At 44.1% G+C, this 54,738-nt stretch carries 69 protein-coding genes and 1 tRNA gene (1 of these 70 only partly in view); 11 read left to right on the forward strand and 59 right to left on the reverse strand.

Annotated elements, in window-relative coordinates:
* Positions 1-1,287: 1,287 nt before the first annotated feature.
* From AB5903_RS07335 to AB5903_RS07455, 25 genes are all read right to left on the reverse strand, one after another.
* On the reverse strand, positions 1,288-1,620 hold the full coding sequence (locus tag AB5903_RS07335; protein ID WP_120177949.1) for a hypothetical protein: 333 nt from the start codon (positions 1,618-1,620) through the stop codon (positions 1,288-1,290).
* The gene (locus AB5903_RS07340; protein ID WP_217291351.1) at positions 1,617-2,687 is read right to left on the reverse strand and encodes a type I restriction endonuclease; all 1,071 of its coding nucleotides are present in this window, start codon (positions 2,685-2,687) and stop codon (positions 1,617-1,619) included. Before AB5903_RS07340 ends, AB5903_RS07335 begins: the two co-directional genes overlap by 4 nt.
* 298 nt (positions 2,688-2,985) lie before the next feature.
* Positions 2,986-3,477, reverse strand: a complete 492-nt coding sequence (locus AB5903_RS07345; RefSeq protein WP_217291350.1) for a hypothetical protein — start codon at positions 3,475-3,477, stop codon at positions 2,986-2,988.
* Positions 3,478-3,480: 3 nt separating this feature from the next.
* On the reverse strand, positions 3,481-4,068 hold the full coding sequence (locus AB5903_RS07350) for an N-acetylmuramoyl-L-alanine amidase (RefSeq protein ID WP_217291349.1): 588 nt from the start codon (positions 4,066-4,068) through the stop codon (positions 3,481-3,483).
* Between the two features lie 8 nt (positions 4,069-4,076).
* Positions 4,077-4,679 carry a hypothetical protein gene (locus AB5903_RS07355; RefSeq protein ID WP_368117725.1) on the reverse strand — a complete coding sequence of 201 codons (603 nt, stop codon included), beginning with the start codon at positions 4,677-4,679 and terminating at the stop codon, positions 4,077-4,079.
* A gap of 81 nt (positions 4,680-4,760) precedes the next feature.
* Complete coding sequence (locus AB5903_RS07360) at positions 4,761-8,423, reverse strand: hypothetical protein (protein ID WP_368117726.1); 3,663 nt, start codon at positions 8,421-8,423, stop codon at positions 4,761-4,763.
* Between the two features lie 186 nt (positions 8,424-8,609).
* Entirely contained in the window at positions 8,610-9,023 is a 414-nt protein-coding gene (locus tag AB5903_RS07365; protein ID WP_027200023.1) for a hypothetical protein, read from the reverse strand.
* Entirely contained in the window at positions 9,007-10,032 is a 1,026-nt protein-coding gene (locus AB5903_RS07370) for an RNA-directed DNA polymerase (protein ID WP_027200022.1), read from the reverse strand. The genes AB5903_RS07365 and AB5903_RS07370 overlap by 17 nt, the downstream gene beginning before the upstream one ends.
* Before the next feature lie 307 nt (positions 10,033-10,339).
* Positions 10,340-10,708 carry a hypothetical protein gene (locus AB5903_RS07375; protein WP_368117727.1) on the reverse strand — a complete coding sequence of 123 codons (369 nt, stop codon included), beginning with the start codon at positions 10,706-10,708 and terminating at the stop codon, positions 10,340-10,342.
* A gap of 70 nt (positions 10,709-10,778) precedes the next feature.
* A complete protein-coding gene (locus AB5903_RS07380; protein WP_368117728.1) occupies positions 10,779-12,209 on the reverse strand; it encodes a hypothetical protein in 1,431 nt (476 codons plus the stop codon).
* 32 nt (positions 12,210-12,241) lie between these two features.
* A complete protein-coding gene (locus tag AB5903_RS07385; RefSeq protein ID WP_027200020.1) occupies positions 12,242-12,997 on the reverse strand; it encodes a hypothetical protein in 756 nt (251 codons plus the stop codon).
* Positions 12,998-13,014: 17 nt separating this feature from the next.
* Positions 13,015-13,755 (reverse strand): hypothetical protein, encoded by a 741-nt coding sequence (locus AB5903_RS07390; protein ID WP_027200019.1) that lies wholly within the window; start codon positions 13,753-13,755, stop codon positions 13,015-13,017.
* Between the two features lie 4 nt (positions 13,756-13,759).
* The gene (locus tag AB5903_RS07395) at positions 13,760-14,686 is read right to left on the reverse strand and encodes a hypothetical protein (protein WP_084569182.1); all 927 of its coding nucleotides are present in this window, start codon (positions 14,684-14,686) and stop codon (positions 13,760-13,762) included.
* Entirely contained in the window at positions 14,683-15,168 is a 486-nt protein-coding gene (locus AB5903_RS07400) for a hypothetical protein (RefSeq protein WP_027200017.1), read from the reverse strand. The genes AB5903_RS07395 and AB5903_RS07400 overlap by 4 nt, the downstream gene beginning before the upstream one ends.
* 2 nt (positions 15,169-15,170) lie before the next feature.
* Positions 15,171-19,172: a tape measure protein gene (locus AB5903_RS07405; protein WP_368117729.1), complete on the reverse strand. Its 4,002-nt coding sequence runs from the start codon at positions 19,170-19,172 to the stop codon at positions 15,171-15,173.
* Positions 19,173-19,413: 241 nt separating this feature from the next.
* Positions 19,414-19,929, reverse strand: coding sequence for a hypothetical protein (locus AB5903_RS07410; RefSeq protein ID WP_217291448.1), 516 nt, complete (start codon positions 19,927-19,929; stop codon positions 19,414-19,416).
* A 28-nt stretch (positions 19,930-19,957) separates the two neighbouring features.
* A tRNA-OTHER gene (locus AB5903_RS07415) sits at positions 19,958-20,040 on the reverse strand.
* A gap of 9 nt (positions 20,041-20,049) precedes the next feature.
* Complete coding sequence (locus AB5903_RS07420; protein ID WP_368117730.1) at positions 20,050-20,508, reverse strand: hypothetical protein; 459 nt, start codon at positions 20,506-20,508, stop codon at positions 20,050-20,052.
* Positions 20,509-20,536: 28 nt separating this feature from the next.
* Positions 20,537-20,977 carry a hypothetical protein gene (locus tag AB5903_RS07425; RefSeq protein ID WP_368117731.1) on the reverse strand — a complete coding sequence of 147 codons (441 nt, stop codon included), beginning with the start codon at positions 20,975-20,977 and terminating at the stop codon, positions 20,537-20,539.
* Between the two features lie 11 nt (positions 20,978-20,988).
* Positions 20,989-21,429, reverse strand: a complete 441-nt coding sequence (locus tag AB5903_RS07430) for a hypothetical protein (protein ID WP_176350436.1) — start codon at positions 21,427-21,429, stop codon at positions 20,989-20,991.
* Between the two features lie 109 nt (positions 21,430-21,538).
* A complete protein-coding gene (locus AB5903_RS07435) occupies positions 21,539-21,862 on the reverse strand; it encodes a hypothetical protein (protein WP_007565002.1) in 324 nt (107 codons plus the stop codon).
* Entirely contained in the window at positions 21,859-22,191 is a 333-nt protein-coding gene (locus AB5903_RS07440; protein WP_170106418.1) for a hypothetical protein, read from the reverse strand. The genes AB5903_RS07435 and AB5903_RS07440 overlap by 4 nt, the downstream gene beginning before the upstream one ends.
* Positions 22,192-22,204: 13 nt before the next feature.
* On the reverse strand, positions 22,205-23,296 hold the full coding sequence (locus AB5903_RS07445) for a hypothetical protein (protein WP_368117732.1): 1,092 nt from the start codon (positions 23,294-23,296) through the stop codon (positions 22,205-22,207).
* Positions 23,297-23,309: 13 nt separating this feature from the next.
* Entirely contained in the window at positions 23,310-23,882 is a 573-nt protein-coding gene (locus tag AB5903_RS07450) for a hypothetical protein (RefSeq protein ID WP_368117733.1), read from the reverse strand.
* Positions 23,883-23,910: 28 nt separating this feature from the next.
* Positions 23,911-24,621 (reverse strand): hypothetical protein, encoded by a 711-nt coding sequence (locus tag AB5903_RS07455; protein WP_007565009.1) that lies wholly within the window; start codon positions 24,619-24,621, stop codon positions 23,911-23,913.
* Positions 24,622-24,940: 319 nt separating this feature from the next.
* On the opposite strand from AB5903_RS07455, the gene AB5903_RS07460 reads away from it, so the two are divergent.
* The 8 genes from AB5903_RS07460 (at position 24,941) to AB5903_RS07495 (ending at position 29,258) form a co-directional block, all read left to right on the forward strand.
* A complete protein-coding gene (locus AB5903_RS07460) occupies positions 24,941-25,180 on the forward strand; it encodes a hypothetical protein (protein ID WP_007565010.1) in 240 nt (79 codons plus the stop codon).
* A gap of 396 nt (positions 25,181-25,576) precedes the next feature.
* The gene (locus tag AB5903_RS07465; protein ID WP_007565017.1) at positions 25,577-26,731 is read left to right on the forward strand and encodes a hypothetical protein; all 1,155 of its coding nucleotides are present in this window, start codon (positions 25,577-25,579) and stop codon (positions 26,729-26,731) included.
* 59 nt (positions 26,732-26,790) lie between these two features.
* Positions 26,791-26,982, forward strand: a complete 192-nt coding sequence (locus AB5903_RS07470) for a hypothetical protein (RefSeq protein ID WP_007565019.1) — start codon at positions 26,791-26,793, stop codon at positions 26,980-26,982.
* 75 nt (positions 26,983-27,057) lie between these two features.
* Positions 27,058-27,537, forward strand: a complete 480-nt coding sequence (locus tag AB5903_RS07475) for a hypothetical protein (protein WP_038607023.1) — start codon at positions 27,058-27,060, stop codon at positions 27,535-27,537.
* Positions 27,538-27,760: 223 nt separating this feature from the next.
* Positions 27,761-28,015 (forward strand): hypothetical protein, encoded by a 255-nt coding sequence (locus tag AB5903_RS07480; protein ID WP_176350432.1) that lies wholly within the window; start codon positions 27,761-27,763, stop codon positions 28,013-28,015.
* Positions 28,016-28,251: 236 nt separating this feature from the next.
* Positions 28,252-28,566 (forward strand): type II toxin-antitoxin system RelE/ParE family toxin, encoded by a 315-nt coding sequence (locus AB5903_RS07485; protein ID WP_038607017.1) that lies wholly within the window; start codon positions 28,252-28,254, stop codon positions 28,564-28,566.
* 6 nt (positions 28,567-28,572) lie between these two features.
* Entirely contained in the window at positions 28,573-28,917 is a 345-nt protein-coding gene (locus AB5903_RS07490) for a HigA family addiction module antitoxin (protein ID WP_007565027.1), read from the forward strand.
* A gap of 119 nt (positions 28,918-29,036) precedes the next feature.
* Positions 29,037-29,258: a hypothetical protein gene (locus tag AB5903_RS07495; RefSeq protein ID WP_211477566.1), complete on the forward strand. Its 222-nt coding sequence runs from the start codon at positions 29,037-29,039 to the stop codon at positions 29,256-29,258.
* Here AB5903_RS07495 and AB5903_RS07500 read toward each other — a convergent pair.
* The 30 genes from AB5903_RS07500 to AB5903_RS07645 form a co-directional block, all read right to left on the reverse strand.
* Positions 29,245-31,152, reverse strand: coding sequence for a hypothetical protein (locus AB5903_RS07500; RefSeq protein WP_368117734.1), 1,908 nt, complete (start codon positions 31,150-31,152; stop codon positions 29,245-29,247). The genes AB5903_RS07495 and AB5903_RS07500 overlap by 14 nt on opposite strands.
* Positions 31,136-31,360, reverse strand: coding sequence for a hypothetical protein (locus AB5903_RS07505; protein WP_007565033.1), 225 nt, complete (start codon positions 31,358-31,360; stop codon positions 31,136-31,138). Before AB5903_RS07505 ends, AB5903_RS07500 begins: the two co-directional genes overlap by 17 nt.
* Before the next feature lie 17 nt (positions 31,361-31,377).
* Positions 31,378-32,766, reverse strand: coding sequence for a phage portal protein (locus AB5903_RS07510; RefSeq protein WP_368117735.1), 1,389 nt, complete (start codon positions 32,764-32,766; stop codon positions 31,378-31,380).
* Positions 32,767-32,799: 33 nt separating this feature from the next.
* Positions 32,800-34,386, reverse strand: coding sequence for a hypothetical protein (locus AB5903_RS07515; RefSeq protein ID WP_368117736.1), 1,587 nt, complete (start codon positions 34,384-34,386; stop codon positions 32,800-32,802).
* 102 nt (positions 34,387-34,488) lie between these two features.
* Positions 34,489-35,067 carry a hypothetical protein gene (locus tag AB5903_RS07520; RefSeq protein ID WP_007565040.1) on the reverse strand — a complete coding sequence of 193 codons (579 nt, stop codon included), beginning with the start codon at positions 35,065-35,067 and terminating at the stop codon, positions 34,489-34,491.
* Positions 35,064-35,342 (reverse strand): S-adenosylmethionine decarboxylase family protein, encoded by a 279-nt coding sequence (locus AB5903_RS07525; RefSeq protein WP_254305298.1) that lies wholly within the window; start codon positions 35,340-35,342, stop codon positions 35,064-35,066. Before AB5903_RS07525 ends, AB5903_RS07520 begins: the two co-directional genes overlap by 4 nt.
* Positions 35,343-35,346: 4 nt before the next feature.
* Positions 35,347-36,903: a DNA methyltransferase gene (locus AB5903_RS07530; RefSeq protein WP_368117737.1), complete on the reverse strand. Its 1,557-nt coding sequence runs from the start codon at positions 36,901-36,903 to the stop codon at positions 35,347-35,349.
* Positions 36,904-36,992: 89 nt separating this feature from the next.
* Positions 36,993-37,370 carry an endonuclease domain-containing protein gene (locus AB5903_RS07535; protein ID WP_217291441.1) on the reverse strand — a complete coding sequence of 126 codons (378 nt, stop codon included), beginning with the start codon at positions 37,368-37,370 and terminating at the stop codon, positions 36,993-36,995.
* A gap of 87 nt (positions 37,371-37,457) precedes the next feature.
* Positions 37,458-37,832, reverse strand: a complete 375-nt coding sequence (locus tag AB5903_RS07540; RefSeq protein WP_217291440.1) for a hypothetical protein — start codon at positions 37,830-37,832, stop codon at positions 37,458-37,460.
* A 75-nt stretch (positions 37,833-37,907) separates the two neighbouring features.
* A complete protein-coding gene (locus AB5903_RS07545) occupies positions 37,908-38,252 on the reverse strand; it encodes a hypothetical protein (RefSeq protein ID WP_217291439.1) in 345 nt (114 codons plus the stop codon).
* Between the two features lie 3 nt (positions 38,253-38,255).
* Positions 38,256-38,513, reverse strand: coding sequence for a hypothetical protein (locus AB5903_RS07550; RefSeq protein ID WP_007565052.1), 258 nt, complete (start codon positions 38,511-38,513; stop codon positions 38,256-38,258).
* Positions 38,510-38,968, reverse strand: coding sequence for a hypothetical protein (locus AB5903_RS07555; protein ID WP_368117738.1), 459 nt, complete (start codon positions 38,966-38,968; stop codon positions 38,510-38,512). Before AB5903_RS07555 ends, AB5903_RS07550 begins: the two co-directional genes overlap by 4 nt.
* Positions 38,965-39,120, reverse strand: a complete 156-nt coding sequence (locus AB5903_RS07560) for a hypothetical protein (RefSeq protein WP_165859498.1) — start codon at positions 39,118-39,120, stop codon at positions 38,965-38,967. The genes AB5903_RS07555 and AB5903_RS07560 overlap by 4 nt, the downstream gene beginning before the upstream one ends.
* A gap of 2 nt (positions 39,121-39,122) precedes the next feature.
* Positions 39,123-39,296, reverse strand: a complete 174-nt coding sequence (locus AB5903_RS07565) for a hypothetical protein (RefSeq protein WP_217291437.1) — start codon at positions 39,294-39,296, stop codon at positions 39,123-39,125.
* 13 nt (positions 39,297-39,309) lie between these two features.
* Positions 39,310-39,555 carry a hypothetical protein gene (locus AB5903_RS07570; RefSeq protein WP_217291436.1) on the reverse strand — a complete coding sequence of 82 codons (246 nt, stop codon included), beginning with the start codon at positions 39,553-39,555 and terminating at the stop codon, positions 39,310-39,312.
* A gap of 147 nt (positions 39,556-39,702) precedes the next feature.
* Complete coding sequence (locus AB5903_RS07575) at positions 39,703-39,888, reverse strand: hypothetical protein (protein WP_027199989.1); 186 nt, start codon at positions 39,886-39,888, stop codon at positions 39,703-39,705.
* 1 nt (position 39,889) lies between these two features.
* The gene (locus AB5903_RS07580; protein ID WP_368117739.1) at positions 39,890-40,495 is read right to left on the reverse strand and encodes a hypothetical protein; all 606 of its coding nucleotides are present in this window, start codon (positions 40,493-40,495) and stop codon (positions 39,890-39,892) included.
* Complete coding sequence (locus tag AB5903_RS07585) at positions 40,476-42,299, reverse strand: bifunctional DNA primase/helicase (protein ID WP_120177922.1); 1,824 nt, start codon at positions 42,297-42,299, stop codon at positions 40,476-40,478. Before AB5903_RS07585 ends, AB5903_RS07580 begins: the two co-directional genes overlap by 20 nt.
* Positions 42,296-43,264, reverse strand: coding sequence for a DUF4373 domain-containing protein (locus AB5903_RS07590; protein WP_270520538.1), 969 nt, complete (start codon positions 43,262-43,264; stop codon positions 42,296-42,298). The genes AB5903_RS07585 and AB5903_RS07590 overlap by 4 nt, the downstream gene beginning before the upstream one ends.
* A gap of 12 nt (positions 43,265-43,276) precedes the next feature.
* Positions 43,277-44,653 (reverse strand): DUF3820 family protein, encoded by a 1,377-nt coding sequence (locus AB5903_RS07595; RefSeq protein ID WP_368117740.1) that lies wholly within the window; start codon positions 44,651-44,653, stop codon positions 43,277-43,279.
* 154 nt (positions 44,654-44,807) lie between these two features.
* Positions 44,808-44,993 (reverse strand): hypothetical protein, encoded by a 186-nt coding sequence (locus tag AB5903_RS07600; RefSeq protein ID WP_157232645.1) that lies wholly within the window; start codon positions 44,991-44,993, stop codon positions 44,808-44,810.
* A 55-nt stretch (positions 44,994-45,048) separates the two neighbouring features.
* Positions 45,049-45,990: a YqaJ viral recombinase family protein gene (locus tag AB5903_RS07605; RefSeq protein WP_007565082.1), complete on the reverse strand. Its 942-nt coding sequence runs from the start codon at positions 45,988-45,990 to the stop codon at positions 45,049-45,051.
* Positions 45,987-46,298: a hypothetical protein gene (locus AB5903_RS07610; RefSeq protein WP_368117741.1), complete on the reverse strand. Its 312-nt coding sequence runs from the start codon at positions 46,296-46,298 to the stop codon at positions 45,987-45,989. The genes AB5903_RS07605 and AB5903_RS07610 overlap by 4 nt, the downstream gene beginning before the upstream one ends.
* A 38-nt stretch (positions 46,299-46,336) precedes the next feature.
* On the reverse strand, positions 46,337-46,945 hold the full coding sequence (locus AB5903_RS07615) for a hypothetical protein (RefSeq protein ID WP_368117742.1): 609 nt from the start codon (positions 46,943-46,945) through the stop codon (positions 46,337-46,339).
* A 6-nt stretch (positions 46,946-46,951) separates the two neighbouring features.
* Positions 46,952-47,860 carry a hypothetical protein gene (locus AB5903_RS07620; RefSeq protein WP_027199984.1) on the reverse strand — a complete coding sequence of 303 codons (909 nt, stop codon included), beginning with the start codon at positions 47,858-47,860 and terminating at the stop codon, positions 46,952-46,954.
* Between the two features lie 35 nt (positions 47,861-47,895).
* On the reverse strand, positions 47,896-48,186 hold the full coding sequence (locus tag AB5903_RS07625; RefSeq protein ID WP_007565090.1) for a helix-turn-helix domain-containing protein: 291 nt from the start codon (positions 48,184-48,186) through the stop codon (positions 47,896-47,898).
* Positions 48,187-48,188: 2 nt separating this feature from the next.
* Complete coding sequence (locus AB5903_RS07630; protein ID WP_120177915.1) at positions 48,189-48,416, reverse strand: hypothetical protein; 228 nt, start codon at positions 48,414-48,416, stop codon at positions 48,189-48,191.
* Positions 48,413-48,817, reverse strand: coding sequence for a hypothetical protein (locus AB5903_RS07635; protein WP_007565093.1), 405 nt, complete (start codon positions 48,815-48,817; stop codon positions 48,413-48,415). The genes AB5903_RS07630 and AB5903_RS07635 overlap by 4 nt, the downstream gene beginning before the upstream one ends.
* Positions 48,804-49,037, reverse strand: coding sequence for a hypothetical protein (locus tag AB5903_RS07640; RefSeq protein WP_007565095.1), 234 nt, complete (start codon positions 49,035-49,037; stop codon positions 48,804-48,806). Before AB5903_RS07640 ends, AB5903_RS07635 begins: the two co-directional genes overlap by 14 nt.
* A gap of 4 nt (positions 49,038-49,041) precedes the next feature.
* The gene (locus AB5903_RS07645; RefSeq protein ID WP_368117743.1) at positions 49,042-49,581 is read right to left on the reverse strand and encodes a DUF2786 domain-containing protein; all 540 of its coding nucleotides are present in this window, start codon (positions 49,579-49,581) and stop codon (positions 49,042-49,044) included.
* Positions 49,582-49,739: 158 nt separating this feature from the next.
* Here AB5903_RS07645 and AB5903_RS07650 point away from each other — a divergent pair, with 158 nt between their 5' ends.
* The 3 genes from AB5903_RS07650 to AB5903_RS07660 are packed head-to-tail and all read left to right on the forward strand — an operon-like array spanning position 49,740 to position 50,932.
* Entirely contained in the window at positions 49,740-50,168 is a 429-nt protein-coding gene (locus AB5903_RS07650; RefSeq protein WP_217291427.1) for a helix-turn-helix domain containing protein, read from the forward strand.
* Between the two features lie 42 nt (positions 50,169-50,210).
* Positions 50,211-50,687 (forward strand): hypothetical protein, encoded by a 477-nt coding sequence (locus AB5903_RS07655; protein ID WP_254305297.1) that lies wholly within the window; start codon positions 50,211-50,213, stop codon positions 50,685-50,687.
* Positions 50,660-50,932 carry a hypothetical protein gene (locus AB5903_RS07660; protein WP_007565103.1) on the forward strand — a complete coding sequence of 91 codons (273 nt, stop codon included), beginning with the start codon at positions 50,660-50,662 and terminating at the stop codon, positions 50,930-50,932. Before AB5903_RS07655 ends, AB5903_RS07660 begins: the two co-directional genes overlap by 28 nt.
* Before the next feature lie 15 nt (positions 50,933-50,947).
* Here the strand turns inward: AB5903_RS07660 and AB5903_RS07665 are convergent, their stop codons facing one another.
* From AB5903_RS07665 to floA, 4 genes are all read right to left on the reverse strand, one after another.
* Complete coding sequence (locus tag AB5903_RS07665; protein ID WP_134978506.1) at positions 50,948-52,114, reverse strand: site-specific integrase; 1,167 nt, start codon at positions 52,112-52,114, stop codon at positions 50,948-50,950.
* 189 nt (positions 52,115-52,303) lie between these two features.
* The gene (gene mnmE / locus AB5903_RS07670) at positions 52,304-53,689 is read right to left on the reverse strand and encodes a tRNA uridine-5-carboxymethylaminomethyl(34) synthesis GTPase MnmE (protein WP_005652111.1); all 1,386 of its coding nucleotides are present in this window, start codon (positions 53,687-53,689) and stop codon (positions 52,304-52,306) included.
* Between the two features lie 65 nt (positions 53,690-53,754).
* On the reverse strand, positions 53,755-54,633 hold the full coding sequence (locus AB5903_RS07675) for a nucleoside phosphorylase (RefSeq protein ID WP_195658692.1): 879 nt from the start codon (positions 54,631-54,633) through the stop codon (positions 53,755-53,757).
* A gap of 45 nt (positions 54,634-54,678) precedes the next feature.
* Positions 54,679-54,738, reverse strand: the 3' end of a protein-coding gene (gene floA, locus AB5903_RS07680; RefSeq protein WP_005652108.1) for a flotillin-like protein FloA. Its footprint extends 942 nt past the window's final position; the window shows 60 of its 1,002 coding nt (coding positions 943-1,002); its start codon lies off the right edge, out of view; it ends in the stop codon at positions 54,679-54,681.

The raw sequence follows: 54,738 nt of genomic DNA on the forward strand, positions 1-54,738 counted from the left end.
ATTTCCGGGTATAGTCTATATAATTCTACAATTAGGAAGTTCTGTACGGCTACATCCACTTGCGTGACATAATCGGCAACTCCTTTTTCTTTTACATGGGCTGCCATTTCCCGGTTTGTGATGATTTCTTTGGTTTCTTTAACCAAATAGATTATTCGTTGTAAATCCATGATTTTCTATATTAATGTTTTGCATAGAGTTTCCTCTTAGATTTAATGTAAAGTTACTTGTTTATTTAATATTTTATCACATGATGCGAATCAAAAATATCATTTGAGGAATTTTATTTTTGATTTCATTATGATTGTCGTCTTATTTTATACCCCATTTTATTATCTTGTATATATGAATGATATATATGCCCTTCAGTTATTATTTCTAGAATAAAGTGATGTGTTTATAATACTTGTTTTAGATATATGGGAGAGAAAATAGGATATGTCTAAGTATTCTTGTGGAAAAGTCACGCCTTGTTATCAGAAGGATATTGGAGAATATATTTAAAAAATATTGTCTAGGAATAAGAGTTTTACAAGAAAAGATATATGAAATACAAATACATTCTTCGATGTGCTAAATATATCTATGGTTTTTAGAATGAGAAGTTCTGTATTTTACATCCTGAAAATGCCTCTTTTGTCCCTTGGGAATTTCGAGGAACAAAAGGGACAAAAAAATGTCCCTCGAGTGTCTGGGGGACAAAATTGTTTTTTATAAAATTTTCTGTTGGGAATTGTACTGCTTTATAATACAGATTATCAGTGTGTTATATCCATTTTTAGCATAGTATTTAAAGGAATTCTATAAATATTGTTAAATTATTGGTAATCAGCTGTTTAAATATTTATCATTTGCCGATGCAAAATGTTCTTTATTTGATGTAATCTATTGGTTTATAATATTTTTGCCGTTGTGGATGTGAGTGAGAGCAACAAATTAGCAACAAATTTGTAAAAGCACATCTTTTTTGTGTTGTTCTCAGGTCTCAAAGATACGGATTTTGTTGCTCTCCGCAAAATCATTAATCAAGGTTAGTTTATTCCCGATGATGTGTGTCATAAAGTCGCCCGTTATCTCTGCAAGGAAGAAGATGACTTCACGAAAACAGGGTGTCCGTAACCGTGAACACCCTGCCTTGCTATCTGAAAGTTATTTTCATCGAATTTTCTGTATGTGCCGCCCAAATCTTTTATCGGTGTAAATTATCATTGCCGGAATCATCGGGGCACAGAAAACGCCATTCGGTGTTAGCTGACTTCTTGATGTTATTCCCATGTGCATGTATATTTATTTGATAAATTCAGAAGCAACCCACAAGTCTATTTCTTTATCCCAATCAACTTTTACTCGAATTTTATATTTGCCAAATTTAGCCTCAATCAATTTACACTCATTTGTTGGATTTAGTATAAAAACCTTTTCTGATAATATCATTTCTTCCAACCTGCTTTCGTCTTTTCTATTGCACACCTTGTTCAATTCTGCAAAATCATCTTCACTGACAGCAGAAAGACATTCTTGAACCACATAAACCTTATCTCCTACATTGGGTAGTTTCTTGCCATTTCCACAAGAAAGGAACAGCCCCATAGATATGATTAATAAAATAATAATCCTCATAATGAATATTTTTTTGCCGCCTCAATCATAGTATCGGCATAGTTATAAATATCATTGATTGAATTTAACTTGTACATCTTTTCACTTTTGTTTTCGTCAATGACAGCAAGTCTTTTTCTTGTAGGAGGGTCAAAATAAAAGCGGCAGACAGTCTTTCGCACATTATTGTCTATGGAAACACCGAAATAAGAACGTGTGTCTTTATAAGTTATCCGTTCAGCCGGGAAAATGTTTCTCAGAAGTGATTTCACGATATAGAATGCTTCCAGTTCTTCCTCTGTGGTAACAATCCCGTTATCTGGCTGTTCTTCTGTCGGTTGTTGAACCGTTGGCGTGCCTTGTTCTGTGGGCTGTTCTTCATCTTTTATGGCGGCTTTCAGCCTGTCTGATATTATATCGCTAACATAGTTGTTAATTGTCCGCTTTACAAGTGTCGTAAACTGTTCAAGCACTTTCGGTGTAAATACCCCCTCGTACACTTGTTTCCCGAAGAAACGCACAAAATCAGTGGACGGATTCGTGAACTCTTTCCCGATGACGGTTCTTAATTCCCCCATGTATTTAAGTTCGCTTGCTGAACTCAGAATCATATCAACATCAAAATACGATTTATGGAATTTCTTCAATTCTTCGATTTGCGTGTCTTTCAGGTCAAGCATATTGATTTCCAAGAACGGCTTTTCATCCATAATGTTTGGTTCTGAAAGGTCTGTGTAAAACCTGTATGTTATGCCGTTTGTCAATACGCCGAATTTTGCCTTTGAGACATTGAAGTAACGTAACAGTTGATTGTCATGCAGGTTTAGGTCTTGTTCCCAATGCTTACACTCAATAAGTATAATCGGCTCGCCGTCTTTCATTATGGCGTAATCAATTTTTTCGCCTTTCTTTGTGCCGATGTCACAACACATTTCAGGCAACACCTCCAAAGGGTTGAAGACATCATACCCCAATGCGTTTATAAAAGGCATAATCAAAGCCGTCTTTGTCGCTTCTTCTGTCGGAAGATTGGCTTTGAGGGTCTCGATTCGTTCTGAGATTTGTTTTATTGAATCTTTGAAATCCATATATCTGTTATTTAACGGTTCTTCTTATAGTGGTTGCCGTTGTTCACAGATACACACAAAAAACGTGGGCATTCCTCGTAGGTCAGAGGCATCGCCAAACGCCCGAAATCTCACAAGGAAATGCCCACGTATATGACGTGGGCATCTACCATTGCTTTTGAGATTTCTGAATATTGGCGATTTTCTGACCTCAACGGCAATAGCAAACGCTATTTATCTTTTTCAAATGTCGGTTCAAAGATAATCATAATTGCCAAAATTCCGATATAATTTCCGATTTTATTTCTTTATAAGATAATCAGATAAGCCATTTTACAAGGGATAAAATCTTTTTCCTGTAAATAATCACAAGAATGAAAAGAATGACCCAAAAGCCGTAAATCTGTGTTTTCTGCCACCAAGTAAGGTCACGGGGGACTTTCTCGATTTTCGTTTTTGTTACGGTCTTTGTCTTATAAATAACGCTGTCTTTGCGTTCAACGGGCTTTTCAAACCCTACTGGCTTTTTCTGCGGCTTAGTCTTCAAATTATGGTATAAAGTTCCGTCAGGGTTTATCCGTGCGTCAGACGTTGCGTAATCGTTTTCAAGATGCGATGTATTATCGGCTGTTTCACGTTCTGACGTTTGTGCCGGTATTTCAATAAAGACAGTATCGGGTACGTATTCAATACGGGTTTCAACCCTAATACCAACGCTGTCTTGTTGATGAACGCTTTCAGAAAGGCGGCGGCTTGAAGCACAGCCGCCTATAATGAATGTCAATAGTAAGAGCAAGGGAAGATGTTTCATTTTTCAGATTGTCTTTAAGTAGTTGATAATACCTTTGACATGAAGACAGACAATCGTTTCTTTTCCAGCTTCTGACAGAAGAAACGCCACGTCTTCTTTATTGTCTTGAAAAAGGTTCTCAGTCAGAACGGCGGGGCATTTCGTGTGTTTCAAGATATACAAATGCCCCTCCTTGTCGGGGTCTCCGTCCGTTGTGTCCTTTCTAATTTTGAAGTCTGTTTCCTCTGCCGCCTTATACAGACAGTCTGCCATTTTATCGGCGGCTGTCTGACCGACAGAAGTCCACGCTTCCCATCCACGTGCGTTCATCCATTGAGAACCGTTTCCCGCTGCATTACAATGAATAGAAACGAGAATGACGTTCTTCGTTCCTACTCTGTCACAAATGGAATTTACACGCCGACACCGTTCGGATAGGCTGATGTCGTTTTCTTCTGTGACGATACGTTCAGCGTCAAAGCCTCGTTTCTTCAACTCTGATACAACTTTTTCGGCTATTTCTCTTGCGTATTTGTACTCTCTCAAAGAGCCGTCAGGGGAACGCTTGCCCGCCGTGTCAACCCCGTGACCGTTGTCAATTAGAATTTTCATACTCGTTCTTATTTATATTCTGGTAATAGGTATTGAATATTCATCGCACATCGGTACATAATCTCTCTCGCTTCATCTTCTGATACATGAATCGGGCGTGTAAACTCACAGAAAATTGAACCGACCCAATCATGCTTGTTATCATTTAAACGCTTTACCACAGCCGCCTCGCATCCGTAACTTGATAGAATTGATTTTGCGTATTTGTCTTGAACCTGTGTGTCTATATCCGTGATATACATAAACAGGTTTTTAACCATATCAGAACTGAATTTAGCCACGTCTGCGATACGAAGATTTTGTACATGTGGCTTCATTGGCTCAACACCTTTACGCTTTACTTCATAATAGATTGATAACAGACTTTCATTTCCCAACGGGTGGGGCTGAACAATATAAACTCTGTCAGCGTCAAGTTCGTGAAGAGTGTTCCATAATTCCCCGTAAACGATAGAAGAATTATCGGCTCGGCGAATGCTTTTGATTTCTTCATCCTGTCTGAACTTCTCAATTTTTAAGTCCGTGAGCTTGTTTTTCGTGTACTGATTATAAGCAAACCATGCGGCGATGATTGTGCCTATTGCGCTGATAATAGCTGGTAAATATTCCATAAGTCTTTGATTTTTATTTGCAAATATATACAAACTGATTGCAATATAATCACTTTTAAAGTTGTTTAATTATAATCTCTTTTAATTCTGTCTATTGATTATTCTCGCTGTATAGGTCAGGGGATAACCGCCTTTGCTGCCACCTTTACTTGAATCATATATAAGCAACACCGTAAGGCTGTCACCTGCTCCCATTGCCACGCTGTCCCAGTGGTCGTTGTTCCAATGTACCAAATTGGGGTATTCAGACGTATTCCATGGGTAAGTTCCATCACTACTCTTCTTGCTATTTCTTCCGTATATATCGAAATCTTTTGAATCAAGGTCTGAGATAACGGTAAATTCCACACAAAACTTTGTGCTTGTGCCTATCCCAAGTGCATCTCTGACCTCTGAGAGTTTTGGCAGAGTTATTCCTGAATTATCCACGCTGCTATAAATTACCCATCGGTTATTGTCTTTAAGATTGGAATAACCGTTATAAATTGTATTAGCGGAAGAAAGCGTAAACTTGCTGTACTTGTAGCCTTCTATCCATCCGTTCAGAGTACCGTTGCCATCGCCTAAAAAAGCATGGTTATACGTTCCGTTTTTGGCAGAAAGCAACATTGCGACATTCCGTCCCAAACCCCACCAATCGGACGTGTCTTCATTCTCAAATCTTGCTACGGCTCTCAACCCTGATGATGTCGGCAGTACGTTTCCTCCGATACCCGCAAAACATTTATGTGCGTCATTACGGAATATCACATACGCATCATTGTTAAACGGGGTGTTGGTAAGCCCGTTTCCACTGACGCTGAACCCGGCTATTTTTGAATTTCCGGTAACAGTCAAATTTTCTGCAATAAGTTCGGTCACTTTAACCAATTTGGCAAGCAAAGCCGCCGTAACTATAAGTTCTGCGTTAATCAATGTTGTGTTGATTTTGCCTCCTACAATAATGGTTTCATTCGCGGCGGCTTTCTCTGCCAAATCAGCGAAATTCGCGTAACCCAAATCCTGTGCAATGGCGTTCTTTGCGCTCTCAACGGCGGCGTTGGCGGTGTTAAGAACTGAATCGGAATATCCTTTCAGCGTGTCTTGAATAGCTTTATTGGCGGCTTCTACGGCTGTGTTAAAGTCTGCATACGCACTGTTGAAAGTGGCGTATTTACTGTCAACATTGTTCTTTTCGGTTACGGTGGTTTTACCATCGGCGATAGCGGAATTGATTGCGCTGATAAGGTTCTCAATACTGCCCATAAGCGTAACCTTGGCATTCAGAAGCCCGGTTTTTGCCGTTCCCGTAAGATAGGCGTTTGTGTACAGTTTGTTATACGCAGCTTCCACGGCGGCTTTCGTGTTGTTCACTGTGTTGATGTACTTCTCAATCGCTTTCGCTTCCGCTTCCGTAATAATGCCGTCAGCGAACGCACCGTCCACATAGTCGTTTAAATTTCCAACGGCGGTATTGGCGTTCTTTGCGCTCTCAACGGCGGCGTTGGCGGTGTTCTGAGCCTGAGTTATCAAACCGTTCACGGCTTCCCATTCATCAAGTTCATATAAGCCCGATGAACCTGATTTGAACTTTATTTGCCCGGATATGATACCTTTCAATAAATCAAAATAAGTGTTCCCGTCTGTGGAAACAATCTTGTCTGTCGTGATACGTCCCGGAAGGATTTCTGTAAAACCGTACAGAGTGACAAAACTTCGTTCTTCATTGTATTCAGAGTTCAGGACACCGACAAGAAGATGATAGAAGCCTGAAACACCCTCTAATTTGATTGCATTTTCAGACAGGGTGAAAACACCTGTTTGTGCCGTCTTTGAGACTTTTGCATACAAATAATACTTCTTCTTACCGTCATCAAGCACTGCGCTTGTGTAGGCTGTCATATCCCAAAATTTATATTCCGAAACCTTGTGCGATGCACTGACCGTATTGATACCGAGGGTCATGTGTTGTATGATACCCGCTGCCGCTGTCAGTTGTTTCGTCTCATTGTCATAGACAATTCTGTGCGTAACCGGGACGGGGTTTGTCTTTGAGTTCACAAAACGGAATTGAAGACTTTCATCGCCTACAAGCATTGACATCGTTTGAACGGCAATCGGGTTGATTGAGTTCGTGAAATTGTCGAGCAATGCTTCTTCCAACATGCTGATTGTTTCCTTTGCGTCCCTGAACCGTCTTTTTGTGAATTGAATAGCGTCACGGTGTAGGTCATCAACGATGACTTCCTCACTTTTCAGGTCATTCAATGTTGATGAAACACTGCCGCTTACCGTTGTGTTTGAAAGTTCAATCACGGGGCTATGTGGTTTGTTGATATAATCTTTTATACCCGTTATACGCACGAGAACGCCATCTTTCTGAAACTGTTCGTCAGAGAAACGGATATATCCTCCGAGTTTGATGCGCCCCCCGATGTTTACCCAATCTTTTTTCGACCATATCCCGTCAAGTTCCCCCGTGAATGTGAATTTCAGGTCTTCATTATCAAACAAGCATTTTACAGCCGCCCGGAACATATCCCATGATGCGCCTGTTTTCGTGGCATTATCACAAATGTAAGCTGTGGGAAGCATACATTTGAATACGGCATACTTATCGCCCGATTTAGGGGCGAATGTGGTATTTGGCATAGTTTGCCCGTCTATGTCTGCGGGAACAATCTCAAAACGACGTGCCGCCTTTCCTTTAACGGCATTATGGTAATATTTAACCTCAAACTCCCGTCCGGCAAGCATACCCGTCTGAAAAACAACGGTCATAGTTTCCCCCTCTATCAAGCATTCTTCATAATTCAGTGAAGATGGGATTGACGTGTCAACAATGTCATAAAAGTTGTTTTTCTCATCAACAACTACAACCGTGTTGACCGTACCGACACGTTTCGGGTAAATCTCAGAACAGTCAAGACTATCTTCGGCGAGTGATGACAGTTGTTTGTCATCACGGCGTATTGAAAGCCCTGCTTCATCAACGACATAACGGCGGGCGTTCTTGGCTATGAAGCCGTCTTCATCTTCAAAATGTTCGCCGTCATAAGCGAGTGTTTGGTTCTTGGGAAGAAGAAGCTCGGAAGAACCGTATTTTGACGGGTCTATATTGTCCGTACCGCCTTGAACGAACAAAATTTCCGTTGGCGGGTTGTCTCCCGTATTTGAACGTCCGACACCCGGCTTGAACCCGTTGCCACATCCATAAGACAGCGGGAGGGGGTTACTTTTGTTGTATTCAATCTTACGTAATGACACACGTTTTCCCGTAAACTCGTATTCTGTCTTGAACGTTGAAGCCATGCGGGTTAGAGCGTCAATACAAAAATCATGGTCATAGGCAATCAGGGTTTCAACACCGTCAATACATTCGCCAACCGTCCATCCTTTGTCACGGCGGTTCATATTGTCAACAAACATTTGAAGATGTTCATGCGGCTTTGCAGTCAACGAAAATTTCAAACGTCCGTCAACCGGGTTTCTGAATTTCCAAACTTTTGCGTTTGCTTCGGGCGGGTCAAAAAGCACCGTGTATTCAAACAGTCTTTTATGTTTCATCTTGAAATTCTCCGGGCGTTTGAGCGTGAACGTTTCGCCTTGAAACTCACAGTAAGAGCCTACTGGGATTTCAACGTGTTCGGGGAGTGAATAGTACAACGTTAAACTATGGTCTCCCATGACAGCCCTATTGCGATAACTGTTATCATCAACCTCGATTTCAAGAACCTTGTTTCCTGCATTATTGTAAATTATCATACTACTAAACTTTGAGTTATTTTTTCCGAATTTCCCCGTGGTTAAACTTTCTTTTTAAAATGGTATGATTATATTGTAATCACTTTTAAGCGTTCTACGGGGCTAAAAAAAGGCTTTTTCAAGAATAACCATTCTTCCCGTCACATTTTATGTTTGAATAACGTGACGGGAAGCGGTTTTTACAAGTTACAGAATACCGTATTCAAGGCAGTCTGCATCCACTTGCGCTTTCAGGGTAGCACGTTCGGATAGATAGGCTTTGTATGCCTCAATCTTTGCCTTGGCTTCCTCGCTTGATTTCGCCCCTCCAATCATACCGAGGTTCGCTGCGTTGAACTCATTCACAAGTTTTTGTTCCCGGTTGTTGTCCCACTTCTCCGTGATAACTGTTTCAGTTATCTTGTTTGAAGAAAGCGGAGCCCACACGGTAGCTTCTTCACATTTCCATTGTTCCTGAACCGGGGCTTCATCGTCAGAAGCGAGTTCGCTTGGTTCAACGGTGGCGGGTTTTTCAACTTTCTGAATGTTGAAGCGGTAAACGTAACTTCCGTTTCCGACTGCCTCCAATTTGGCAGGCTGATTGTCATAAAATGCTATCATAATAACACGGTTTAATGATTGTTTTTAATAAATGTTTACTATCACTATGTTTTGCCCAACCGAGCCACGGGGCAACAGCTTGTTTATAAGCCTTTGCGTCAAGCAATGGGGTACGTCGGTTTAGCCGTGAAACGGTATGGCAGAAATTCTTCTTTATACTCTTTCTGATAAGTTTTTGATTACGGTAGAACTTGTAACCGACATAATCAAGCGCACGCCCGTGTTTGTCATAACGGTTGGCTGCTATTGGGAATATCTGATAGTTTCCTTTGATTTTCAGTTTTAGTTCATCTTCAATCATTTTTCTTATCTCTTTGAACGCTTCCCGCAGTTGTTCTTTTGATGAAGAGAAAAACGTGATGTCATCAGCGTATTCGGCTGCGTCAAGTTTCAATACTTCGTTCACACGGTGCATGAAATAGCACAAGAACAGGTTGGCGAGATATTGTGAAAGATAGTTCCCGATAGGAAGCCCCTCTGCGCTGTCAATAATTTCATCAAGAAGCCACAGTAGGTCTTTGTCTTTTATCTTCCGGCGTACAATTTTTTTTAAGACTTCATGGTTAATGGAGGGATAATATTTGGTTATATCAATTTTAAGACAGTATAATGGCTTGCCTTTGTACTTCTCAATGATTTTATCTATATGCCGGGCACACCCCTCTATTCCACGTCCCTTGACACATGAAAAAGTATTGTGCGTGAAAGTCCTGACCCAAATCGGTTCAAGAACATTCATGACGGCATGATGTACTATTCTGTCAGGATAGTACGGAAGACGGAAAATAAGCCTCTCCTTGGGTTCAAAAATCGTGAAGACATCATAAGGGGAGGTTTTGAACGTCTTTGTCAGCAATGCTTCATGAAGAGCAAGAATATTTGCTTCACGATTTTTGTCGTGAACTTTAACTCCGTATGTGTTTGTTTTGCCTTTGCGTGCTTTTTCGTCAGCTTCACGCAAATTTTCCACGGAGATTACTTTATTGTATAAATTACCTATTCTTTTCATCTTTTTGCTTTGCTTTTCTTATTCAGAGTCTTCGGTAGCCCATACAACAGGCGTTCCTACCAACACTTTTAGGAGGTTTGCTTGAAATCTTTTGCCAAGTGGCAAGGCTGTCATTCTTTTATATTGTTTCATATTGTCAAAACCAATTTTAAAGCATAGGTGAGAACCGATATTCGCATTCGTATTCGAGGGGGTGTTATTCGAATTCGCATAAGCGAGACCTGCATTCGCACTGTTATTCGCGTTACCGCTGAACAGGACACCACAAGAATGACCCACCTTTTTATTTTGTTATTTCATTGTTTTCTTATTCAAAATAATATCTGTTACCGTTACCCCTCAAAGTAACTTTTCGGGGAAACTTATTCATTTCTTTGATTTTCTTCAAAACATAAAGAATGTCGGATGAACCAGTGAAAAATTTCTTGGCATCTGATTCCAAACTGTCTTTTGATGGCTTGATTTTTACAAGCGTCTGACCTTTTACTCCTTTAGCCTTGCTGAATCTTGTCGGAACTTCTTCAATGAAATCAACCCCCCAAAACGTGGTGTTTACGAGTTTTGATTGTGTCGTTTCATCACAATTGAAACTCCTGCTGTTTTCATCTCTCGGGATATTCAGGAAAGCGAGGCTTCCGTCATCTTCTTTTGGTATGTTGTTCATTTCTTCAATCATCGTTTTATACTGTTATTATTTGAACCCTGCCCCACAAAGAGGCAGGGAAAAGGTTATCACTCAAAGCGTGTTACGCTGACGTGGGTATAAAGCAAAGGCGAGAACCGATATTCGCACTCGCATTCGAGGGGGCGTTATTCGAATACGCACAAGCGAGACCCGCATACGCACTGCTACTCGCGCTACCGCCGAACAGGACACCACGGAGAGCCACCGAAGCAGGGATGTTTGTATAGTGATAGTCACAGAAATATGTGGTAGAACCGCCGCCTACGAGAGCAGGAATGATTTCGCCGCTTTCTCCAAAAATAATTTCTTTAACATATCCCTCGGCACGGGCTTCATTCCCAACATGACTATATCCGTTATAGTTACTGTCATTGAATTTTGAGGGGTCAGAGCAAACAAAGACTTCTGACAAGCCGTTCGAGCCGGGATTAATGCGTACGTTGATGCCATCAGGCCACTGCCAAATATGCCCAAACGGGTTTTCGATACCACGATAACGGCACACTTTGACTTTCTTTGAAGAAGCGTCATATTCAGTGGGCATGGTATATTCTTTTTCGCCTGTTCCGTTTCCGAGTTCATCCGTATAGCCACAAGGGATAAAAGGATAATAACCGTTAAACGTGTTCCATTTGCCGCTGTCAAGTGTTGTAACCCCGTCTCCGAGACCGCCTTGACGATAGCCCTCAGCCGTCAATTGGGTGTTGAAAGCCTCCTGAGAGTTGAGCGTTGCGTATTCAACAACAAAGAGCCAATAGAGCATCTTTTGAACGTCATACGTCATACAGTTCCACTTAGTGCTGCCCGCTTTTCTGTTTCGGGCATACGTTCTGAAATTCGTGCGGCTGATTTGTGTAGCTGGTCTTCCGAGAACCGTTTTTGAGAGTGTGTCCCAGTCAGCCTGATTTGCACCGCCTCGGTAGTCAGCCGTTGTATTGACCACAGAAGATAGCTTGTTCGTACTTCTCTGAACAGTAGCTTCGTATGCCGATACGTACATCAAAGGAACATAACGATAGCCGGGAAGAGGAAAGAGAGAGAATTTGACCCGCTCAATATTTGCGCTTGTTTCAAAACGGCAATAGAAGTCCCCAAACTCGACCATGACTTGTCCCCGTGAACCGTCTCTGACATGCCCCGTCCAATCACGTGGATTGAGATATTCAACCACGTTGCCGTCATCGTCAAGAAGACAGCCCCTCATACGGTTATGTACGGGAAGGGACTTGTGAAGAGCAGTATTGCCAATTCGGGTTACTAAACGTGATGAAACGGTCTTGTCTCGCTCAATGCCGTACATACACTGCTCTTCCATATAAGGCAACATAGTTGCGAGAGCTGCTTTTTTGCTTTCTCCGTCTTCTAAGACCTCACACAAAAGATTGAATGGGTTATTCCCAGAAACATTGGGTAAGTCACTCAATCGTTTTCCGTTTGTGAACGCTTCAATGATTTCCCTTACTTTGTTTTCTTCATCTGTTGATAGTGCCATAATTTAAAAGTTTTATTTGTTGAAAAATTATTTTAATTGAACCTGAATTTGCCATTTGCGGTTAGGCGCAAAGTTGATTTCGTGCAAAGCCTGACAGACTGCGGAACGACTTCAATATCAATGGTTCGATAAATGCTTGTGTTTTCTGTCGGAATGACGTGTATTTTGCTTATGCCGACACTGTTCACGGTCAGAAAACCGTCAGGGGCAACGGAAACCGCTTTGTCATCGCCCAAGAAAAGGACATTGTTACCCGTTCCCGCCGGGGATAGGGTAGCTATTACTCTCAGAATGTCTTTGTTTCCTTTTGTTATTTTTTTAGGAAACTCTAATTCCATTCCCGTTGGCTGTTTACGGTCTTTAGCCGTGATTGTCTGCTCCAATTCTTCCAAACGGGCGAGGGCGGCGTTCATTTCAGCCACACTTTCCGTTGCTTCTGCCGCCGCTTCTCCTGCGGCTGACGCTTGTTGTTGAGCGTTTGTGGCAGCGGTATTGGCTTGCGTTATTGCGGCATTCACACGCCCAGCCGCCGTATCTGCCGCCACAGCTTTTTCGTTTGCCAATGCAGCCGCATCGTTGGCTTTTTTTGCGGCTTCTGTGGCTTTTGTGCCCCGTGCGAGGCATTTCCACCAAGCGGTTTCAGTGACGGCGTGTCCCTTGTTATTGTCTTGTAACGACAAATAGGAACTGTCTTCCGTGTCAACAAAGTCAAACCGCTTGTAAGTTTTTCCGGCGTTATAAGAACCTGCGTCCGTAAACGCCACTTTTCCTAAAGGTATCTTTGTCATATTCGTGTAACTTTAAGTTATCCAACATTCAAATAAAGTTCTCCCGTCTGTTCATCAAACTTGATAAGTTTGTCGCTTACTTCATCTTCAAATTCCATGTATAGAATCATGTCATCATCGTCTATGCTGAATGTCGGGTACAGCACGCCGCCTTTTGCGAGCACACCTGTATCGACATACTTTTTCTGAGCTTCATCCCATTTCCACCAATTTCCATTGTCTCCCATTTTGGGCGGGTTGTCAGCCTGTTCCTTTGCCCGGTCAGCTTGCGTGTCAGCGTTTCCCGCCGCCGTGTTTGCTTTCGTAGCCGCACTGTTTGCAGAGGAAGCGGCACTGTTGGCTGAGTTGGTGGCGGTCACGGCGGCTTCCTTTATCTCTTCTAAATCTTCACGGGCTTTGTCCGCATTGGAAGCGGCGGTATTTGCCTTTGTTGCCGCATTGTTTGCGTTGGTTGTGGCGGTATTTGCTGCTGCGGTTGCCTTGTCAGCGTTTCCCGCCGCCGTGTTTGCTTTCGTAGCCGCATTGTTTGCAGAGGAAGCGGCACTGTTGGCTGAACCCGCTGCGGTGTTCGCACTATTGGCGGCTGTCTCAGCTTTTTTCGTTGCGGCTACAGCATTTTCATAGGCGGTCTGAATGTGTTCCAGACTGACCTTGACGCTCGTTTGAACCCCGTTTATCAGCTTAACGCCGATTGTGTATAATCCTTTCAGATTGTCGGAAAGGGTTAATTCGCTGATTTTAATTCTTTTCAATCCCATAATGTCATATTCTTTTTCGTAAGTCAATCGCAAACTCCCCGTCTTCTGTCACAACCAAATCCCGTGTTTCCGTGGCAAGCACAAATTCATCGTCTTCAAGCCTGAATGAAATGAAGCATACGGTAACGGTAAATTTGAGCCATATTTTATCAGAGGCGTAAAACTCGGACACGGAACAGCTTTTATAATGGCAGGGGTATTCATATCCCGTTTCATCAGAGTATAACAGCCGTTGTTCAGGACGCACAAGGTCATACAACAGAGCGTTATAGTTGCGCCACAGTTCAGTCAGTGAGGCGGCTTTCATAAGGCAGTTTATCTTTACGTCCTTTGCCTTATAGGTCACTTTTTCCCCGTCATACAAAGCCCCGTTCAATTTGTTGATATTGCGCAGGAGGCTGGTCTTGACATTCGGCGATTTCTCTATTTCATTAAGCGTTCCCTCCAACACATGAACCCCATAAACTGAGAACGGCTTCCCGTCAAGTTCATAATAATCAGAACCGGGAACAGTGCTTTCAGGTTCTTTGTAGGTGTACCCGTCCAAAGGGAAATCATCGGCAAGCTTTATCGTGATGAAACCGAGATGCGTTGCCAAATCCGTGTTAGGGTTTGACACAAGACGAAGACGGTAAGTACGTCCTATCTCCCTGAAATCAAACGTATGATAGGCTTTGTCTGACAATCGTTCTATGAAGCCTCCCCAACGGTAATCCATGCCTGAGAGAACAATTTTTAAGGAAAATTCCTTCGTGTTCAAGGTAGGTTCTGACAAGTCAGGTTCTATGCCGTCTTCTTCCTGCCAGTCGTTGCTTGTGACCGCTTTCAGAGGCGGGAACGCCACAAGTTCGTTGTAGCCCCCCTCCTGAACATAGATGCCGTACTCTGTGAACGCATCCTTACCGTCTATGTAAAATCGTCCTGACATCATAATATTACCGCATTTCCTGACACGTTACGAATTTGTTGGCAACCCGTTGCCCCCTTGACGGAAACAACCGCCCAGCCCGAGGCGTTGATGAACGCTTTAGCCCCGTGAAGAAGAAAAATTTCATGGCGTTCAAGCGTGTCACAGTTTATCGTTGCGCTTGTATGCCCAATAAGAACCGCTTTTTCCGGGTTTCTCAGCGTGATTATACCCGCATCAATGTAAACGCCGTACTTTTCGGGGTTGAACGGCTTGAACAGCCTGAAAGTCGCTATATTCGGGAAACGGTGTTTGATACAGAACTCCATACCTTGTGGGCTTGTGAACAGCCGTATAAGGCTCTGTAAATCTTCCGTGCCTTTGAACATATCACACATACGGTATTTCTCTGCCATATTTGGCAGGGAACGGCTATCGCACTCCTGCCGGGCTTGCTCTTTGGCAACCCTCCATTGGGCGTAAACTTGTCTAATAATGTCTTCCATACTTATATCATTTTTATGCCTTTCAAGGCGAAATCGTTAACTGTATCTTTTGTCTCTTTGACTGAGCTTTCAATGCGTTCAATGCGTCCTGCCATGTTTTCGGTGTGTTTCTCAATGTTCAATACTGACTGTAAAATCATGTTCACGACAGAAAGAATGATTTTCGTGTTCTCAGCGATTGAATACGTGTGCCCCTGAATGGCTGTCGCACGTCCGTTCAATTCATCAACACTTTCTTGCGAAGCTGTGGCGATTCCTTTCTGAGAGGCTTCACGGGTTGCGTCTGCTGTTACCTCAAACATTGATTTGACGTTCTCAGGCAGGTTTTCCCATATCTTGGCGAAATCTGTTCCGACAGCGTTCAAGTCAGAAGCGAAACCACTCATGGATTGGATAACAGCGTCAAGACCGACAAACTGACCGTCCTTGAACCATTTAGCCTTATACTTGTCGAATATCTCTCCAAGAGGTTCTTCAAGAAACTTGGAAACCAACATTCTTTTCATCACGTCAGCCACGATGTCTTTGACCTTATCGCCCCATGCCTCGGCGTAATCTTCGCCAGCCTGAAACGCTTCAAAAAAAGCATCTCCGAGTTCTTTGGCAATATCGGAACTTGAACCGCCGATGATGTCCTCAACCATGTCATTGATGATGGCGACAGCCTGTGCGCCGAGTTCTTCAATTTTTCTGTTCCATTCATCAATCTTACCGTGGTCTGTTTTTTTCTTGTCTTCTTCATTCCTGATTTGTTCTTGAATAAGAAGTTGCTGCTGGGCGAGGTTTTTAAGCTGTTCTTGGGCGTTGCTGTATTTCTCACCCCCGAGAGCCTTGTCAGCCGTGTAAGCGATATTTGCATACGCCGTGGCGAGTTTTTCTGCGGTCTTTTGAAGCAGTGCTGCGTTGTTTGAAACGTTGCTGAACAGAAGTCGCCAAGCCCCTGCTACGTCATTGACAGCGATTTTATTTCTCAGGAGTTCTTTGTAAGTCTCAGATAAAGCCCGTTTCACACGTTCAACCGCTTTTCCGCTATTTTCTTGTAACCGCACAATATCTGCGTTGTCAAGTTCCCATTGGAGTTGGTCTATTCTATCCTGCAGGGCTTCAATTTCTTCTTGCTTCTTGTCATCATTGTTGAACAGGTTCACAATCTGCATGGCTATTGACATGGCAGCCGATATGATAGTCAGGATGACAGAAGCCTTTTCAACCGTTTGAATGGCTGTTGCTGCCGCTGTCGCTGTTCCCTGAATACCGGTGGCAGACATATTCACAAGCTGAACAATACCGTTTATCATTGACAGAGAAGCGGTCATGATGCTGCCAGCCGTTGAAATGATTTCGCCTGCCACGCCGCCGACCGTGTCGCCAATGCTCTCAAACTCCCGTTCACATTCTTGAAGCGTCTTGTACAAGTCCTCCCATTCTTTGATTGAGCGTTTGCCGGGATTTATATCATTTTTAGCCTGTGCTTTCTCAACATTCTTTTTGGCTGTTGCGACTTTGGCACGGGCAACAGCGATTTTATCAGAAGACCCGCCGTTCTTTTCAAGTTCGGCAAGTTCCTTTTCTGCCTCCGCTAATACATTCTTCAACTGTTTAAGGGTTAGTTCCGCTATTTCATCGCACCATGCCTGATACGTTTCTTCACGTTGTGCGAACTGTTCGTCTATGCCTTTATAGGCTTCCTGTTCAGCACGGTTCAGTTCGTCCACGTTTCCTTGTGTGACACCCTTACGGAGCTTCTTGTTGCCGTCTTTATCTGTTTCATAGAGGCTTTCACGTTTTTTCTCGTATTCCTCTGTTATTTTTAGACGTTGCTGTTCATAAGTCAGAATGTCTTTCATCATATCGTCAAGGGCTTGTTTGTTACCTTTGACTTGAATCTGCCTTGCAACTTCGGCATAAGACTTTAACATCGCTTGCTGCTCGGAAGAAAGGTCAGCGGTTGTCAGGTTCAAGGAAGCCCGGTATTCAAGCTGTTGTTCCTTTGTCGCTTTCGGGTTTTGATTGAGCCATTCAAGCACTTTTTTGTCTTTCAGGTCTTCAATCATTTTCTGCGCCCGTTTATCGTTCTCGGCGATAAGGCGGTCATAGTTCAACTGCACCTGCGCAACGGTCTTTTCATAACCATCTTCAAGTTCGTTGATTTGAGCCTGACGGATGTCTATCTCGGCTTGTGAAACTGCTTCTGAAACCTTTGCTGAATACTCCTTGATTTTAGCCGTGCGTTGGGCTGTTTCATCGGCGATTTTTTGCTGTTCTTTAGCGAGTCTCTTTTCCTCGTTCTTTTCCTGCGTTGTCTTCTGGCTTGTACCCGCTTGTTCAAACAGTTTTTGAAAGTCAGATGAAACAGAGGTCATTTTCTCGGAATACTTGTTTATACGAGCATCTATTTCGTTCAGAACAGGGTCATTGGCGATTGTCTGTTTGAACGCTTCACGGGCTTTTCTCGCACCTGCCTCGGTGTAAACCCATGCTCCGTTGCGGTCAACGTATTCATAGCCTCCTTGTGTCGTGTGTGAATATCCCGGCACTTTGCTTCCCGCCTGAATCTTATCCATTTGGTCTTCAAGAGCCATTTGGCGTTCAACCCTCTTTGCGTAGGCTTCGTCAAGACGGGATTGCCATGCGGCGGCTTCCGCACGTTTCTGAAATGCTTTCATCATCAAGGAAGTGTTCTTGACAAAGATGTTTTCAGCATCATTGACGCTGTTGACGGCAATTCCCAATTCTTTGAACTTCGTCTGACTTTCTTTTATCCACTCACGCTTTTCATGGGCTGACTTGCATTTCTTGTATTCGTCTTGAAGACGTTTATACGTTGAAATGGCTTTGCCCGCTGATTCGCTAACCTGTTTGTTGAACGCTTCGGCTTCCTCACGTTCCTTTTTCAGAGCGTCAGCGGCTTCGTCCGTTGATTTTCTGAAAGCAAGGAAAGCTGTCACGGCGGCTGCAAGAACAGACAGAACCAAACCAAGCGGATTTGCTTTTACAGCCATGTTGAAAAGCAACATAGCGTCTTTGGCTGAACGTATAGAGGTTGTTAGAGACAGAAAAGCACTAACAGTTCCCCAAATGTTCATCAATTTATGTGCGGCTGCGACAGCGATAACGGCGGCTTTATATGCCCCGTATGTAGCGATGATTGTCAAAAGGATGTTACCGACTGTTTCCCAGTTCTCAATCAGGGTTGAGACAAGACCAAGAGAGGTGTTTATTACCCCCTCCTGTGACTGACCTATGGCATCGAACATTGTGTCGATTGCGTCCTCAATGTTTGAAATCTGCCCTGTGATTGTTTTTGACTTAGCTTCCATAAGACCGCCGAACTTACTGCCCTCGTTGGTCAGGTTCTCAATGGCTTTCTGAACTTCGGGGAATCCGACTTTTCCGTCTTCTACAAGTTGTTTGACCTGATTTTCAGCTACGCCGAACTGTTTTGCGAGTTCTTCCATAAGAGGAATACCACGCCCCAAGAATTGGTTCAGGTCTTGTGTGTACAAACGTCCCTGAACCATTGTCGTTCCGTACAGATAGGCAAGGTCGTTGATAGGGATTGAAAGCCCGGCGGCGATGTCCCCGAGGCGTATCAAAGTGCTGTTCACGTCATTTGCAGCGACACCGTAGGCAAGAAGCTGTTTTGCGGCTTGACCGATGTCTTTCAGACCGAACGGAGTTGTGGCGGCTGTCTTGACAAGCTGAGTCATCAAAACATCTGCCTGACCCGCAGAGCCGAGCATGGTTTTGAAAGCGATTTCAAGCTGTTGGAATTCTCCACGGACAGTCGCAACGTGCGTGATGAAATCTTTTATCTGAGACACGGCAAACACTCCGGCGACAGTCCTGCCGATTCTTTTGAATGAATCGTCAATCCTTGCGCCTTCGTCAACCGCTGTCTGCCCTATGCCTTGGAGCAAACGCCGTGATTCGGCTACGCCTACCCTTAACTGGGAGTTGTCAAGCCCGACACCGTAATTCAGTCTTCCTTTATCGTTGTTCATTGTTTCTGCCTTTAATCACAGGTTTCAAAAAATTTCCTTACTTCTTCTTTGTTTCTTGGGTCATCTGCCTTGATAACTTTTTGTCCTTCATCCTTTTTCCCGTCATTTTTCTTTTTATCGTATGTCGGGAGAATAGCCCCGTACATTATCATGTTCGTATAGCTGATATTGTACAAAACATAGTCAAAGGTCAGATTGTAGCCTTTTGCAAAACCGCCTACGACAGCCCAAATGCTGTCATTTAGTTCTCCACTTTCCTCGGATGAAGAAGATTGAGTTCTACAAGGAAAGTGGTAAGCCCGAAAAAATCGGCTATCTGCATTCTTGATAAGATTTGGCTTACAATCAAGTTCAGTTCCCTCGGGGAGACATCTTCAAGAAGCTCTTTTGCGAGTTCCGCTTTCTTGTCAATGGTAATTTCAACTTCAACCGTGTATGGTCGGCGAATAAGCCCGCACAGATACCGTTTTTCTTTGATTTGCGGAACTTTTTTCTTTTCTGTGATGTTCTTTGCACCAAGAATGAGAATAGCCGCTATATCGCCGAGAATACGGCAGTCTTTCGCTACGGATAATGTTTCTTCAACGACCTTCTCCGTGTCAAGCGCAATATGTGGAAGTTGTGAAATCGCTTCTGAAACAAGTATGAGGGTTGCCGTGCTTGCGGAGGCAACCTGATATGACTTTTCTCCTACCTTGACTTCAAAAGGTTGTTCAAGGATGGTTTCAGCAACCGTTTGTTCTATTGTCTTATTCATATCTGACGAATTTCTAAGTTATGATTAGAGACGGGGGTCGGAATCGAACCGACATGCAACCGGGAAAGGCGTTCAGGCTTCACGGTGGATAAACCAGTGTATCAACCCCGCTGAAAATTCTTACTCACTCCCTTTTGTGTAAGGCTTCACGGTTTTGCCCGTCTTGGGTTTCAGGCAACGTGCAACGTAATGAAGCATTTTACCTTCTTCCGTTGAATAACTTTCATCACAGCGAACCACGGCACGGTCAATCTGTGCGCCCTCGCATTCTTCATCTTCAGGAGTGATGCGGAAAGCGTGTTCTCCCGCAATCAATCCGTCATTGTCTTCAAACGGGCGTTGCATGCCTTTTTTGACAAACAAGTCAAATTCAAGCGTATAGGTGTTCTTGCCATAACGGACATCAACAAGTTCGCCGCCCTCTTCCGTGGCGGTCTTCTCTGTTCCCGCTGTGGGGGTAATCTTTGTTGTGTTTTCTTTAGGAGTGTCAATGGCTTTCCATTGTGCTGCCGCATCGGGAGCCCCGTTTACGGACGGTGTGGTTTCTAATCCACACTTACCCCATGATAAAACTGCCATAACTTATTCGTTTTTAATGTTCTACAATTTATTTGATATTTAGAGACGCATCATCGCTGCCGAAGAACTCGTAATGAAGTTTCACAACGATGAAATGCTGATTGATGTCAGGTTCAGCCTCCGTGTAAATGGTTTGTTGAAGCCTGAATTTATAACAGGACTTATCGGCGGTCAGGCTGTTGACCCAATCATTGGCGAGACGCTCAATTTCTTCTGTCCGTTGACCATCTTCAACGAGAACCCCGTTTCCGTACAAGTCAGTATCGGGTACATAGATATTCACGGTAACGACACCTGTCTGAACTTCGTCAGGCAAGCCCGTTGTGAAGATTACCACCGCATCTTCTCTGTTACTGTCACGTGGGCGGTAACCGCTTCTGTAAACCTCGCCTGAAATCATTCCCGAAAGAACGCTGTCTTGCAGTAGTCGGTACACATCCCCTTGAATCTGTTTTGAAGTCTTAGCCATATAAATTCTGTTTAATGAAATCCGAGTTGCTTCAACATTTGCGGTACAAGACGCTCGGCAAGAAGTTCTGAACTGTCAAGAACGTCAAGCCCTTTTGCGGACACATAAGAAGCGTAGTTCATACCAGCCACGACAATAAGGCAAATCCCCTGCGGGAATTTTCTTGCGAGGCTTTTCACATACGCTGCCCCATTTGAAGAACCGTCCTTGCCTTGTTTCACGGTTTGGAAGCTGGATGAATGGATTATTCGCCCGTCAACCGTGATAACGTAGCCGATTGAACTTCTTAGGTTGCCCGTGCGGTCTTTGTAAGAATTGGTTGAACGTGCCCTGTTCAAGACTGTCTCCCCGATATACATCAGGTTTCGGATAAGAACTTGTTTCAGCCTTTCAAGCTGCTGTTCCGTGTATCTGTCAATCTCCGACATCGGTGTTAGTTGTGTGATAGGCATATTCTTCTCAGTTATTTTTTGCGAAATCGGCGCATGTGGCGTTTACTTTTCTTATTGGTATGTTTGACCGGGTTGAAAAAGAAAAGCCGACATACAGCCGCACATCGCTTTAGACCAAAATTCTTACTTCGCACACGGCTTCAAGCGGTTCTGCCTGAATGATTGAAAACGTGCCAATCTCTTTCCCTGACAAGTCTTTCAAGCGTAGCTGTTCCGATGGAACGGGCTGTTCTTCAATCAGGATTTCATAGGAAGCCACCGTGAAGTGTTCCCCCTTGATAATTCCGAGTTGGTTGAACTTCTTCGCCTTGAATTGACATGGAACAGGTTCGCCCCATGCCACGGAAGACGGTTTGACGGGATAACCCGTTTCAGGGTCAATCCCGCCCGCTGTCTTTGTCTTGAATTCGATTGTTCCGTTTTGAATAATCATAGCCGAGAACCTTTATATCCGTAAATAGGTTTGTTTGCGCTGCCGCTGTCATCGTCAAAGTCTTTGTACAAGGCTTTGGCGTGATTGCGGAGTTGCGTTCTTTGTTCGTCCGTGAATGAATAGGACTGACCGCCCTGAGACACGTCAGGGGCGAAAGACAGCCACAGAAAGATGTCAGCGGCGGCAAGGTTGTATGCCTTTCCTTTCAGGATTTCCGCTGTCGTTTCCGTGTCAAGGTTCAGCCCCCGTTTCTCCGCTGTTTCAACGAGCGTGCGGAGAGGAATGGGGTACGAGTTCAGCCCTTTCAATGCTTCGATAACTTTTGCCATAGGTCAACCGTCTTTAATCCCAATCTTGTGCGTCCGTTCTCACGTAGATGTTACGGTAAGCCGTATCAAATACGGGAATAGCGTCAGCCTGACCGATTGTAACCTCGCTCTTAGGCTCAATCGTACCGTACTTCTTCACGACTGTATGGGCACGTACGGCTCTCAGAATTGTTTCTTCATTTTCTTGAAGAATGTCATACTGCGTGGAACCGAGTATTTCACTTTCTGACAAAATCATACGGCTGTTCTCAAACGGGTTGCCAGAAGTCTGTGAACCGTCTGAAAATTCACGGGTGATGGTTTGGTCGATAACACGCAGTTGAATACCGTTCAACCATGCTTGTTTTGCGAGCATGGTATTTACAGCAGCCAAATCAGGTGTTTGAGAGATACCGAGAGCGTTGGCGGCGAAAGAAGCGCACTGTTTAATGATTTGCTCCGCAGAACAGATTTTGTACAGTTCATCCAAGTTGATGAAAGCGAACTTTAAGTTCAGGTTATGCTCCTTACCCAACTTCACGAATTTAGCAAGGTCGCCGATAATGTCAGCAGTTGACTTGCTGTTCCAATTAACGGATGATTTGGTTTTCATCTCATCATCCACGTCATAGTCAAGGTCAAATTCATTGGCATAGGTTGCGTTCGTGGTGGTTGTGAATTTAAGCACGCCAGCGTTTGAAGCGAGTTTCCATGCAATGTATTCTTCCTCAGACTGAACGCCGTTGAAACAGAAGTCAACATCATTGCCCCAATATTCAACAAGTTTGGTCGCATCTTCATCCTGAGCGAAAGCCAAAGCCGTTTGATAATCTTTGATTTCAGAACGTGAAAGTTCACGGCTGATAGAGATAAACGGAATATCTCCACGTGCGCTCTCGAATATCGGGCGGCGTTTACGCATGATAGTTCCGTTATCGGTATGCAGGTCGGCGGCGACATTCTTCTTTTCAAGCTGGTTCGTTAAGGTTTTCCAGTTGAATCCGTTGACTTTCTTAACGGGGAAGTGCTTTCCGAAAAGGAAGCCCGAAGCGTCAGCCGAGTTCAGACGGGCTTGAACCATTTGTTCGGTCAAACCCTGAATCATTGTATTTACAATAGTTCCCATAAATTACTTACGATTAATAGTTTATGATACCTTTGAGGTGTTTCATCACGCATTCAGGAAGCGGGTTGCCCTTTGTCACGCCAATAAGCCAAGCGTCCGTGTCAAGATTTGAGTTTTGCACGATGGGCTTGCCTGTTCCGACAAGTGAAAGCGGGGTGTATTTCAGTTTTGAGGTTTTCTCTTCCGATTCCGATGCAGCTTCAATGATAAAGCCGCCTTTCTCAATCTTCACGCCGAGAGTGGTTCCGACCTTGATTGTGTCGTGGGTTTTCTCTGTGGTTGTGATTGCCGTGATAGCGTAAGCCTTGCCGCCCTCATCAGCCATGACGAAATCGCCTACTTTGAAATTGTGACCTTTATTTACTTTGATGTCAGTTTCGGTATTTGTCGCTTCTGCCGACAGAACGGCAATCTTCACAACGTGGCAAATGCCGTTGTCGGGTGCGCTCAGAACTGCGCCCTCATTCAGAAAATCGCCGCCAAGTTCAGAAACCTTGACCGAAACACCGCCGCGAATATCCGCTGTTTTGTGCATGAAGACACGAGGTGTGCGTGTGTCTTTCCTGCGTGTTACTGTCATTCCCATTTTTTTGAATGATTTTGAGTGTTAAACATTAGAACGGCTGACCGTCAGCGGGCTTGTTGTCACGGTGTGATATAGCCTCTATTTGCTCTTTTGTCAGTTCGTTCCCTTGACTTGATGAACCGCCGTTCTGTGCGGCAGGTCTTCCGAAAACAGCCCCTTTTGCCCGTGTGTCATTGACAATGCCGTCCACTTCGGTAGTGATTTCGCCGACAAGCGTGTTGAACTGTTCATCGGTCAGACCGTCAACAGGTGTGCGCTCGTAAGCCTTGCGTAGATTTTCAGGCAGTTTTTCAATGATTGTGGAAAGTTGTTGCTTGCGGGTTGCAGTTGTACGGTCACCATCCATTTTGTTCAAACGCTCGGTTATCGTCTTGTTGCTTTCGATAAGAGCCTGTGCCCAAGCCGGAACTTGCTCGACCCCTGCGGATTGTGTCTGAACGGTTTGCGTTCCTCCTTGCTGACCGCCCTGAGAGCCGCCACCGTTATCAATCTTTTGCCCGTCTTTCAGACCGTATTTGGTTTCATAGGTTTGTACGGCTGTCTGTTGGGCTTCTGTCGCACGGCTGTCGCCGTAGCTTTCAATGATTTCGATGAACTCTTTTGTCACCCCTGCAATAGCAGTTGTTACTTGTTCATCTGTGGTTACAGTCTTGGCGAGTTTATCGGCAATCCTGTTCAATACATTTGCGTTGACCCCCGGGAATTTGGCTTTCAACGCCTCTAAAATCTTTTGTTTCATAATGAATGCTTTGTTTAACTGAAAAGTTTACGCAACAAAGGTATGCTTTATTTCTTAAAGTGATTACAATATACTCATAAAAATAATGCTTTTTTCTTGTTTGTCTCAGTTTTTATGCTATAAAATATGCTTTTAAGCTATTTTGAGGCTGTTTTTGAGATAATGGAGTTAAATACTACGGAAGTGGAGTTAAGTGGGGTTAAAAATAATCTGTCCAGTTAATTTTTATCCGAAAAAGTTGATTATTCCCAAAATACTTAACTTATATTTGCAACGTGATTAAGATGTAATCACTTTTAAACCTCAAAAAAACAGAAATATGAAGACAGTGAGTTTAGCATACAGCACAAGAGAAATCAACCGTAATTTCAGAATTAAGGTTTCAGGCGTTGACGGCGAGGGAAACAAGGTTCACAAGCTGGTTGGCGTTTCAGGGGCTATCGCTCTTATCGGTGTTGAAATGTTCAATAAACTTTTGAAGCGGGCTTTCAGCAGCGTTGAAGACAAATGCGTATGCAAACTCAGAAGAGGTATCAAATTTTCATTCTATATCAAATAATCGGGAGGACAGAATTATGATAGCAAGATTTCACTACAACATTCCGAGACATCACGGGAAATACGGAACAGCCGTTTCAGTTTTCAATAACAGAGAGGAAATGCGCAACTGCGAACAGCCGGTTGCATATTATAAAACTTATAAGCATCAGACCCCTGACGAAGAACGGGTTTGCGATGGCGACCGCCAAATTGAGGACTTAAAAGCAAAAGTTTTGAAGAATTTCCCAAACGTTGAATTTATAAATCTTTGAACCATGAAAGAAATCATTGAAGCAGCTTATATGTCAGGCTTTGAACCAAGTTCGGAAGACTTGACAGAAACCGCCTTGTATGAGGAAGCAAAGGCGTATTTAGAAAAATCAATTCAGTATTAACCCAAATAAAATTTTCAAGTATGGAAACAATGACAGTGACAAACGAAAAGACCCTGCAACAGGGTTTGAATGATGTTGTAATCAACAAGGTTCAGAGAATGATAGACGGTAAATCCGTTGGGGTTCAAGCTACAATGGAGCGTCTTATCAGCGAGGGAAAGATAGCGCAGGATTATATCGCCCCGATAGGCGTTAACCTGAGACAGAAAGACCACAGCCCCGTGATAACATTCAACGGGGGAGAACGTCTGATGATGAATATGCCTGACGGTCAGTTCTCACTCCATGATAACGCCATAGGTCAGCTTGCCGACAGAATGGGAGTTCCGCAACGTTATCTCAGACAGCTTGCGCAAGGGGCTACATGGGCGAAAAGCCTTGCCGCAGAAATCCTGAACGAGCATAGCGGTTGGACGGAAAGAAGCCGTGTTCTTGTCAGAACCGTAGGGGAACAGGTTCGGGGCGTTCTCTCTGACAGTTATCGCCGTTTGAACAGTGTTGAAATCCTGACCGCCTTTGTTCAGGAAGCGGCAAAGCAAGGAGCGGTTATTTCGGACGCTTATATGAACGACACAAAGGTTTGGGCTGAAACAATCCTGCCACAGCCACTTGTTATCCCGACAGCGAAGAACGGCGATGTTATTATATTCGCTGGCGCACGCTTCTCAACTTCTGATTACGGGGACGGGGCGGTTGACATGCGGGCGTTTCTTTTGAACGGGGCTTGTCTCAATGGCATGGTTCGTGAAAGCGTGATGAAACAGGTTCACTTGGGTTCTAAACTTCCGGACAACCTGAAACTATCCAACAAAACGTATGAACTTGACACGAAGACCACAGTTTCAGCGGTCAAAGACTTGACAAAGGGACTGTTCAGCAAAGAGAACCTGATGAAGAAAGCCTACGAGATACAGGGGGCTTCCGAAATTGATGTTGACTTCGAGCATGAGTTGAAGAACCTGACGAAGAACGGAAGTCTTCTGAAACAGGAGGGGAAAGAGGTTGAAAAGATATTGATGCGCAATGACCCAGATGACGGCGTTCAGGGCGGTTCAACCCTTTGGAAACTCACTCAGGCAATCACGGCTCACGCCCGTGAACTGACACCCGAAAGAAGCCGTGAACTACATGAAATTTCAGGGGCACTTCTCAACCGAGTGAAATTACAAGCATAAATTAACAATCTCCCGTGAACCCGTCAAAAGCGGCTTTGCGGGCTTAAAAATAGAATGCAATGAAAAAGACAGATTTGACATTTATCGGTATTGACTGTTGGGACAGACCCGTTTACAGAGACACCAACGGCAAATTATGGAAAGACATTACGCTTGGGAGCGATACGCCTGAATTATATTCAGCTTGCAATAATGACTTTGAGGGAGAACCTGATATGCCTATTGAAATGACTTATCCCGATTTTGAATAGTTGACATGATGTTTAACCACGCCCGACAGAGAGCCGTAAAAGCCCTGTGTCGGGTTTAATAACTGAGAAACAACGATGACAGACGAAAAGAAATTTGAGTTCAATGAAGATATTGAAAATGATTGTTTAATGACATGGAAGAACGCCCGGACTTTGGGACGTTATAAGGCTCTCTGTAATGAACGTGATTCGGTTGACGTGAAGAAATACGATTGCTTCTTCGCTTTCGGTAATGAATCATTCGCAAGGGGTATGAAAGGAATACGCCCTTTGAATGACGGGGAGAAGATTTACAGTTTCGGCGCAGGGGGCTATGGTACAAAAGACGGTATAGAACGCCTGTTCAAGTTTTACGAAGACATGGAAGCCCGAATAAAGAATGAATGTGACCCGCAGGAGGTTTATTGCTATGAATACAATAACCATGAATGTTGCATTGCCTTTGACGGGGATATAGAAGCTATCAGGCTTGTTGCCGGGATATGGGGTGTAGAGACAGCGAAAACAATCAAACGGAGGTCGGCTTTTTATAGGGTTGAAGAACTTTTCAATTGAAAAATCAATGTTTTCTACGAGATAATATATGTTTTCTCGTAGAAAACTCTGTTTAATTAGTGTTTTCTGCGCAAGAAACCCCTAAAGGAGAGGAAAGAAAAGAATATAGAAAAAAATACTACTAACGTAGTATAAAAAAAGACCCTGACGGGTCAGGCGCACACGCCGTTTTTTGGAGGGGTTCGCCTGACACAAGGTTTGGGGCGTTAAACAGAAAAAGACTATGGCGAAAGAGCAAAAGACGATTTACCGGGTTCAGTTCAAAGAACCGCCATTGAACGATGACGAAAGAACAGAGTTTTTCTTCACGTCACTTGCGGCGATTTATGATGTCTTCACGGCAGAACAAATCGGCTGTAAGGTCAATCGCTTGTACAACATCGGTCTGCCTGACGGTATGCCGTATGACGGGAAACGTTGCCTGATAACTCAGGAGGCGATTCACAGTAAGGCGCAAAAAAGCCCGTTCACAGGCTGATGATGAAAACAAGCCCAAATAAGCCGATTTAAGACGTGATTTTAGATTGGCTTATAACTTACAAGATTGGCTGTGAAAATTCAATAGCGGGTCTAAAAACGGGCAAATCGGGGTTATTTGTGATTATAGTGTAATCATGCTGCTCGGCTTGCCCGTTTGAGGCTTCAAAAAATATTCGTTTTTTTTGCGAACTCTCAGAAAAAGAACTTATCTTTGCCGCAGAAAAAGAACTGAATATGGAAATAATCTTCAATGAAGAATATCTTCGGGAAATGTATAATACCGGGCGAACGGATAAGAAACACCGTTTTCAGCCTCAAATTATACGGAAATATATTCGTGTGATAGATTTGATGCGGGACACTTCAAATGTCTTGGGGTTGATGCGATACAACGCATTGAATTACGAGAAATTGAAAGATGATAAAGCGGGGCTTTCTTCTGTGAGAGTGAATGACCAATATCGCATTGAATTCGAGGAACATACCAAAGACGGGGAAACCGTTGCCACGATATGCAATATAACAGATTTGTCAAACCATTATAAATGATTGATTATGATAACAATACCGGGAGTTGACCCAAAAATGATTGCTAACAATCTTGAACCTGCGTTTCCCACGCATCCGGGGGAAATCTTGAAAGAAGAAATCGAATACAGGGGGATTTCTCAACGCAAGTTGGCAGAACGGATGGGCATAGGCTATTCTGTTCTGAATGAGATATTGAACGCCCGCCGACCTGTCACTGAAAAAACAGCGATGATGTTCGAGGCTGCGCTGGGGGTTGAAGCTGAACCGTTGATGCGTCTTCAAATGAGATACAATGTGCGTATCGCCCAAAAAGACAAATCTTTCATGCAGCGTTTGGATAATATCCGCAAAATTGCCGCCGTTCTTTAGTGGCGTTGCGATTGCGCCCGAATGCCGGGCGATAATTTAAAACGTGAAGATTTACACCAATTTGGAAAGTAAAGCGTTTGTACGTCAAATTCGGAGAAAATAACTTAACAAATCAGAGTATGGAAACAGTTTTTGATTATAACATAACAGACAAAGAGCGTGAAAACATCGGAATATCTGACAAGGAGCGTTATTTGGCTATTGTGGGGGAAGATACTGCAAATTTAGACCTTGCCACCCTTTTTCATACCCGAGGGGATAATAACAGGATGGCAAGGTACGCTGATAAACTTCCGCTTGATATGAAGCTGGATTTTTATCGGACGGTTACGCACCCTTGATTTTTCTTAGTGTTTCTGTAAATTCACTTGAAGACATTCTGAGATTTTTAACAAGTTCTTTTGCTGTTTTCAAGTTATATTTACTTTTCGCTTGAACAAACTTCACGATTTCCTCGTGGATTTCTTCATACGGGGTTTTCAGAATGATGTCTTTGAAATGGGCGTGCGCTTCTGCTTGTGTGACGTTTATATGCTTCAATAGGTTTTGAAAATTAGAAACGAAACGCCCATAACCATAACCCCGTTCAATGATTTCTTTAGCGTTGACCGCCTTTCCTCCGAGGCTTTTCACAAAGTCACGGTATGAATGACGTGCGCAGAACTGATTGATAGTTTCCATTGAACGGCTTCTTAAATCAGTTTTGTTTCTCAGGTTTTTCCAACCTACAGCTTGTGCATGGCGTATTTCATGCCATAGGCTTTCAAGGGCGTATTCTTGTTTGAATGTCATATCAACACCCGTGGATATGGCTTTTAAAGCCCCCTTGACTTCTTCAAGCGGGTTGAATATCTCGCCACTAACAAGCCTGAATTCCCGGTTAGCAATCTTGATTGTGTTCCCCGCCATGTTATAAGCCCCTGTGGAGTTCAGATAAGACCGGGAGTTTGCCATAAAGAAACTTACGCCTTTAGCCCGTGTTATCACGACATCTGTCAACCCACCGAGGAATAAATCGGGGTTGTTCTGGGCAAAGGTCTTAATCGTGTTCTGAACCTCTTTGCCTGTGATATAGTTCGGGTCTTTGAGTTTCAGAAAGGCTTCTTTCAGGTTCTCAATAAGCCCCGCATCCTGACCGCCTTTCAGTGTCCCCATGTTCTGAATAAACCTTTCAGGAATAAACTTCACGTTATCACGGATGAAGTACGGAACAGATGACATACGTTTCGCCCGGTCTTCATTATCAGCAAGCCATTGTTTGAAATTGTCGGGTACATCTTTGACCTCGTTCTTGCTTCCTTGAACGGGTTCTTCTCCCGCCATAATACGGCGGTTGTCCTCTGCCATTTCTTCCTCGGTCTTCAATACTGTTTCGGCATGACAGCGGCAATGTGGATGCCACCCTGTGAACTTGAACGTTTTCGGGTAAAGCCCTTTCAGTTCATCGCAAATGTCCCTGAACGCAACGTCGTTCAAAGTGTGGTTATTACTCAGCTTGATTTCAATTCCGACAACGAAATCAAGGTCTTGCCAGCGGGTATAGTCTGCCGTGCGATAAGCGATGTTCGTTTCTGTGGCGGCGAGGCGGCGGGCGTTCTTGAATGAAGAACGGTAAACGCCCTGACCGGGATGAAAAGCCGCCGCCCGCTTGGATAGCTGCAAAACCCCGTGTTCATCCCTGACACGTCTGAACAGTTTGTCGGGGAATTTAAGGTATTGCCGCAGTTCTTTTGTCATGTCCTCGGCAGATATGCCGTTTCTCAAACTGACATCAAGTCCGAGTTCTATTTCTTCCTTGAACTGGTTCGTATAGTTCCATACGCGGTCTGATAGGTTCAGCCCGTTTGTCTTTCTCTGAATGAACGCTTCACGGGCTTCATCGTTCGTGGAGAAATAACGGCGGTATTGAGCCTGAGAGAGTTTTCCCACGTTATCCCCGAAGACCTGACGGGCGAGTTCGTTGTTCTTGTTGTTTGATAGCGTCCAAGCGGAGTTTATGCCGTTGACTATCGCCGCCGACAACCCGCTTTTTAGCCCCGACAACAGCTTTTCTATTCTTTTGCGTGTAATTGGATAGTCGCTGAAAGAAAAAAGCCTGTCGGGGTTAAAATCGCTTATGGTCGCACCGATACGTGCGGCTTCCTTGACAGCAGCCTCGTAAATCTGTTCTATGCGTTTGTCAAGGGCTGACAGGTCTTTCAGGTGTTGACGTTCCCATTTATTCAACCTTGCCATTGTTTACCTCCCGTTTGATGAAGTGTTCGCACTGAGGGGCTGAAAGAAAGCGACAGAACTTGCCTCCCGTGTAGAACGGGCAACGGCACATGAACGGTTTCCCGTTTGCTCCTATCTCATGCCAATCATAGCTGTGCCCGCAGTCACGGCATTGAAATTTCGGTTGTTCTTCGGTCTTTGGCGGTTGTCTTCTTCTTGATATAGCCATAATCTCCCCCTTTCTTGTTATTCAGTCATTTCAAGGTTATCGTACATTTCCTCTTCCTTGATTTCTTTTAGCGTCTTGTCAACGTCATCAGATTGCCCGTAACGCTCAATGGATTCACGCTGAGACATAAGAGGCTTGCCACCGTTGGCTGTCATCAGGTTGTTGATGTCATCCTTTTCATCCGATATTGTGAACGGGGTAATGATGATTTCAGCTTTCAGAGCGTCAATGTCGGCGGCGTAGCTTTCCCCGAAGACAATCTTTGCGTAAGCCTTGATAACGTTTATTTCACGGTCGAAGAACTCAATCAGCGGTCCTTTTTCATCGTTGACTTTCAGTTGTGCGTCAATGAACAGTTGTTTCCGGCTCTCTCCTGACAAGGCGACTTGCGACATCTTCTCATAAGACCAATCAGGGAGTTGAAGCATTGTGAAATAGAGGTTTCTCAACTCTGAGACGTGGAATTTCAGGTTCTCAACGGCTTGTTGCCAAGTGACATACTGCGCCGTTGAGCCTTTCGGGTATTGCATGACGGCACGGGCTTCCTTATCAGGACTTTTTTCATCGCCGTAACTTATCGCTTCATCAGCGAAGACACAGAACAGTGGCTTTGAGTTCTCACGGATGTAATTACCGTTACGGCTCAAAGACCATTCAATTTCGTAAACGGTATCTGACGTGAATTCCCAAATCGGGAAAGGACGGCAGGCGTAAATTGCGGGGATTTTCAAAAGCGTTATATCTTCATTCTCAATCTCCTGCCATGAACCGCTTTCAGAAGACCATTTGATGTGCTTGTTTGCCGTGTATGCGTCAAAGAACTTCACGTTCTTTCTCCCTTTCTTCCTTTGATAGCCGACTGACATTGCTATCATGTCGCCGTATTCATCAAAAAGGGGGTATAGGGCATCGCCGAGCATGGGGGAGAACGTGCGACAACGGATTTTCAGGGGGCTTTTTCTTCCGTAAAGCGTGTTGTTCTGTTCAAGGGCGTACCATAACGTCATAATTTCGCAGCCGGCAAAGAACCTGTTCACACGGTCTATGTCAACGCTGTCGATGCGGTTCTTGTCGAGGACGCTTGTGATGAATGTCGCCACTTCTTTCTGTTTGTCGTTCTCAGGCTTGAACACACGCTTGACAGGTATAGCCGTAACCAGTTCTGTCATTCTCTTTGATGCGAGTTTCTGAAAGCCGAGCGCAATGCGGGTCACGGGCTGAATCCCGTCTTCGTTCACGATGTCGGGGTATTTCTGTCTATCCATGACGGGATGAAACTTCGGGTTATACTCCATTTCAAGCCCTTTTCTGCCGTCCCAAACAGGGACGTTCACGGTCTTTTCACTCAGGGCGGCTATCTTCTGTTCTGCCGTCATGTCCGAATTTAAAATTTCTTCGATTGTCATTTTTGATATTTTTTGAATTGAACATTCTGTTTGTTATCTCCGTATCATTTTCGCAATTCTGTTCACGTTGATAGGTTTCGCATACCGAACGGGATAGAACGTGTTAGCCAAAGCGTCAAACTTATCAGGGCTTCGCCCGAGGCGTTCTTTGATGTCTTCTTTCGGCTCAATATAAAGTTTGCCGTTTGACTTTACCGAGAACTTTATTTCCGTGGCTTCTTCGTCAAACTTGTCATCCGGAGGCAGCATGGCTCCCGTGTTGTTTCTTGGATTCAGCCAATCACGGACAGCCCAAAACAGATAAGCACGCATATTGAAGAACTTGTTTTGCCCCGTGATGTCACTCAGTTCACGCCCGTTAGGGGTCTTTGCGCTCTCTGAATACTTGCAACTCAGGATATAATGGGGCTCGTCTTCAAGTTCAACGCAGCGGCTATAAACGCCCGCACCCTCTCCGATTGTGTCAATGCTGACGTAAAGACCGATGTTCTGTCGGCGGGCAACCATGATTTTACCAGCCACTTTCATGTGGTCTGCCACGCCGCCTGAATTGTGTGTGTCAAAGGAAGCCACCCAGTTGTCACGGCGAAGAACATAGCACGTTGCGTCACGCCCCATGCCCGCCACGTCAACACCGAGAATATTGAGGTCAGCCCGAAGCGGTTCACGCCCTTTGGCTTGTTTCCAACGTTCATGCGCTTCTTCAAGCCATTGACGGGGGATAAGCGTGTCTTCATCGACTTTCGGGAACAGACCGAGGACTTTCTTTCTGAACAGGTCTTCCGGACGATACCATTGCCCCTCGAACTCAAAGTCATCCATTTCTGATATGATTTCATCAGGGGATATTTTCTCACACCAATTTTCAAGTTTATCCAACACCCAATCGTAATCAACCTGACCGGGGATAATAATCTTCTTGCTCGCGATATTCGGGGCTGTCAGGCTGTTCAGACGGTATTTGTGCCAACGGTCGCCTTTCTGAGACTTGGCGGCATAACCTACCGTCTTGTTTGGGTTGAAGACAAGAAGGATACGGCTGTCGCCCTGCAGGTTTCCCTCTATGGCGGAAAACGTGTCATCCCCGATACCTGTTGCCTCGGTTACGACAAACATCGTGTGAACCGCATGAAAGCCTGACCACGCTTCATGGTTGTGTTCATCAGCCTTGAAGCCCGTCAGAAACCATTCATCGTTGTTTGTTCTTATGTCATAGGCGTTCAGTTTTCCGATAAGTTCAACGCCACGGGCTTTGGCTCTGTTGAAAAGGCGGCTTATCTCAGGCATCATAATGTTTTTTACTTGACGGTCTGTTGGAGCAATCAAAGCGACCTTGGTGTTTTCAATAAGTTCAATTTCTCCCAAACTGTTCTTTCTCCAACGAGGTGTGAGATACAAGAAACAGATAGCGGCACAAGCCGCCACGAAGTCTTTTCCACGGGCTGTACCCGATGCAACCGATGTTCGCCTGTTGTATTGAACGCTTGACAGTATTTCTTGCTGTTCTTTGTCAAGGGTCACTCCGAGGGCTTCACGGACAAACCTGTTCCAGTCTGCCCGCCATAGGTTCATCAGTTCAAGACCTTTCTTGCGGAGAATATCTTTATTCTGTTTCTTCATTGAGTTATTTTTTGCTGATTCGCCCTGTGCTGGGCTTTCGTTTTCAAATGGTAACTTTATACGAGTGAATGATTTTGGAGCCACATTCGGGCGCAATCGGTGTTATTCTGCTTCGTCCTGCGTTTCGGGTTCATCCAACAAGCCGCTTTCAATCAGCAGAGAGGCGAAAGATACATTTCCGTTGATGTCTTTCTTTTCGGGAGCGTAAAGACCAAGCAGCTTACGCCGTTCTTCAAGTTGTTTCCTGATTTCGGCGATATATGACGGGTCTCCGAGCATGATAACCTCTGTTTCCGTCCTTTCTGTCTGATATGTCCTGATTGAAGTCTGCCCCGTCTCGTTGTCACGGGCGGGAGAGCCTTTCTGCTTGCGTTGTGTCTTGTTGTAATCAGTCTTTGACTTTTCCCACTGTTCCCATAGTTCCCGGCAGGTTTCGTCAATGCGTTCAAGTTCAAGCGTCAGAGCAGCGTCCATATCTTCAATTCTGTTTTCCCGCCATTCGTCAAGAAGCGTCTGCACGTCTTTGTGAACCGTGGCGAGAGAATAAGAAGACAGTTCAAGCCGCTTCACGACTTCTGATTGAATTTTTCTGAGGCTGTAACCCCGCTTGTACATTCCCGCCACGATTTCGAGACGGGCTTGTTTCAGTTGGTTTCTTTTCTTTTCCTGTGCCTTGCTCATAGTTCTTTTGTCATTGAAAGAAAGTTCAGATAAAAGTCAAGGTTGCAGCTTGACAGTTCGATGTATGTTCGCCCGAACTCAGGAAACGTATGAACGGCAAAGTGGCTCTCGGAAAGCAACCATAAAGCCGTGTAACCTTGTGGGCTGAAATGATGTTCCGTGCAACTCAGAACATTGAAACCCGCTTTACGGAGAAGTTCGTCAAACATTCCCCGCAGTGCTTTCGGGTCGGTCTCTTTGACCCATTGGGTGTGATTCCAGATTTTTGCTTGCATGGTCTTATTCATTTTCAGTTGTTTCACTCTCAGAAGAAGTTTCAGTGGCTTTAAACTGAACCATGTCTTCTTCTGTGTACTCAATTTTCGGGTATTCTTTCTTTATGTCTTTCGGGTTGCCTTTGAAGAACACGAGAATGTGCTGGTGCGTCTTTGCGACCTTTCTTGTCTCCATATACCGGGCGGCTCTCAGGGCTGTTGAAGCGGTTTGTTCAACAAGGATGATTTCATTATACAGAAGAACGCCCGCTTCTTTGAATATCCGCTTGATGTCGCCGCAGAAGTCATAATAAAAGCCCGTCTTCCGGTCACGGACATCGCCCACACAGATAACGGCGAAACGGTTATTTTTCAGACAGCCGACAGCCGCCGTGAAAGCGTTCTTCAATATCTGAATGAAGTCTTCATAGCTGTCCTGATTGCTTGCGTCATTCGGGAGGTCTGAATACTTTTCAAGGTCAAAATATGGGGGACAACTGAACAGCAGGTCTTGGCTCTCGGGGTTGATGTGCTTTGCCACATTCTGACCGTCATCGCAAATATAGCGGGCTGTCATTTCAGCCACACGCTCGTTGTTCAGGCTCGCTTGCTGTTCTCTCAGTTCAATGCCCGTGAATTGGTTGCCGAGATAAGCAGAAACAAAGCCGAAAACGCTATCGCCCGCGAAACAGTCAAACGTCTGACAGTTCTTGAACCCAAACCAACGGCAGACGATTTCAGCCATAACGGGGTCAAGGATAGAAACGCCCTGAGCAACGATTTTCGACTGTTCCCGTTCAAGCTCTTCTTTCGGAACGTACTTTTCGATGTACTCTTTGAATGAAATGCCAAGTTCTTTCCTGTGTTCACGGGTTCTTTGATACAAGTCTTTGTACTTGATTTCAAGGCTTGTCACAAGCGTATCATTACGGCTTTCTCCCATATCCCCGATGATGTCGTACCACTTCTTCTTGCGGTCTTGCCAATAGCCTTTACGGGTGTCAAGGATAGAGAACGGGGGAACGACAAAGCGGTCAAACAATGATGATTCGGGTGCGCTGTTCGGCAGGGAAGAAGAACTGTTCCCGCTTTCGCTATCTGATTTGTCTTCCCACAGGTCTAATCCCCAATCAACAAGTTCTTCCGTATCCCATTCATTGGCGAGAGCGTCCATGTCCCACTCTCCATAACCCACGTTGTCTTTGATGATGAACTCCCGCTGTTCTGCGTCTGTCAGTTCAGAAGCCTTGATAACATGGGCTGTTGGTCTGTCAAGCCACTTTTCCCAATGACTGCGTAAAAGGTCTCGTTCTGCTTCTGTCTTCTGTGCGTATCCTGAACATTCCCCAAGCCGGGTGTTTATTTCAGCGGGAGACATTTCAGCGATAGCAGACAAAGCCCGAAGACGCATATTCCCACCAAGAACCGTGAACGTGTTGTCAACGACTATCGGGCGAAGTTCAAGCATCTTCGGGAGAATTAGAATAGACCTAATCAACTTTTCAAACTTGTCATTCTTGATTGTACGGGGATTCGCCCCGTTAACCTGAATCTGTGAAAGATGAATCGTTTCTGTTTTCATACTCTTTTTTGCTTAGTGATTACATTGTACGCACAAAAATATGAAAAAGTGAGTATAAAGTAATCACTTTTAGACAAAAAAGGGGCTTTTTAAGGGGCAAAATCATTCAAAATGGCTGATTTCATCAAATCAAGGGTCTTTTTCTTGTACAAGTCATCAGGCGTTGTTCTGAACACACGCCAGCCCATAAGTGTAGCCGTATTATACTTCTCAATGTCTCCGAGAAAACCTTTTGGGGAAGTGTGCCGCCCGCCCGTCCATACACCGCCCTCAACTTCAAGGGCGATTTTGTGTTCAGGCACGGCGTAATCAAACCGCCACTTCCTGACGGGGTGAAATTTGAACTCTTTTACACAATCTACTTTTAAATCGGTCTTACAAATAACCGTGAAAACGTCACGCAGGGGCGGTTTTGCCGCTGTATGTCGGCTTTTATTTGTTTTTGCGATACTTTTATCAGCTTTCATGTTTTAACGTGATTTTTGGGGCTTGTTTAAAGGCAAGGAAAACAGAAAGGGGATTGCTCCCCTTTGTCTGTGTTTATTCTCATTTCATCAGAATGGCAGGTCATTCGTATTTTCCACAGCTTGTGCCCCGTCAAAGGTTGAACCGACATTCATCTGTGGGGCGGCTTTCTTCACAAGCGGTTTCATGCCGCCGATAATCGGGAGGGCTTGCCTCTGTTCTTCTGATAAGGCTTCGTATATCTCCTTGTCAAGTGACTGTTTGATACAGTGGGTTTCTTTGAACTGCGGGTTCTCCATTTCTATGGCTGTCAGGTTAAGATAAACGCCTTTTTCCCCGACATAAAGCCCGCTGTCATCAACCGGGATGACAAGACAGCGTTTTGTTTCCGTGCGCCCTTTGAAGTTTGTTATGAACGCCCCTTTCAGTTTCAGGAGGTCTTCTTTGATTGAAAAATTACCCATAATTTCTTGTTTTTTATTCGATTAAATATCCGTTTCTGTAATAAGTTCACTTCATTTGCGTTCAGGCTCTCAGGCTTAATGATAGCCTTTTTTCTTCGGGTTGCTCCGGGTTCTGAGCCAATAGGGTTTCCGTTGCCAGTGCTTCCGGGGATGCAGCCGTTCTTTGTACGGTGGGAACGGTTCTCGTTTAATAGATTCTCGGATGCATTCTACTTTGTATTTAAGAAGTTCAGATGCTTGTTCTGTCAGTTCCTTTAAAGCCTCCTTTGTTATTTGTTTAACGCCAATCGTTTCAATCCTGATAATTAGCTGTTCAATCTGCTTTTCGGTCATTCCGAACACGATTTGAAGATTGTTCAAAGCTGTTTTCAGTTCATTTAATCGTTCTTGTAAACGGTAAAGTGGATTTTTACAGTCCATAAGTCAGCCCTCCTTTTCGTAAGCCCATCCGAGAAGACGGTCAAAGGGAAGCCCTATGCGATGATGTGTGTCTTTTTTTGAAAGACAGAAATCCCCGTCATCGTCAACCTCTCCGTCCGTGCATCCTCTGTAAATTTGCCCGTTATTGAAGACGAATAATGCCGTGCGGTTGCTGTCAATGCCGCCGATGTCTTCCGGGTCTCTCAATGTATAACGCTGACCGTTTGAAAGCGTTATTTTACACCGTGTCACGTTTTTCATACTTGTTTCTCCTTTCTTGTTTCTTGTGTGTCAGATGTTGTTCTGTCCTCGTATGAAAGCGTGATACCCGTCAGAACCCCGTTATCGTCACGTTTGAACAGAGCACGTTCAAGGTATATGCCTCCCTGCTCGAACTGTCTGTTAGAGGCTTCAAGAAAGCCCCTGACTTCTTCAATGTTGATTTTCCTGCCCATTGTTACACATTGTTTGAACCTTGACATTTTTTGTTGCTTTTCCAACCCTCTTTTGATAACTGTATTGAACATCGCCCGTTCTGTTTGTGAAGTAAACGTAACGGTCATTGTCACGGAACGATAAACCGTGATACCGTCAACCGTGAACAGTTTTTCAACGGGGTATGATTGGTTAGAACTCGCCTTGACTTCTTCAACTTGTTTTGATTCGCACGCTGTCAGGGCTAAGAGTGCGATTGAAATGATAATAATCTTTTTCATTTTGTTGGTATTTTAGTGTTAAACACATCTTTGAGCCACTGTTTATATGAACTTATCGGCTTACCGTAGAAAGCCATATTAGCTTTGTAATTCTCATACATCTGTTTGCGAAAATCCGCAGGGATTTGTTTTTTCTGTTTTCTCATTTTCATTTTCAATTCTTTTTATGTTTCACATCTATCCAAGCCGTAACGATTGCGCAAAAAAAGTTTATCACGCTTATTCCTTCCAATATTTTTGCAAGCCACAATATTTCTGCATCATAAGCCAGTAAACACGCAATCAACGAGAGCCAAAATGTTATTTCCTCAAATTGATAATTCTTCATTTTTCGTTATTTTTTAAGTGAATAAATTCAGTTGTACAGGTCTGTTCTTGACCGTTCTTTCATATATCGGGCAGCGGTTTCTATAAAAGCATGAACCACTCTTAGCGGCTGAGAACCTTTCATCCCAAAGCCGCTTGTATTCATCTGTTCCCATTTCGGCTTCTGTGTTCAGAAACTGAACCAGCTTTATACAGAAGAAGCCCCGTTCTTCTTGCTTTTCATCGTGAAGAGGTATCAAGCCGTTTCCTTTCGGTCTCATGGTCTTTATCTGTGTTGAAGTGAATGAACTCAGAACACGAAACAGCTAATTCAGCCGTTCCTCCTGTGTGTCTTTTATCGCTTTTCATGTATTCAGACCGTTTTGAACAGCCTCTTTCTTTCATGCAATAGCCGCACGCTCGTTGATTTAATCTTGCCATAATTTCGGATTCTGTTTTTCGTGGATAATTCTTTGAACTCTCTCTATTTCGTCATCAATGACCCGTTCAAGTCTCTTGCTTTCTGTCAGGGCTGAACTTGTCTTTGTTTTGAAGTATTCTTGCTGCTTTTCTCTCATTCGGACAACAGCGTCAAAAAATTCTTTCGGCTTCATGTCAATACCGGAATTTAGTGAAGTGAATAATTGCAAGTTCTTTATGAACTCTACCATCATCATCTAACTTTTGCTTACATATATCCCTGTCAAACCATTCAATAAAATCAATAGGATTTAAACCATCATTGCGAGCAATATCATCAATGTTTATTCCTTTGTCGTTATCCAATGTAACATCACAGCAATAATGGCATTTGTTGTCATCATCATACCACTCAGTTCTATAAAGTACCACTTTCTGAATATCAACACCGTGTTTCACAGTCAGTCTTGTTATTTCAATTTGTGGGCTTCTGTATGGTTTTCCCGACCATTGTCTGACAGAGAGAACTGCCTTGCCTTGTTGAACCTCTGTGATGCGTTTCAGCCATAGTGGATAGTTTGCCCGTATGGTGTGTATTTTCAAGCCTGAGAAACATTCGCTCGTACACATGGCATGGTTACGTTCTTGCATTTTGAACAGGTCTGTCCGCTTAGGAAAGCTGCTCTGAATTTTGTCGGTTCTCCCGCTCGCTTGTGCCATGTCGGGAAAACCTGTGAGAGTGTGATTACATACGTTTTCATATCTATTTTCTGTTAAATGGTTAAAACGGGCATTCTTCATCGGAGGGCTGAAAGTCATCCCAATTGAATTGAGAGGCTTCAAAGGCTTCCTGTTCACGCCGTTTGATTTCTTCCTGTAAATGGTTGCTGTTATCCCAAACGGGTTCTGTGCCGTTGACAAAGGGGCTGTAACGCCCGTTGTTCAGGTTATATTTGAACAGAGCCATTCCGCACTCTCCGAGGTGTCTGAACTTCACTTTCTTCACGTAGATTTCAACCGTGTTTTCAAGTCGGTTTCTGTGAACGACAATACCGAAATCAGCCTTGTTGTAGAAGTTAGCCGAGCCGCTGATGTCATAAAGTGTCGGTATCTCAGGCTCGCCGTCTTTGTTCTTCTGCATCTTTGTTGGGTGCGCCATAAGGATAACCAACACATCGTGCTGCTGTGCGAAGTTTGTCAGTTTGTCAAGCAGCCTTGATATGTATTTAGTCTCGTTCTTGCCCTCGCTTTCATCTTCAAGCCTGTTATATGGGTCAATAACGAGAACTTTAATCCCCTTGCGTCTGACAAGGAATTTCGCCCTTTCGAGAATAGCGTCAACCCTGAAATCGCTTTTCGGGGATATGAAGAAGAAATTTGTTTCAAGGTGTTGTTTCACTTGTTTGTACTCCCCGTAGGTCAAGTGTTCTTTGTCAAACTGTTTGCCCGTGAACTTCTCAATCAGTTTTGAGGCGTGATATTCCAGCGGGGCGTTCTCCGGGCTGAAATAAGCGAAACGCCAGCCGTAGCGGATATTCAATCGTTCTGCAATTTCGTCAATAAATTCAGACTTACCCGAACTCGGAACGCCCGTGATGATACACAGACGCTTTGTTTCAAAAGAGCACAATCGGTCGAAGTTGTCATGCCCGATTGTCACCCCTTTCTGCAAGCCATGCTCAAACAGAGCGTCAAGGGATTGTTCAAAGTCTGACAGCGTGAAAACGCCCTCAATCTTTATCTCGGGAGCGTCAGCGATACATTTCAGAAGACTTTCACGCCCGTACTTCTGCAGGTGTTCGTTAGCGTCCTTGCATCCGTCCCCGTATTCAATTATCCGGCAACGTTCAGCCCCGAAACGCCTTATCAGTTCTTCTTTCAGAACAACGCCTTTCGTGTCCGTGTCGGATGCGATGTATATTGTCTCTTTGTCATCAAAGTATTCTTCGAGATAATCATCAAGGTAGTCAAGGTTTGAGTTAGCCCCGTTCGGAACGCTCACAACATCTGTCCGTCCGCATTCAAAGAATGACAGAGCGTCCATTTCGCCCTCTGTGATGATACATTCTTTCGTACCTTTGATGTTGTCAATCCCGTATGGGAGAAGTTCTGCGCCTGAACAGAGTTTGAAACATTTGTCTCCCGTTCTGAATTTCGTGTTGACAAGTTCCCCGTTATGGTAGTAGTTGAACTGAACCGTATTCGCTTTGCCTTTCTTCTGTGGCATCCATTCAAGCCCCTCGGTTACTTTCATCGCCGTCAGGGTCTTTTCGCTGATACCCCGTCCCTTGAACCATTCAAGGGCTTTCCCTGAGATTGAAGAACAGTCCTGACGTGGGGCGGGTTTCTTGTAAACGGGTTTCTCGCGGCGTATGGGGGCGGCGTTGCGCCACGGGCGGTCTTCTTTTTCCCAAGGCTCTTTTTCCGCTGCACAGCCCGAGAAGCCGCAGTAATGACAATTGAACTCGCCTGTTTCAAGGTTGATAGAAAGACTTTTGTCACGTTTGTCGTGACGCTGGTCATGGCACTGTGGGCAGAAAACCTTTCTGTTCCCTGAACGCCCGTATGGGGCTTTTATCCCGTATTTTTCCCAATTTATGCTCATAATAAAATCCAAGTGTTTGATGATGAATCCCAAGCGTGTCTGTCAGACGGACGTGGCGGGGCTGTAGGAGGTATTATTGCCTTGCCTGAACCGTATGTCCTTCGCCCTGAGTTGTCATAGAACTCGCCGACACCAAGTTGAACCTTTGTGACTTTTGAACCGTTCTGAACGCCGCTGCCTTTATCGTTGTCGTAGTTGCCCTCTTGAACCTTTATCCAGTTTGAACCGTTCTCAAAAATCCAATCGAATGTCGCCGTCCACGCCCTTTTGTTGGATTGCCGCCCGGTCAGGAAGTCGGAAGCCTGAACACGCTTGAAGATGTCTTCTGCGGTCTGTATCCAAGTCTCACGGCTTTTGCCCCATTCGTCACAACGGCATTTTATTTTTGTTCGCCTGTTGTCATTGAGTTTTTGAACTTTCGGCAGAGAAACACAGATTGAGTTCCACAAGGCGCATATATCCTGATAAGGATATTTTTCTTTGCTCTCCTTTTCTTTACTTTCCTCTCCTTTAGGGGTTTCTTGCGCAGAAAACCGTTCTTCATCCTGTGTTTTCTCGGAAGAAACTTTCTGTTCAGGCTGTTTCTTGTCTTCAAAACAGGGTTTTGACGGGAGGTTGGTGTTACGGGTTCTGTAAACATCTGAAAGGTTTCTGACAAAATTCGCAATCCATAAAACATGATGTTCGTTCCATAGCTCAATGTCAATTTTGTTTAGATTTATCAAGACGTTGATAATGTCTTTCGCCTTTTCCTCTGTGACACGTGTTTTGGCAAGAAGATACTCCCAATTTGAAGCGTTTGAACAATCATAAAAATGCCCCTCACTTTCCCCGAGAATTTCAAGGAGTTTGAACCAAAACGCATATCCGTCATTCCCGAACTTGTTTTCAAGGATGAAAATCGTGCGCCCGCCCTTGACGAAGTGCGGGAAATAATCAACGGTTTGTTTTTTCGGTCTTGCCATAGCCTGATGGATTTATAGGGTTGTAAGAATTGATTTGCGGAGTTTCTCGTTCCTTGCGTTCCATTCAAAGGAGCGTATCATCCATTGACGGTAATCAAGGGGAATGTCCGCTATTCTGTTCCCCTTATATTTGCCGAAAGGCATGATTTCAATCGGGGCTTCTGCCCGAGCGTCTATCGCCCGTGTGTCTTCACGGGTGTAATGACCGATGTCCGAAATGGGTATGCCTGACAGAAGCCGCCCGCCCGTTCCGAACATTCGCCACATTTTACCCTGCTCAAACGTGATGTCTTCAACACGCCCGAAACGTTCAACATTGCCGCCGAGGTCAACAATCAAAGCGTCCGTTTTCTCAGGGTCAATACGTGTCGCACGTCCGATAATCTGATAATACAAGGCGATAGAAGCCGTAGAAACGCCTAAAATGATGCAGTCGATACCTGTATAGTCAAAGCCGGTCGAAAGCACTCTCACGTTGAAAATAACCCGTATTTCGCCCGCCCTGAAACGTGTGATGACCTGAGAACGTTTCGTCCTATCCATTTCCCCGTAAATCACGGCTGAGTTTGGGTATTTCTTTGAAAGCGTTATAGCGTCCTCAACAGAGGGAACGAAGACAAGAATATGGCTGCGGTCTGAATGTCTGTCAAGGGCTTGAACAATCTGTTCAGACCCTCCGTTTGCGTCATACGCCCGCTGAACGCTTTCTTCCGTGTATTCAGATTTTGAACTGTTGAAGACAAGAAGACTGCTGTCGAATCCCGTTGTCTCATATTGAAGCGGAGACCAAAAGCCGAGACGAACCATTTCAGCCACCTGCCCGACATGAATGATTTCTTTGAAGAAGTTGCCTTTTTTTGAACGGGAGGTCAGCATGACAAGTTTTGAGAAGTTCTGCCCGTCCTTATCCCGGTTCGTTTGCAGCTTCACGGGGGTAGCCGTGATTCCGAGAACGTGGGTTATACCGCTTTCTTTCAGGAAACGCCCGAGCATACTGTCAGCCTCACGTGGATAAAGGTGCGCTTCATCAATCAACATTTTTGTAAACCCGAGAGACTTGAATTTAGCCCCGAGGCTCTTTATTGAGCCTATCGTGGCGTAAGTTATATGGGCGATGTCCTTTCGCCCGAAACTCGCGCTGTAAATGCCCGCATTCAAGGCGAAATCCCCGCATAGCGAGCAATACTTCAAATAGTTTTGTTCGAGCAACTCTTTCGAGGGTTGAAGAACAATCATTTTATCGTTGCTGTTCTTTGCGACAAAAGCCGTCAGTATTGATTTTCCCCAAGCGGTCGGGAGAACAATCAAACTCGGCTTCGGTTTCTTTTCCGTGAAGAACTGAATAGCCTTGTTTATCGGCTCTGTTTGGTTTTCTCTGAGTGTTATCATATTTGAGAGAATAAAACTCCGTATTTAGGGCTAACCACGCATAACAGCAAGCGTTTGAAAACCTTTCGGATGTTCAACCCATGTACGGAGTTTATATCGTTGTTTAACTGTCTTTTCATTTCGGCTATTGCAAAGATAAGTGATTACATTGTACTCACTTCAAATCACGAAGATTTTTTTTAAGGCTCTCAGAAAGTTCAGGCTTTGAAAGCGGCTGTTTCGCTTTCAGTTTCTTCACAAGGATATTTGCGAGGCGAACCTTGTTATAAGTCCGGGTGTCCTTTTCTTCAACCTGAACCCCGTCTTTCCATGCTTCGATATAGCTGATTATATTTTCCATTTGCTTATTTGAAATGATATACATAACCGTCTGACCTTTCTTTGTTGATTGAACCTTATTTTAACAGGAAGCGGCGTGCCCCCTGAACCTCCCTTGAGAACTCGGAAACCATTTCAGGGTGTGCGGCTTTGAAAGCCTTGTCGTCAAACTTCATTGACGGCTTGGGGGCTTTCCATGTGGCGAGCGTCTGACCTCCGTAGCTGATAGCCTCTGCGTCTCCGAAGCCGAGTTTAATGCGTTCTTCCAACTCTGTCTTGATTTCATCAAGTTTATCCATCTCTTTCTTGACTTCTTTCAACTTTTGATAGTCTGAGAAAATAGCGTCATTCACTTCAACGATTTTCCCGTCCGTGTGACGGTTGAATTTCAGCAGAATGTCTTGAACCGATGTCGCTTCGGGTTCTTTCTTCCCTTGAATGTTGTCACGCCAAAACTTTTCAACTTCTTCAACTATCCATGCGTAGAAGTCAGGAACAAAAGACAGGTCTTTATAGCCAAACTCACGTCCTGAACAGAGCCAAGCCAAACTGCCCTCTTTCAATTCTGCAACCCCGAGTTGATATTGAACCTGACAGAACCAATGCTTCGGCAGATCGTCAGAGGAAATTTTCATTTGGGTGGTCTTGCATTCCAAAACACCTTTGTTTGAAGCGTTCTTCTTTTCTCCTGCGAGCCAATATGTACGGTCAGGGCTGACCTGAAGATAGGGGCGTTCATTGTTTCTTATCAGCCAGTCTCCGGCTGATGACTTGATTATTTCACGTCCCGTATCGTCATGCCAAAATTGCGCAACAGCGTCTTCAAGATAATGACCCGCTTTCATAGCAAAGGTCTCTGTTTTAGGTTCATCAAGACCAACCTTGCGTCTCCAAAGCTGATAAGGGGTTTCCCACGGGTTCAACCCGAGAATGGTTGCAACCTCACTGCTCCCGATACCTGACTTTCTGTGTTCAAGCCATTCGTTACGGTCTTTCGGTCTGATAATCGTGTAGCTCATTTTCTTTCCTCCCGTTCTTTTGCGTTTAATACTGATTTCATTAAAGAATCAAGCATACTTAGAGAAGCAGCTCTCTTTAACAACTCACGTCCTTGGGGTTGTCTTATAAACCCGACTAAAGCGTGAACGACTTCTTCTTCATTTCCCATGATAGACCCGGTTTGACGTGAGATTTCCCCGTTTTCGTCAGGCTCAGAGGCGATGATAATTAAGGCGTGTCTCTTATCATACTTTTCTATGAACTTCTGCATTTCTTCTGAAAATGCGTCAACCTGTGACATAAATTCGCTGTTATTTTTAGTTTCCATAAACTGTTGATATTTGAATGTTAAACATTTGTTGTTACTCACTTGCGGATAAGACAGAAGTCTGCCCAGATGTTGATGAACTGTTTCCCGCAGTAAACGGCGAGCGTGTCGCTCTTTAAGCAAAGGCGAGAACCGATAGCCGCAAACGCATCCGAGGGGGCGTTATACGAATCCGCAAAAGCGAGACCCGCATGACCTGTTTGATATTCGCCTGTTGACATTAAGCGGCGGTCTGTTTTTTCGTCTTCATCCATGTCATTGATTTCTTTCTGAGTATAGAGCCAAAACCAAGGATAATAACGCCATTCGTCCTCTGTGAATTGAGGCTCCCAGCCCTCGTTCAAGGCGGCGCAGATGATACGGAGTTTGAGGTATGCAAGTATGTCCGTATCGTTTTTATTGTTTTCGTGGATGTTGTTTGTATAACCGTTATATGACCTTACAAATGGGTGTTCTTCCCCAAGTTCACGGCAAGCGTCTTCAAAGGTCTTTACACGCTCCATGATGTCTTTGGGTTTGAATGTATCTTCCCCGAAAACCTTGTGCATTTCGTTCTGAACCTGTTCTTTTGAAATTGCCGGGTAATTGGTTAATACCTGATAAAGTTCCCGCAAATCGTCTCTTTTGACTTCAATTACTTCTTTCATAATGTTTTACTTTTTAGATGTTGATGTTTTCTTTGACTTTTCTTCTTTGATTTCACCCGTTTCAGGGTCAACGTTGGCGGGTATTTCTCCCGTTGCTTGTGCGATAGCCGCTGCCGCCTTGTCAGCCGCCGAAGCGGTCTTTTTATTGGCTTCTTCTTGTGCTTTGGCTTCAAGTTGTGGTTTGACAAAGGTTTCCTGAACGGTTGTCGTTCCCTCTTTGATTGCGTTCCAAGTGGCTCTCAGTTCAAACAGACGTTCTTTGTCTATGTCTGCGATAGTCTTGATACCGAGATATTGGCAAATCATGGCTTCCGTCACACCCGCTTTTGCGAAGTTTGCCAAACAGTTCTTGCGTGATGTCTCAACGTCAATCGCCTGACCGAGCGCAACCTTTTTAACTTCATTGATGACACGTTTTGTAACGGCTTTCGGTATGACCGCCAAGACTGCATTTCTGAAAGCGATTGAAGAGGCAGCGTTGCCTGTCACAACCTGCATATCGTCACTGTATGTTTTGCCCGTTTTCGTTGTTATCCGGCGGTCAACGGTCTTGCATACGGCGTAGTTTGTTTCAAGGTCATGGCAGACAGCCTGAGCCGTGATTTTACGCCCGTCATTCCCGATTATACGGGTCTGAACTCTCAGGTTTCCCCAAGCCCCTGCGATAATTTCTGCCATACGGATTGAAAGCCCTTCAATGGTGTTGTCATTACCGTTTGCGTCCTTTCTTCTGAGAACATAGAAGCAGTCTTCTGCCGTTTCCCTATCCATTGTGGCATAGGTGGCGATTTTGTTCAAGACTGTATTCAGGTCACGGGGATATTGCTTCGCCGTGGCAATCTGAATGTCAATTTCTGACCGGGTAATTCCCGCAAGCATTTCAGCTTGTTTGATTTCAATAATGTCATTTTCCATAATGATGAAATTTGATTGTTAATAAAATGATTGATTTAAATTTTATGGGTTGCTAAATATGTTGTAGCCTGACTTTGAATTTCTTCTTCTGTCGGTATGCGCCGTTCAAGCATCCATTCTTCCAATTCAGACTTCTTGAAATATAGTTTGCGGTTTTTCTTGAAGTATGGTATTTGTCGGTTGCTTGTCAGGCGGTAAAGGTGTCCTTTGCTCAATCCCGTGAACAGAATCGTTTCTTCAAAGTCAAGAACCGTTTTTGAACTGATAAGCGTCAACCGTGAAAGGTTGTCTATCTTTTCATTGAGTTGTTCCAAAGTGATTTCCATATTCAATCCTCCTGTATGTTTATTTCCGGTAAAAGACCCTTTTTTGAGAGCCATTTCCCGCATAGAATACAACCTGAAAAACTTGTTATCGCAAGGGCTTTAATCAGAAAGAAATCGCCCAATGTCATACATACATCGGGGGCTTCTTCTCCTGCGAGAACCATGAATGAAACCATTCCCCAAAGACCGAGAACGGTCATCAGCCCCCATTGAATAATTTTCTTTTTCATAATGACCTACAGTTTTCGATGTCAAACATTATCGCTTTCAATCCCGTTCTTACGATGTCTTGATATTTAATCAAGAGTTTTTGAAGACGGGCGTTTTCCGTGTTTATGGTCTTGTTAGCCGTTTCAAGGGCTTTGATATACTGTGCGTCAGACTGTCCGTTCCGGGAGACCGTTACCTCCGTGACGTGCGGTTCGGGGAAAAGCCATTCAAAAAGTTCTGTTTCTTTGACTGTAACGGTGCTCACAGTCTTTGTCGTTCTTTTTGTTGTCACAGTCTTTGTCTTTTCTGCCGCCGCTTTGGTCTCGTTTTTTCTCTTTTCAGCTTTGCGCTCCCAATATCTTTCCATGTACTTTTTATTGTACTCGGTCTTGATTTTTTGTGCCTCTTTACTTAGTGCCATTTATACCCCCTTTCTGCGCTTCCAATTTCTTCTCCACACGGCGGCGAATCAAGTAAATAGTTCCTGCGCTGTGTATGTTATATTTCTTCATCAGGTGTTCTGTTACGAGCGTTTTACTCTGTCCCTCAACGGCAATCAGGGCGTTATACTCGTTGTAAATAGCCAAGTCACGGGTTTCCCGTTCTGTTTGGCAAGGTGTCTTAAAAATCATTGTTTCCATATCGTCATTTGTTTGAAATTGCTTTTCTGTATGTCACGTCTTCCATACCATTTGATAGGGATAAAATGCGCATGAGTTCTTCAAGGTCTATTTCCTTGTCGCTTGCCTTGTCATCATCGTTAGGGGTACAGTCAAAGATGTTATGTTTGTTGACGAAAGCGTGGAGAATGTCTTTCATCAGGCGTTTTTTCTCTTTGTTAAACTGAGACTTGAAGAACGCAACCATGTCGGATATTTCGGCATATTCCAAGTCTGTCAGGTCTATGTAGATTGTCTTCTTTGAAGCACTGCAAGTTGACCCATTAAATGCTTCGCTCTTGCTACCAAGAACCGATAGGAAGACTTGAATGATAATCGTGCGTTCTTCTTTGTTCCTATACTTGAATGTCCTGCGTGAAATATTGTTTTCGCAGATGTCTTCAAGCGTCATACCGTATTTTCTCAGATGTTCTTCAAGAAGACGGCGGGCGTTCTCTGCCTCCCCACCGCATCCCCGTTCTGCGAGAGCGAGAAGTTTTTTGAGTTTGTCAGTAATTCTTTCCATATCAAAAATTTACTTATCAGTTTATTCCGATTTTATTTATTATTTCGTATATTTGTCCGCATACAAAATTGTATGACGGTGCAAATATAAACAAAGTAATTATTTTGAAAGAATAAATCGAAATTAAATTTATAATTTAACAATAATTATATTTACTAATGGAACATCTTAGACGATTGAAAAAAGTTATAAATTGGCTTATTTTCAAGGAAATAGCGGAAAATGAAAGGGCTTTGGCTGAAACTATGGGATATACAAAGTCTTCTTTCTCTCAGATTGTTACGGGTAAAGTACCTCTTTCCGAGAAGTTTATGAAGCGAATTTGTTCCCTTGATGAAAATATAAACTTTGTTTGGCTTCAATCAGGCGAGGGAGAAATGTTCCTTTCTAATAATCTGAACAGTGAAGACGGCGGGGTGGCTGTTCCTAAAGATGCTTGGGAAATAATCAAGCAGCAAGCGGAAAGCCTTTCAGTCCGTGACAAGCAAATAGATGAATTAATGGAAATGCTGAAAGAACAGATTCAGGAAAACAAAAAAATCAATGCCCGCCGGGAAGGGAATGCAAGCTCTGCCGTTGCCGTATAGCGGTTGTCGGGAAAAGTGTTTTCAAAATACCTAAATATGGATATGAATAGAAGACTTCAAGATATTATAAAGTATAAGACTGGCGGGAGACAGACCGCCTTTGCAGCCCTTTTGAATTGGTCGCCGCAATATCTGTCTAAACTTCTGAAAGGTGTTGATTTCGGCTTGCAACCCGTGGTCTCAATTATTGAGGCTTTGCCCGAGATAAACGCCCGTTGGTTCTTGACGGGGCAGGGGGAAATGCTGAGTGATGAGAAACAAGCGGACTTGCGCCGTGAAGCCCTTGAACACGTTTTTCAGGTCATGGAACTTGAACGTTTCATTCCCGTTATGACACCCGATGAACTCCGCATGTTTGAACGTCAAGTAAGAGAGGGGGAGAAAGCCGATTTCAGTCCCGACACGCTTCAATCATGGAGGGAACGCCTTAATATCCGGGAGAGAGAAATTAACACCAAATTTGCAACCGCAGCCGCTAAATCAGATGAATTATGCAGACAGAAGACAGCCAAAAGGTAGTACGCCGTTTTTTTGAGGCTCTTTACCGCCTGAAAGATGACGGGAAGATAAGAGGAAAACAGACTTTTACACGTGAGTTTGATATAAATCGTTGGAATTTGAACAAACTTGAAAAGAACTTGGCAAGTGACATTTTTCAACCCGCTTGGTTGACTTATATAGTGAAAGAATACAAGGTTTCCGCACGCTGGCTTCTGACAGGCGAGGGGGATTTCTATGAAACGAGGACGGGGGCAAAGCCGTGAAGCTGCCCCCGTCTCTTATTCCTTGTTGTCATCATCCCCGAAAATATCGGGTATCATCGCAACCGCCTCCTGCTTTTTCTTATCAAGGATTTTCGCGTAAATCTGTGTTGTTGAAAGTTCCTTGTGCCCGAGAAGTTTCTGAACCGTGTAGATTTCTGCGCCGAGGTCAAGCATGAGGACAGCGAATGTGTGCCGCCCTGAATGGAACGTGATGTCTTTTGTTATTCCCGCCCTATTTGCCCACATCCTTAACTCAGCTATCATATAGGCACTGTATTTGAAACCGACAAAAACCCGGTCATCAGGTTCACGGCGAACCCCCATGTATTGAACCGCTTGTTTATTGATGTCAAGGTATTCTTGCCCGCCCGTCTTCTTCTGTTTGAAGATTATCCGGGTAAAGTCTCCTTGCTGCTGAACTTCACGCCAACGGAGTTTCTCAATGTCTGATTTGCGAAGACCTGTCAGGCATGAGAACATGAACGCATTTTTCAAGGCTGGGTATTTGCAATGGGCAGCAGCCATCGCTTTGACTTCTTCCAATGTCAGATAACTTCTTTCCGTTTCAGCTTGTTTGAAACCCTCAATGCCACGAAGTGGGTTATGCGGTATTATCCTGTCTTCAAATGCTTGGTTGATGCAGGCACGAAGTTTGTTGAAGTAACTGACCTTGCTGTTTTGTGAAAGCGGCTTTGTCACTTCTTCCGTTGTGATAATCTTCCGTTTGTCTCTGCAACGGGCGTTCTTGTCAAGGTGTTCACGAAAACCGATTATCCATTCAGGTGTTATGTCCTTGAATGTGGTGTTAGGCTTGCAATACCGTTCAAGGTGTTTGAGGCAGCTATACCAATTACCCCAGTTTCCCCGGCTCTCGGGGTTGCCATGACGTTTCTCACACATAGCCCGGTAATAGTCAAGAAAGTTCGTTTCAAGTTTGTAGGCGGCGTTAAAACCGTATTCTCCGTTTTGAAGTTCAACAACCCGCTTGGCTTTTATCGCCTCGGCGAGTTGAAGCGTCTGACGATTCTTCTCCTTATCCTTTCTGTTCGTTTCAGGGATAAGATAGAGTTTCAAGTATTCATAAGACCTTTTCCCGTTCAGGTAGATGTCGAGGTATAACGTGATATTCCCCGAAGCGGTCTTTCTTTGTCTGAGCCTTATCGGTTCTTTCGATTTTCCCATAATTTTTGTTGCTTTTGTTGCTGTTTTCGATACGAGCAACAAAATAACAACAAAAAAATAATAAAACAGGTATAATCAGAGAAAAATTTCATATCGGTTTATATGGTATGTAAAACATTGATTGATTAACTATTATCTATCATTGATTACACCCGTTTTGTATGCCTTTTGCTTTCCGTTTTACTTACTTTACTTTCCGATGCAAAAGTGCTGAAATATATTCTGTAATACCATATCATTTGTCACTTCTCCCGCAATATCGCTCAAGTGGAAAATACATTCCCGAATATCTTGTGATATGAAATCACCGGAAATATTATTAGTCAGACCCTCTTGCACTCGATGGATAGCTTCTAATGCATTGTTTAATGCCTCATAATGGCGTACATTAGTAACTATAACATCATTTTGCGTAATTGTAGGAAGATGGGCAGATGTTATCAGCATTCGTTGAAGTTCTTCGATATGTTCTCTTTTTTTTGCGGATAGGGTGATTGACTGTACATTATCAGGAAAATTGTCAGGAATACTATTCTGTATATTATCCACTAAATCGGCTTTGTTATAAACAAGGATAAGCTGCTTTCTTTCACAACGGGGAAGGAGTTGACCGGCCAACTGTGTTATTTGAGCTTGGGCATTCGTAGCATCAATCATCCAAAGGACAATTTCTGCTTGATCCAACTTTTGGAAAGTGCGTTCGATACCGAGGCTTTCAATTGTATCGCTAGTTTCACGAATACCTGCTGTGTCGATGAATCTGAAAGTAATGCCACCTATATTGACAGTATCTTCTATTATATCCCGTGTAGTGCCATGAATATCGCTAACAATAGCTTTGTCTTCATTAAGTAAGACATTGAGCAATGTAGACTTTCCTGCATTCGTTTCACCGATAATGGCTACAGGAACGCCGTTTTTGATGGCGTTACCTACGTTGAATGAATTAACCAAACGAGCTATGACTTTCTCTATGTTGTTCGCTAGTTGGCAAAGTTCGGAGCGGTCGGCAAATTCCAGTTCCTCGTGATCGCTGAAATCCAATTCCAATTCGATGAGTGAGGTGAAATGGAGTAATTGGTCACGTAAGGTAGCAAGTTCCTTACTGAAACCGCCCCGCATTTGGCTCATGGCAAGACGGTGGGTCGCTGCAGACGATGAGGCAATCAGATCGGCAACTGCTTCTGCTTGACTCAGGTCCATTTTCCCATTTAGAAATGCACGCTGGGTATATTCGCCTGGGGCAGCCATGCGACAACCATTCTTGATGAGTAGTTGTAATACTTTCTGAAGAATATAGGCAGAACCGTGGCAAGTGATTTCCGTACTGTTCTCACCAGTATAGGAGTGAGGAGCACGAAACAGACTAACGAGTACTTCATCTATAACTTCAGAGCCGTCATAAATCCGTCCAAAAGTAAGTGTGTAAGGCTTGCTGTCCCCTAACTCTCTATTAGTAGCGGCAGGAGTAAAAATACAAGATGTGATTTCGATAGCTTCCGGTCCGGAAACGCGAATACATCCAATAGCCCCGCCCTGGGCGGTAGCTATGGCGCAGATAGTATCTTGGTTCATTATTTACAGCTTGTTTTATGACGCAAAGATAGTGCTTTCTCCTGATTTTATATCCGATAAGATATTTAAATACGTTCGAGTACTTTAAGAATAAGATGGTCAATTGTATTTTTATATCCGGTGTTGGCTTCTTTAATTAATCGGTTGGCAATTACCATGCAGACAGTCATGGCTTTATGCCCCATCAAACGACTGAGGCCGGCCAGTGCGGAACTTTCCATTTCGAAATTGGTAATCTTATAACCGTTGTATTCGAATTGCTCGATTTTTTCGTTCTGATGCGGGTCTGCCAGGGGAACACGCAGTTCACGTCCTTGCGGACCGAAGAAACCGCCGGCGGCGATGGTGACGCCTCGTACCATATCATCTCCCGCTATACGGTCTATCAATTCGGCATTGACATCAATTACGTAAGGGGCGGGAGCACACATGTTTCCCGACCATCCCATGTGGTTGAGGAAAGCGCGTTCAAAGGGCAGGTCGCAAACTGCATTACGTCCGGCATAGAAGTTCAGCAAGCCGTCGAAACCAATGGATTTGGCAGAACATATAAAAGTTCCTACGGGCGTGTAAGGTTGCAAACCGCCACACGTACCGATACGGACCAGTTCCAATTGACGCAGTTGGGGCTTTTCCTCTCTCGTCTGGAAGTCGATGTTAGCGAGTGCGTCCAATTCGTTCATAACAATATCAATGTTATCGCAACCGATACCAGTGGAAACAACGGTGATTCGTTTACCTTTATAAGTACCTGTAATTGTCTTGAATTCGCGGCTCTCCACTTCACATTCTTTATTCTCGAAATGTGAAGCAACCAATGCTACCCGGCCGGGGTCACCTACGAGGATTACTTTATCTGCCAGCCATTCAGGCTTTACGTGTAAATGGAACACGGAACCGTCTTCGTTAATAATAAGTTCTGAAGATGCAAAATACTTTTTCATGTTACGAGGTATTATAAGTTCGTTTATATAGGTAACTTTACCGGTTTATTTGCTTAATGGCTGGTTGGATGTACCGGTTACCGGTTTGGCAATGTTCTCGCGCAT

Origin of the sequence: Bacteroides sp. 2201st1_D9_2201SCRN_220225, assembly GCF_040928965.1 — a bacterium.
In the GTDB taxonomy this organism is placed as follows: Bacteria; Bacteroidota; Bacteroidia; order Bacteroidales; family Bacteroidaceae; genus Bacteroides; species Bacteroides stercoris.

Bases quoted from the DNA above. Each gene is read 5' to 3' on its own strand.
- AB5903_RS07370 (WP_027200022.1), bottom strand. From the start codon at position 10,032: ATGAAAAGAATAGGTAATTTATACAATAAAGTAATCTCCGTGGAAAAT.
- AB5903_RS07335 (WP_120177949.1), bottom strand. From the start codon at position 1,620: ATGAGGATTATTATTTTATTAATCATATCTATGGGGCTGTTCCTTTCT.
- AB5903_RS07520 (WP_007565040.1), bottom strand. From the start codon at position 35,067: ATGAGCAAGGCACAGGAAAAGAAAAGAAACCAACTGAAACAAGCCCGT.
- AB5903_RS07590 (WP_270520538.1), bottom strand. From the start codon at position 43,264: ATGGCAAGACCGAAAAAACAAACCGTTGATTATTTCCCGCACTTCGTC.
- AB5903_RS07365 (WP_027200023.1), bottom strand. From the start codon at position 9,023: ATGATAGCATTTTATGACAATCAGCCTGCCAAATTGGAGGCAGTCGGA.
- AB5903_RS07400 (WP_027200017.1), bottom strand. From the start codon at position 15,168: ATGGAAGACATTATTAGACAAGTTTACGCCCAATGGAGGGTTGCCAAA.
- AB5903_RS07540 (WP_217291440.1), bottom strand. From the start codon at position 37,832: ATGGGTAATTTTTCAATCAAAGAAGACCTCCTGAAACTGAAAGGGGCG.
- AB5903_RS07410 (WP_217291448.1), bottom strand. From the start codon at position 19,929: ATGAATAAGACAATAGAACAAACGGTTGCTGAAACCATCCTTGAACAA.
- AB5903_RS07580 (WP_368117739.1), bottom strand. From the start codon at position 40,495: ATGAAGAATGCCCGTTTTAACCATTTAACAGAAAATAGATATGAAAAC.
- AB5903_RS07570 (WP_217291436.1), bottom strand. From the start codon at position 39,555: ATGAGACCGAAAGGAAACGGCTTGATACCTCTTCACGATGAAAAGCAA.
- AB5903_RS07630 (WP_120177915.1), bottom strand. From the start codon at position 48,416: ATGAAAAAGAAAATTATTCAATGGGGGCTGATGACCGTTCTCGGTCTT.
- AB5903_RS07555 (WP_368117738.1), bottom strand. From the start codon at position 38,968: ATGAAAAAGATTATTATCATTTCAATCGCACTCTTAGCCCTGACAGCG.
- AB5903_RS07380 (WP_368117728.1), bottom strand. From the start codon at position 12,209: ATGGCACTATCAACAGATGAAGAAAACAAAGTAAGGGAAATCATTGAA.
- AB5903_RS07620 (WP_027199984.1), bottom strand. From the start codon at position 47,860: ATGGAAAATGACATTATTGAAATCAAACAAGCTGAAATGCTTGCGGGA.
- AB5903_RS07390 (WP_027200019.1), bottom strand. From the start codon at position 13,755: ATGGGATTGAAAAGAATTAAAATCAGCGAATTAACCCTTTCCGACAAT.
- AB5903_RS07385 (WP_027200020.1), bottom strand. From the start codon at position 12,997: ATGACAAAGATACCTTTAGGAAAAGTGGCGTTTACGGACGCAGGTTCT.
- AB5903_RS07485 (WP_038607017.1), top strand. From the start codon at position 28,252: ATGGAAATAATCTTCAATGAAGAATATCTTCGGGAAATGTATAATACC.
- AB5903_RS07510 (WP_368117735.1), bottom strand. From the start codon at position 32,766: ATGACAATCGAAGAAATTTTAAATTCGGACATGACGGCAGAACAGAAG.
- AB5903_RS07565 (WP_217291437.1), bottom strand. From the start codon at position 39,296: ATGAAGAATTATCAATTTGAGGAAATAACATTTTGGCTCTCGTTGATT.
- AB5903_RS07340 (WP_217291351.1), bottom strand. From the start codon at position 2,687: ATGGATTTCAAAGATTCAATAAAACAAATCTCAGAACGAATCGAGACC.
- AB5903_RS07420 (WP_368117730.1), bottom strand. From the start codon at position 20,508: ATGGCAGTTTTATCATGGGGTAAGTGTGGATTAGAAACCACACCGTCC.
- AB5903_RS07560 (WP_165859498.1), bottom strand. From the start codon at position 39,120: ATGAAAATGAGAAAACAGAAAAAACAAATCCCTGCGGATTTTCGCAAA.
- AB5903_RS07550 (WP_007565052.1), bottom strand. From the start codon at position 38,513: ATGAAAAACGTGACACGGTGTAAAATAACGCTTTCAAACGGTCAGCGT.
- AB5903_RS07525 (WP_254305298.1), bottom strand. From the start codon at position 35,342: ATGCAAGCAAAAATCTGGAATCACACCCAATGGGTCAAAGAGACCGAC.
- AB5903_RS07530 (WP_368117737.1), bottom strand. From the start codon at position 36,903: ATGAAAACAGAAACGATTCATCTTTCACAGATTCAGGTTAACGGGGCG.
- AB5903_RS07470 (WP_007565019.1), top strand. From the start codon at position 26,791: ATGAAAAAGACAGATTTGACATTTATCGGTATTGACTGTTGGGACAGA.
- AB5903_RS07395 (WP_084569182.1), bottom strand. From the start codon at position 14,686: ATGATGTCAGGACGATTTTACATAGACGGTAAGGATGCGTTCACAGAG.
- AB5903_RS07500 (WP_368117734.1), bottom strand. From the start codon at position 31,152: ATGGCAAGGTTGAATAAATGGGAACGTCAACACCTGAAAGACCTGTCA.
- AB5903_RS07350 (WP_217291349.1), bottom strand. From the start codon at position 4,068: ATGAAAATTCTAATTGACAACGGTCACGGGGTTGACACGGCGGGCAAG.
- AB5903_RS07405 (WP_368117729.1), bottom strand. From the start codon at position 19,172: ATGAACAACGATAAAGGAAGACTGAATTACGGTGTCGGGCTTGACAAC.
- AB5903_RS07655 (WP_254305297.1), top strand. From the start codon at position 50,211: ATGAATAGAAGACTTCAAGATATTATAAAGTATAAGACTGGCGGGAGA.
- AB5903_RS07600 (WP_157232645.1), bottom strand. From the start codon at position 44,993: ATGGAAAATATAATCAGCTATATCGAAGCATGGAAAGACGGGGTTCAG.
- AB5903_RS07660 (WP_007565103.1), top strand. From the start codon at position 50,660: ATGCAGACAGAAGACAGCCAAAAGGTAGTACGCCGTTTTTTTGAGGCT.
- AB5903_RS07515 (WP_368117736.1), bottom strand. From the start codon at position 34,386: ATGAAGAAACAGAATAAAGATATTCTCCGCAAGAAAGGTCTTGAACTG.
- AB5903_RS07450 (WP_368117733.1), bottom strand. From the start codon at position 23,882: ATGGGAATGACAGTAACACGCAGGAAAGACACACGCACACCTCGTGTC.
- AB5903_RS07345 (WP_217291350.1), bottom strand. From the start codon at position 3,477: ATGAAACATCTTCCCTTGCTCTTACTATTGACATTCATTATAGGCGGC.
- AB5903_RS07440 (WP_170106418.1), bottom strand. From the start codon at position 22,191: ATGGCAAAAGTTATCGAAGCATTGAAAGGGCTGAACTCGTACCCCATT.
- AB5903_RS07605 (WP_007565082.1), bottom strand. From the start codon at position 45,990: ATGAGCTACACGATTATCAGACCGAAAGACCGTAACGAATGGCTTGAA.
- AB5903_RS07615 (WP_368117742.1), bottom strand. From the start codon at position 46,945: ATGAAAGAAGTAATTGAAGTCAAAAGAGACGATTTGCGGGAACTTTAT.
- AB5903_RS07625 (WP_007565090.1), bottom strand. From the start codon at position 48,186: ATGGAAATCACTTTGGAACAACTCAATGAAAAGATAGACAACCTTTCA.
- AB5903_RS07460 (WP_007565010.1), top strand. From the start codon at position 24,941: ATGAAGACAGTGAGTTTAGCATACAGCACAAGAGAAATCAACCGTAAT.
- AB5903_RS07635 (WP_007565093.1), bottom strand. From the start codon at position 48,817: ATGGCACTAAGTAAAGAGGCACAAAAAATCAAGACCGAGTACAATAAA.
- AB5903_RS07465 (WP_007565017.1), top strand. From the start codon at position 25,577: ATGGAAACAATGACAGTGACAAACGAAAAGACCCTGCAACAGGGTTTG.
- AB5903_RS07435 (WP_007565002.1), bottom strand. From the start codon at position 21,862: ATGATTATTCAAAACGGAACAATCGAATTCAAGACAAAGACAGCGGGC.
- mnmE (WP_005652111.1), bottom strand. From the start codon at position 53,689: ATGAACCAAGATACTATCTGCGCCATAGCTACCGCCCAGGGCGGGGCT.
- AB5903_RS07360 (WP_368117726.1), bottom strand. From the start codon at position 8,423: ATGATAATTTACAATAATGCAGGAAACAAGGTTCTTGAAATCGAGGTT.
- AB5903_RS07535 (WP_217291441.1), bottom strand. From the start codon at position 37,370: ATGAAAGCTGATAAAAGTATCGCAAAAACAAATAAAAGCCGACATACA.
- AB5903_RS07575 (WP_027199989.1), bottom strand. From the start codon at position 39,888: ATGAAGCCGAAAGAATTTTTTGACGCTGTTGTCCGAATGAGAGAAAAG.
- AB5903_RS07430 (WP_176350436.1), bottom strand. From the start codon at position 21,429: ATGCCTATCACACAACTAACACCGATGTCGGAGATTGACAGATACACG.
- AB5903_RS07495 (WP_211477566.1), top strand. From the start codon at position 29,037: ATGGAAACAGTTTTTGATTATAACATAACAGACAAAGAGCGTGAAAAC.
- AB5903_RS07665 (WP_134978506.1), bottom strand. From the start codon at position 52,114: ATGGGAAAATCGAAAGAACCGATAAGGCTCAGACAAAGAAAGACCGCT.
- AB5903_RS07595 (WP_368117740.1), bottom strand. From the start codon at position 44,653: ATGATAACACTCAGAGAAAACCAAACAGAGCCGATAAACAAGGCTATT.
- AB5903_RS07480 (WP_176350432.1), top strand. From the start codon at position 27,761: ATGGCGAAAGAGCAAAAGACGATTTACCGGGTTCAGTTCAAAGAACCG.
- AB5903_RS07475 (WP_038607023.1), top strand. From the start codon at position 27,058: ATGACAGACGAAAAGAAATTTGAGTTCAATGAAGATATTGAAAATGAT.
- AB5903_RS07675 (WP_195658692.1), bottom strand. From the start codon at position 54,633: ATGAAAAAGTATTTTGCATCTTCAGAACTTATTATTAACGAAGACGGT.
- AB5903_RS07455 (WP_007565009.1), bottom strand. From the start codon at position 24,621: ATGAAACAAAAGATTTTAGAGGCGTTGAAAGCCAAATTCCCGGGGGTC.
- AB5903_RS07610 (WP_368117741.1), bottom strand. From the start codon at position 46,298: ATGGAAACTAAAAATAACAGCGAATTTATGTCACAGGTTGACGCATTT.
- AB5903_RS07490 (WP_007565027.1), top strand. From the start codon at position 28,573: ATGATAACAATACCGGGAGTTGACCCAAAAATGATTGCTAACAATCTT.
- AB5903_RS07425 (WP_368117731.1), bottom strand. From the start codon at position 20,977: ATGGCTAAGACTTCAAAACAGATTCAAGGGGATGTGTACCGACTACTG.
- AB5903_RS07505 (WP_007565033.1), bottom strand. From the start codon at position 31,360: ATGGCTATATCAAGAAGAAGACAACCGCCAAAGACCGAAGAACAACCG.
- AB5903_RS07585 (WP_120177922.1), bottom strand. From the start codon at position 42,299: ATGAGCATAAATTGGGAAAAATACGGGATAAAAGCCCCATACGGGCGT.
- AB5903_RS07355 (WP_368117725.1), bottom strand. From the start codon at position 4,679: ATGGAATATTTACCAGCTATTATCAGCGCAATAGGCACAATCATCGCC.
- AB5903_RS07640 (WP_007565095.1), bottom strand. From the start codon at position 49,037: ATGGAAACAATGATTTTTAAGACACCTTGCCAAACAGAACGGGAAACC.
- AB5903_RS07645 (WP_368117743.1), bottom strand. From the start codon at position 49,581: ATGGAAAGAATTACTGACAAACTCAAAAAACTTCTCGCTCTCGCAGAA.
- AB5903_RS07545 (WP_217291439.1), bottom strand. From the start codon at position 38,252: ATGGACTGTAAAAATCCACTTTACCGTTTACAAGAACGATTAAATGAA.
- AB5903_RS07650 (WP_217291427.1), top strand. From the start codon at position 49,740: ATGGAACATCTTAGACGATTGAAAAAAGTTATAAATTGGCTTATTTTC.
- AB5903_RS07375 (WP_368117727.1), bottom strand. From the start codon at position 10,708: ATGATTGAAGAAATGAACAACATACCAAAAGAAGATGACGGAAGCCTC.
- AB5903_RS07445 (WP_368117732.1), bottom strand. From the start codon at position 23,296: ATGGGAACTATTGTAAATACAATGATTCAGGGTTTGACCGAACAAATG.